Origin of the sequence: Mesorhizobium sp. B2-4-13, assembly GCF_006658535.1 — a bacterium.
GTDB classification, from domain to species: domain Bacteria; phylum Pseudomonadota; class Alphaproteobacteria; order Rhizobiales; family Rhizobiaceae; genus Mesorhizobium; species Mesorhizobium australicum.
The window spans coordinates 115,344-171,648 of the sequence record NZ_VFVB01000010.1; the positions used below are offsets into that span (position 1 = coordinate 115,344).

52 protein-coding genes, 1 other RNA gene and 1 pseudogene (2 of these 54 only partly in view) are annotated in these 56,305 nt (G+C 63.9%); 38 read left to right on the forward strand and 16 right to left on the reverse strand.

Annotation, left to right across the window (positions count from 1 at the left end):
* Positions 1 to 991, reverse strand: the 5' portion of a protein-coding gene (locus FJ936_RS24455) for a lytic murein transglycosylase (RefSeq protein WP_141907106.1). It extends 188 nt beyond the left edge of the window; 991 of the gene's 1,179 nt are visible here — the first part of the coding sequence; its start codon is at positions 989 to 991; the stop codon falls past the left edge of the window.
* Positions 992 to 1,278: 287 nt separating this feature from the next.
* Complete coding sequence (locus FJ936_RS24460) at positions 1,279 to 2,079, reverse strand: GH25 family lysozyme (RefSeq protein WP_015317187.1); 801 nt, start codon at positions 2,077 to 2,079, stop codon at positions 1,279 to 1,281.
* A 288-nt stretch (positions 2,080 to 2,367) separates the two neighbouring features.
* On the opposite strand from FJ936_RS24460, the gene FJ936_RS24465 reads away from it, so the two are divergent.
* Entirely contained in the window at positions 2,368 to 3,747 is a 1,380-nt protein-coding gene (locus FJ936_RS24465) for a serine hydrolase (RefSeq protein WP_141907107.1), read from the forward strand.
* 28 nt (positions 3,748 to 3,775) lie between these two features.
* On the opposite strand, the gene FJ936_RS24470 is transcribed toward FJ936_RS24465, so the two are convergent.
* From FJ936_RS24470 to FJ936_RS24490, 5 genes are all read right to left on the reverse strand, one after another.
* Positions 3,776 to 4,084, reverse strand: a complete 309-nt coding sequence (locus FJ936_RS24470) for a HigA family addiction module antitoxin (RefSeq protein WP_015317189.1) — start codon at positions 4,082 to 4,084, stop codon at positions 3,776 to 3,778.
* An 8-nt stretch (positions 4,085 to 4,092) separates the two neighbouring features.
* Positions 4,093 to 4,389 (reverse strand): type II toxin-antitoxin system RelE/ParE family toxin, encoded by a 297-nt coding sequence (locus FJ936_RS24475; RefSeq protein WP_140615608.1) that lies wholly within the window; start codon positions 4,387 to 4,389, stop codon positions 4,093 to 4,095.
* 163 nt (positions 4,390 to 4,552) lie between these two features.
* Positions 4,553 to 5,218 carry a class I SAM-dependent methyltransferase gene (locus FJ936_RS24480; RefSeq protein WP_140726082.1) on the reverse strand — a complete coding sequence of 222 codons (666 nt, stop codon included), beginning with the start codon at positions 5,216 to 5,218 and terminating at the stop codon, positions 4,553 to 4,555.
* On the reverse strand, positions 5,215 to 6,513 hold the full coding sequence (locus FJ936_RS24485; RefSeq protein ID WP_141907108.1) for a DUF3419 family protein: 1,299 nt from the start codon (positions 6,511 to 6,513) through the stop codon (positions 5,215 to 5,217). The genes FJ936_RS24480 and FJ936_RS24485 overlap by 4 nt, the downstream gene beginning before the upstream one ends.
* Before the next feature lie 32 nt (positions 6,514 to 6,545).
* Positions 6,546 to 10,196 (reverse strand): hydantoinase B/oxoprolinase family protein, encoded by a 3,651-nt coding sequence (locus FJ936_RS24490; RefSeq protein WP_141907109.1) that lies wholly within the window; start codon positions 10,194 to 10,196, stop codon positions 6,546 to 6,548.
* 184 nt (positions 10,197 to 10,380) lie between these two features.
* Between FJ936_RS24490 and FJ936_RS24495 the strand changes: the two genes are divergently transcribed.
* The 8 genes and pseudogenes from FJ936_RS24495 (at position 10,381) to FJ936_RS31195 (ending at position 14,391) form a co-directional block, all read left to right on the forward strand.
* Complete coding sequence (locus FJ936_RS24495) at positions 10,381 to 10,593, forward strand: hypothetical protein (protein ID WP_015317194.1); 213 nt, start codon at positions 10,381 to 10,383, stop codon at positions 10,591 to 10,593.
* A gap of 160 nt (positions 10,594 to 10,753) precedes the next feature.
* Positions 10,754 to 11,473 carry a DnaJ family molecular chaperone gene (locus FJ936_RS24500; RefSeq protein ID WP_041163805.1) on the forward strand — a complete coding sequence of 240 codons (720 nt, stop codon included), beginning with the start codon at positions 10,754 to 10,756 and terminating at the stop codon, positions 11,471 to 11,473.
* Positions 11,470 to 12,225 carry an N-acetylmuramoyl-L-alanine amidase gene (locus FJ936_RS24505; protein ID WP_140615614.1) on the forward strand — a complete coding sequence of 252 codons (756 nt, stop codon included), beginning with the start codon at positions 11,470 to 11,472 and terminating at the stop codon, positions 12,223 to 12,225. The genes FJ936_RS24500 and FJ936_RS24505 overlap by 4 nt, the downstream gene beginning before the upstream one ends.
* Before the next feature lie 212 nt (positions 12,226 to 12,437).
* On the forward strand, positions 12,438 to 13,175 hold the full coding sequence (locus tag FJ936_RS24510) for a transglycosylase SLT domain-containing protein (RefSeq protein WP_140789181.1): 738 nt from the start codon (positions 12,438 to 12,440) through the stop codon (positions 13,173 to 13,175).
* A 64-nt stretch (positions 13,176 to 13,239) separates the two neighbouring features.
* Positions 13,240 to 13,639, forward strand: an RNA gene (rnpB, locus tag FJ936_RS24515) — RNase P RNA component class A.
* Between the two features lie 176 nt (positions 13,640 to 13,815).
* Positions 13,816 to 14,093: pseudogene (locus FJ936_RS24520) on the forward strand (type II toxin-antitoxin system ParD family antitoxin).
* Positions 14,090 to 14,284, forward strand: a complete 195-nt coding sequence (locus FJ936_RS31190) for a type II toxin-antitoxin system RelE/ParE family toxin (RefSeq protein WP_263484660.1) — start codon at positions 14,090 to 14,092, stop codon at positions 14,282 to 14,284. The pseudogene FJ936_RS24520 and the gene FJ936_RS31190 overlap by 4 nt, the downstream one beginning before the upstream one ends.
* Positions 14,212 to 14,391, forward strand: a complete 180-nt coding sequence (locus FJ936_RS31195; RefSeq protein WP_263484659.1) for a type II toxin-antitoxin system RelE/ParE family toxin — start codon at positions 14,212 to 14,214, stop codon at positions 14,389 to 14,391. Before FJ936_RS31190 ends, FJ936_RS31195 begins: the two co-directional genes overlap by 73 nt.
* A gap of 115 nt (positions 14,392 to 14,506) precedes the next feature.
* Here FJ936_RS31195 and FJ936_RS24530 read toward each other — a convergent pair whose 3' ends face one another.
* Positions 14,507 to 15,622: a cystathionine gamma-lyase gene (locus FJ936_RS24530; protein ID WP_140714569.1), complete on the reverse strand. Its 1,116-nt coding sequence runs from the start codon at positions 15,620 to 15,622 to the stop codon at positions 14,507 to 14,509.
* A 407-nt stretch (positions 15,623 to 16,029) separates the two neighbouring features.
* On the opposite strand from FJ936_RS24530, the gene mraZ reads away from it, so the two are divergent.
* From mraZ to FJ936_RS24635, 21 genes are all read left to right on the forward strand, one after another.
* Positions 16,030 to 16,503, forward strand: coding sequence for a division/cell wall cluster transcriptional repressor MraZ (gene mraZ / locus FJ936_RS24535; protein ID WP_140789185.1), 474 nt, complete (start codon positions 16,030 to 16,032; stop codon positions 16,501 to 16,503).
* Positions 16,500 to 17,516, forward strand: coding sequence for a 16S rRNA (cytosine(1402)-N(4))-methyltransferase RsmH (gene rsmH / locus FJ936_RS24540; protein WP_140789187.1), 1,017 nt, complete (start codon positions 16,500 to 16,502; stop codon positions 17,514 to 17,516). Before mraZ ends, rsmH begins: the two co-directional genes overlap by 4 nt.
* A 4-nt stretch (positions 17,517 to 17,520) precedes the next feature.
* Positions 17,521 to 17,916: a hypothetical protein gene (locus FJ936_RS24545; RefSeq protein ID WP_140789189.1), complete on the forward strand. Its 396-nt coding sequence runs from the start codon at positions 17,521 to 17,523 to the stop codon at positions 17,914 to 17,916.
* Positions 17,913 to 19,637 (forward strand): penicillin-binding protein 2, encoded by a 1,725-nt coding sequence (locus FJ936_RS24550; RefSeq protein ID WP_140789191.1) that lies wholly within the window; start codon positions 17,913 to 17,915, stop codon positions 19,635 to 19,637. Before FJ936_RS24545 ends, FJ936_RS24550 begins: the two co-directional genes overlap by 4 nt.
* A 54-nt stretch (positions 19,638 to 19,691) precedes the next feature.
* Entirely contained in the window at positions 19,692 to 21,146 is a 1,455-nt protein-coding gene (locus FJ936_RS24555; RefSeq protein ID WP_140789193.1) for a UDP-N-acetylmuramoyl-L-alanyl-D-glutamate--2,6-diaminopimelate ligase, read from the forward strand.
* On the forward strand, positions 21,143 to 22,600 hold the full coding sequence (locus tag FJ936_RS24560) for a UDP-N-acetylmuramoylalanyl-D-glutamyl-2,6-diaminopimelate--D-alanyl-D-alanine ligase (protein ID WP_141907110.1): 1,458 nt from the start codon (positions 21,143 to 21,145) through the stop codon (positions 22,598 to 22,600). The genes FJ936_RS24555 and FJ936_RS24560 overlap by 4 nt, the downstream gene beginning before the upstream one ends.
* Positions 22,601 to 22,617: 17 nt before the next feature.
* Positions 22,618 to 23,700, forward strand: a complete 1,083-nt coding sequence (gene mraY / locus FJ936_RS24565; RefSeq protein WP_015317207.1) for a phospho-N-acetylmuramoyl-pentapeptide-transferase — start codon at positions 22,618 to 22,620, stop codon at positions 23,698 to 23,700.
* Between the two features lie 8 nt (positions 23,701 to 23,708).
* On the forward strand, positions 23,709 to 25,109 hold the full coding sequence (gene murD / locus FJ936_RS24570; protein WP_141907111.1) for a UDP-N-acetylmuramoyl-L-alanine--D-glutamate ligase: 1,401 nt from the start codon (positions 23,709 to 23,711) through the stop codon (positions 25,107 to 25,109).
* Positions 25,109 to 26,260: a putative lipid II flippase FtsW gene (gene ftsW / locus FJ936_RS24575; RefSeq protein WP_015317209.1), complete on the forward strand. Its 1,152-nt coding sequence runs from the start codon at positions 25,109 to 25,111 to the stop codon at positions 26,258 to 26,260. The genes murD and ftsW overlap by 1 nt, the downstream gene beginning before the upstream one ends.
* A gap of 1 nt (position 26,261) precedes the next feature.
* Entirely contained in the window at positions 26,262 to 27,389 is a 1,128-nt protein-coding gene (gene murG / locus FJ936_RS24580) for an undecaprenyldiphospho-muramoylpentapeptide beta-N-acetylglucosaminyltransferase (protein WP_141907112.1), read from the forward strand.
* Positions 27,386 to 28,786 carry a UDP-N-acetylmuramate--L-alanine ligase gene (gene murC / locus FJ936_RS24585; protein WP_141907113.1) on the forward strand — a complete coding sequence of 467 codons (1,401 nt, stop codon included), beginning with the start codon at positions 27,386 to 27,388 and terminating at the stop codon, positions 28,784 to 28,786. Before murG ends, murC begins: the two co-directional genes overlap by 4 nt.
* Complete coding sequence (murB, locus tag FJ936_RS24590; RefSeq protein WP_141907114.1) at positions 28,783 to 29,748, forward strand: UDP-N-acetylmuramate dehydrogenase; 966 nt, start codon at positions 28,783 to 28,785, stop codon at positions 29,746 to 29,748. The genes murC and murB overlap by 4 nt, the downstream gene beginning before the upstream one ends.
* Positions 29,749 to 30,049: 301 nt before the next feature.
* Entirely contained in the window at positions 30,050 to 30,976 is a 927-nt protein-coding gene (locus tag FJ936_RS24595; RefSeq protein ID WP_141907115.1) for a D-alanine--D-alanine ligase, read from the forward strand.
* A complete protein-coding gene (locus tag FJ936_RS24600; RefSeq protein ID WP_140822250.1) occupies positions 30,964 to 31,905 on the forward strand; it encodes a cell division protein FtsQ/DivIB in 942 nt (313 codons plus the stop codon). The genes FJ936_RS24595 and FJ936_RS24600 overlap by 13 nt, the downstream gene beginning before the upstream one ends.
* Entirely contained in the window at positions 31,902 to 33,209 is a 1,308-nt protein-coding gene (ftsA, locus tag FJ936_RS24605; protein WP_015317215.1) for a cell division protein FtsA, read from the forward strand. Before FJ936_RS24600 ends, ftsA begins: the two co-directional genes overlap by 4 nt.
* 66 nt (positions 33,210 to 33,275) lie before the next feature.
* The gene (gene ftsZ / locus FJ936_RS24610; RefSeq protein WP_015317216.1) at positions 33,276 to 34,961 is read left to right on the forward strand and encodes a cell division protein FtsZ; all 1,686 of its coding nucleotides are present in this window, start codon (positions 33,276 to 33,278) and stop codon (positions 34,959 to 34,961) included.
* 279 nt (positions 34,962 to 35,240) lie between these two features.
* Complete coding sequence (gene lpxC, locus FJ936_RS24615; RefSeq protein ID WP_015317217.1) at positions 35,241 to 36,191, forward strand: UDP-3-O-acyl-N-acetylglucosamine deacetylase; 951 nt, start codon at positions 35,241 to 35,243, stop codon at positions 36,189 to 36,191.
* Positions 36,192 to 36,453: 262 nt separating this feature from the next.
* Entirely contained in the window at positions 36,454 to 37,323 is an 870-nt protein-coding gene (locus FJ936_RS24620; protein WP_015317218.1) for an outer membrane protein assembly factor BamD, read from the forward strand.
* A gap of 184 nt (positions 37,324 to 37,507) precedes the next feature.
* On the forward strand, positions 37,508 to 39,181 hold the full coding sequence (gene recN, locus FJ936_RS24625; RefSeq protein WP_140714589.1) for a DNA repair protein RecN: 1,674 nt from the start codon (positions 37,508 to 37,510) through the stop codon (positions 39,179 to 39,181).
* Positions 39,182 to 39,333: 152 nt separating this feature from the next.
* Entirely contained in the window at positions 39,334 to 41,538 is a 2,205-nt protein-coding gene (gene ligA / locus FJ936_RS24630) for an NAD-dependent DNA ligase LigA (RefSeq protein ID WP_140789209.1), read from the forward strand.
* Entirely contained in the window at positions 41,535 to 42,227 is a 693-nt protein-coding gene (locus FJ936_RS24635) for a TIGR02453 family protein (RefSeq protein ID WP_140789211.1), read from the forward strand. Before ligA ends, FJ936_RS24635 begins: the two co-directional genes overlap by 4 nt.
* Before the next feature lie 26 nt (positions 42,228 to 42,253).
* Here the strand turns inward: FJ936_RS24635 and FJ936_RS24640 are convergent, their stop codons facing one another.
* Positions 42,254 to 43,012, reverse strand: a complete 759-nt coding sequence (locus FJ936_RS24640; protein WP_140789213.1) for an SDR family oxidoreductase — start codon at positions 43,010 to 43,012, stop codon at positions 42,254 to 42,256.
* Positions 43,013 to 43,174: 162 nt separating this feature from the next.
* On the opposite strand from FJ936_RS24640, the gene FJ936_RS24645 reads away from it, so the two are divergent.
* Entirely contained in the window at positions 43,175 to 43,903 is a 729-nt protein-coding gene (locus FJ936_RS24645; RefSeq protein WP_140789215.1) for an AzlC family ABC transporter permease, read from the forward strand.
* Complete coding sequence (locus FJ936_RS24650) at positions 43,900 to 44,196, forward strand: AzlD family protein (protein ID WP_023769676.1); 297 nt, start codon at positions 43,900 to 43,902, stop codon at positions 44,194 to 44,196. Before FJ936_RS24645 ends, FJ936_RS24650 begins: the two co-directional genes overlap by 4 nt.
* Before the next feature lie 138 nt (positions 44,197 to 44,334).
* On the opposite strand, the gene FJ936_RS24655 is transcribed toward FJ936_RS24650, so the two are convergent.
* From FJ936_RS24655 to FJ936_RS24665, 3 genes are all read right to left on the reverse strand, one after another.
* Positions 44,335 to 46,179 (reverse strand): aminopeptidase P family protein, encoded by a 1,845-nt coding sequence (locus FJ936_RS24655; RefSeq protein ID WP_141907116.1) that lies wholly within the window; start codon positions 46,177 to 46,179, stop codon positions 44,335 to 44,337.
* A 214-nt stretch (positions 46,180 to 46,393) separates the two neighbouring features.
* Complete coding sequence (locus tag FJ936_RS24660; RefSeq protein WP_140789219.1) at positions 46,394 to 47,266, reverse strand: 50S ribosomal protein L11 methyltransferase; 873 nt, start codon at positions 47,264 to 47,266, stop codon at positions 46,394 to 46,396.
* 11 nt (positions 47,267 to 47,277) lie between these two features.
* Positions 47,278 to 47,856 carry an SCO family protein gene (locus FJ936_RS24665; RefSeq protein WP_140789221.1) on the reverse strand — a complete coding sequence of 193 codons (579 nt, stop codon included), beginning with the start codon at positions 47,854 to 47,856 and terminating at the stop codon, positions 47,278 to 47,280.
* A 273-nt stretch (positions 47,857 to 48,129) separates the two neighbouring features.
* On the opposite strand from FJ936_RS24665, the gene FJ936_RS24670 reads away from it, so the two are divergent.
* From FJ936_RS24670 to FJ936_RS24680, 3 genes are all read left to right on the forward strand, one after another.
* On the forward strand, positions 48,130 to 48,621 hold the full coding sequence (locus tag FJ936_RS24670) for a CreA family protein (protein ID WP_167331157.1): 492 nt from the start codon (positions 48,130 to 48,132) through the stop codon (positions 48,619 to 48,621).
* Between the two features lie 84 nt (positions 48,622 to 48,705).
* Positions 48,706 to 49,347, forward strand: a complete 642-nt coding sequence (locus FJ936_RS24675; protein ID WP_140789223.1) for a DapH/DapD/GlmU-related protein — start codon at positions 48,706 to 48,708, stop codon at positions 49,345 to 49,347.
* Positions 49,348 to 49,605: 258 nt separating this feature from the next.
* On the forward strand, positions 49,606 to 50,049 hold the full coding sequence (locus FJ936_RS24680) for a low affinity iron permease family protein (protein WP_015317230.1): 444 nt from the start codon (positions 49,606 to 49,608) through the stop codon (positions 50,047 to 50,049).
* 76 nt (positions 50,050 to 50,125) lie between these two features.
* Here FJ936_RS24680 and FJ936_RS24685 read toward each other — a convergent pair whose 3' ends face one another.
* Complete coding sequence (locus tag FJ936_RS24685) at positions 50,126 to 50,992, reverse strand: SDR family NAD(P)-dependent oxidoreductase (RefSeq protein WP_140660925.1); 867 nt, start codon at positions 50,990 to 50,992, stop codon at positions 50,126 to 50,128.
* A 134-nt stretch (positions 50,993 to 51,126) separates the two neighbouring features.
* On the opposite strand from FJ936_RS24685, the gene FJ936_RS24690 reads away from it, so the two are divergent.
* Entirely contained in the window at positions 51,127 to 51,408 is a 282-nt protein-coding gene (locus tag FJ936_RS24690) for a hypothetical protein (protein WP_140615659.1), read from the forward strand.
* Positions 51,409 to 51,465: 57 nt separating this feature from the next.
* On the opposite strand, the gene FJ936_RS24695 is transcribed toward FJ936_RS24690, so the two are convergent.
* Complete coding sequence (locus FJ936_RS24695) at positions 51,466 to 52,041, reverse strand: TMEM175 family protein (RefSeq protein WP_140615661.1); 576 nt, start codon at positions 52,039 to 52,041, stop codon at positions 51,466 to 51,468.
* Between the two features lie 239 nt (positions 52,042 to 52,280).
* On the opposite strand from FJ936_RS24695, the gene FJ936_RS24700 reads away from it, so the two are divergent.
* Positions 52,281 to 52,685, forward strand: a complete 405-nt coding sequence (locus FJ936_RS24700) for an SH3 domain-containing protein (protein WP_140789225.1) — start codon at positions 52,281 to 52,283, stop codon at positions 52,683 to 52,685.
* A gap of 214 nt (positions 52,686 to 52,899) precedes the next feature.
* On the forward strand, positions 52,900 to 54,108 hold the full coding sequence (locus FJ936_RS24705; RefSeq protein ID WP_140789227.1) for an MFS transporter: 1,209 nt from the start codon (positions 52,900 to 52,902) through the stop codon (positions 54,106 to 54,108).
* 47 nt (positions 54,109 to 54,155) lie between these two features.
* Here the strand turns inward: FJ936_RS24705 and FJ936_RS24710 are convergent, their stop codons facing one another.
* Positions 54,156 to 55,616, reverse strand: a complete 1,461-nt coding sequence (locus tag FJ936_RS24710) for an MATE family efflux transporter (protein ID WP_246680527.1) — start codon at positions 55,614 to 55,616, stop codon at positions 54,156 to 54,158.
* 363 nt (positions 55,617 to 55,979) lie between these two features.
* A protein-coding gene (locus tag FJ936_RS24720; RefSeq protein ID WP_140789231.1) for an esterase-like activity of phytase family protein crosses the window boundary here: on the reverse strand, positions 55,980 to 56,305 show its 3' portion. Its footprint extends 1,144 nt past the window's final position; the window shows 326 of its 1,470 coding nt (coding positions 1,145-1,470); its start codon lies beyond the right edge, outside the window; its stop codon occupies positions 55,980 to 55,982.

Here is a 56,305-nt window from a genome sequence, read left to right on the forward strand (position 1 = left end):
GATTGCGCGGGTCGAGCGACGGCGCGCCCGCCAGCCGCGCGGCGAGATTGGCGGCGGTCAGCGCGTAGGTGAAGGACTGGTTCCATTCGAGATAGACGTCGAAATTCTCGTAGGTGAGGAACGCCGGGCCCTTGCGGCCCATGGGCAGCGCCAGGCCGGCCTTCAGCCCCTTGTCGACCAGCGGCGAGCCGTCGGGATTGGTGACGCCCCACTGCGCCCACTGCGTCAGCGGCAGCTTGTTGGTGCGCCCGGTCTGGTCCCACGGCATCTCTTCGGGCACCCGCACTTCCTGGATCCAGGGTTCGTCCCGTTTCCAGCCGCGCGACAGCACCTTGTTGCCCGTGGTCATGATCACGTCGGGCACGGAGCCGCGCAGATCGATTTTGCCGTCGCCGTCGCCATCGATGCCCCGCGCGAGATAGTCGGATGGCAGGATCTGCGTCTGGCCGATCTCGCCGGCCCAGGCGCCGGTGACGTCGGCCGGCAGCACGCCGCGATCGATCAGTTCCAGGAGCGGCACCAGTTGCTGGCGGAAAAGCTGCGGGCGGCGGCAGTCATGCGACAGCGTCACCAATGCGCTCAGCGTATGGAAATCGCCCTGCACGGCGCCGAAATCCGTTTCAAGCGCCCAGAAGGCGGTGATGACGGTGGCCTGGACGCCGAACTGCTGGTCGGCGCGGGCGAAGATGTCGGCGTATTTCTTCATGTTCGCCGCACCTTGCTTCAGCCGGTAAGCCGAGATCATGCGGTTGGAAAACTGGACGAAGGTCTGCGTGAAGACGCCCTGCGCACGGTCGCGCGCCAGAGCCCTCTCGTCGATCCTGGCGTCCTCCAGCGCATCAAGACCGACCGCGCCGACACCGGCAGCCTTGGCTTCCGCCGCCACACCCTGCTTCCAGGTTTCAAAATCGCCGCCGCATTCCTGCGCCATCGCCGGCAAGGCCGTGGCGCACAAGAACAGCGCCGCGAGGGCTTGGGAACGCAGTCGCATCAGCTTCCTTTCGAAACGAGAGGGCATTGTCGTGCCTGAAAGCGCAACGCCCTGAATTACCAGCGGTTGCACTCTTTAGCGCTGGCTGTGTCGAAAGCAGGCGGCAGGCCCGGTGTCAACGGCTGATCTGTCGCAATCACTATTCCCGCGGCTTGCTGCCGTTGTCACGGTGTCAACGGGTGTTCTGCCGCAACCCCCATTCCCGCGGCCTCGCTGCCGTTGCCACGGTGTCAACGGGTGATCTGCCGCAACCCCCATTCCCGCGGCTTGCTGCCGTTGCCACGGCGTCAGCGCGTGTTCTGCCGCAGCCACTTGTTCCAGGCGGATTCGGAGCCGTTGAAGACGTTGATGTCGGACTTGCCGGTCATGCCGGGAACGATGCCGGTTCCGGTGTACTGCCAGAAGGTGAAAGGGTGGCTGCCATATTTCTCGCGCGGGTGTCCGGCGACTGAGCGCAGCCAGTAGGGATAGCCGCGGAAGGTCGACAGTTCATTGTCGTCGAAGAAGTCGACGGAGGTGTAGATGATCGGCTTCTTGCCGTAATGCCGCTCGACGATTTCGAGGAAGGTCGTCATCTCCGCGCGCACCGTGGCGGCGTCGGGGCGCAGCCGGCAGGTCGGCGAGTTCGGGTTCCATTCCATGTCGAGAACCGGAGGCATAGCGGAGCGGTCGACGGGGACATTCTGGATGAACCAGCGCGCCTGGGTGGCTGCCGGCGTGCAGAAATAGAAGAAATGATAGGCCGCGCGTGGAATCCCGTTGGCTTTCGTGCGCGCCCAGTGCTCGCTGAAATACTCATCGAAACGATCGCCGCCTTCCGTTGCCTTGATGAAGGCGAAGGAGATGCCGCTGGCCTTGGCCGCCGGCCAATCGACCGAGGTCTGGTATTTGGAGACGTCGGTACCATGGACGGCATAATTCCACGGCGCACCGCTGTCCCACTCATGCGGCTTTGAATCGGCAAAGCGCGGCGCGCGCACGGCCACCGTCGGGCTGCTCGACGCGGATGGCGATAACGGCGAGAGATCGTCCACGGTCGAGCAGGCGCCGAGCAGCGTCAGCATGAAAAGGGCCGCAAGACGGCGCATCCGCAACTTCCAAGCCGGAATCAGCCGGTCGCTGATGGGTCTGTGCACTGATGGCCGAAGCTGGTCTGGCCCCCTCCAGGCGATCGCCCCACGCATCGCCTGGCATATTCGTTTTTCATGCATGTCGTGTCCCAAAACCGCTGCGCGCTTTTGGGCGACATGCATCCCTGTGATCGCCGATCATGGTTGATATCTGGTTTATGGCGCTCGACAAGAGGCCCGATTTTGCGGAAGCAATGGCGGCAATTCGATGACATAAGCGTCAGGCGAATGCCTGGGAGGCAAGGGATGCGGTTCGTCGTCAAGATCGTCAAATGGCTGCTTGGCCTGATCGTGCTGGCTATCGCCGCGCTGTTTGCCTGGCTCTATATCGCGCCGCCGGAACTGATCCGCGTCGGCTCGGGCTATTCGGCCAAGATCGTCTGCTCCAACGTCTTCATCGCCGGGCGCGATGCCAACGAGGTGCTGGCAGTCGACGTGCAGGCGCCGGGCCACCCGCTGCTGCGCTTGATGCGGGTCTCGGTCGACAAGAACCGGGGGACGGTTTCGGCCGGCCTGCTCGGCTTCCTCGGCAAGAGCGAGGCGGTTGCCCGCGACGGGCTGGGCTGCGCCTCCGTCCCCGACGGCGATGTCGGCAAGGCGCGGCGCACGGCAATCCATGCCTCGCCATCGCCGACCAATCAGGACGCGCTGTGGCCCGAGGGCGAGCGGGTCGATGCCTCGCAGAAGCCCGAGGTCTCGAAGATTGTCGGGGACGCCGCGCTGGCCGGCACCGGCATGCGCGCGATCGTGGTGATCAAGAACGGCCGCGTCGTCGCCGAACGCTACGGCGACGGTTTTTCGGCCAAGACGCCGCTGCTCGGCTGGTCGATGACCAAGACAGTGAATGCCGCTATCGTCGGCACGCTGGTCAAGGATGGGAAGATGACGGTCGACAACAAGGGCCTGTTCACGCCGTGGAAGGCCGACGGCCGCGCCGCGATCAGCCTTGCCGACATGATGGCGATGTCGAGCGGGCTGGAGTTCAACGAGGATTATGGCGACGTCGCCGACGTCACGCGCATGCTCTATCTCGAACCTGACATGGCGGGCTTTGCCGCAACCAAACCCCTCACCGGTGAGGTCGGCAAGACGTTTTCCTATTCGAGTGGCACGGCGGTGATGCTGTCGCGCCTCTGGCAGGACGCGATCGGCGACAAGGCCAAGGCATTGACGTGGCCGCGCATGGCGCTGTTCGAGCCGCTCGGCATGCGTAGCGCGGTGCTCGAGACCGACGAGCAGGGCACTTTCGTCGGCTCGTCCTATCTCTACGCCACAGCGCATGACTGGGCCCGCTTCGGCCAGTTCCTGCTGCAGGGCGGTGTATGGAACGGCAACCAAATCCTGCCGGCCGGCTTCGTGGAATGGATGCGCGAGCCGGCATCCGCCTCGAAGGTCTACGGCAAGGGCCAGTTATGGATCGAAGCGCCGGGCGACGAGGAAAACCCCGGCGCCGGCGTCGCGGCCGGGCTGCCGAAGGACACTTACTGGATGGAGGGCCATGACGGACAGACCGTCGCCATCATTCCGTCTGAGCAATTGGTGGTGGTGCGGCTCGGGCTAACGCCGGCCAAGTTCAACTACCGCCCGCAAGCAATGGTGGGAGCGCTCGTGAAGGCGCTGCATTAAGCGGCAGTCGGTTGCTGTAGAGTTTCTTCTAGGCCGCGGTCGCCAAAGGCTTGGCGCGATCAATCCGCGCCCGCTCCTCGGGTGAATTCATGACCTGCCAAAGATCGCTGCGGCGCTGCACGTTGAGCCAGAAATCCGGGCTGTTGCCAAAGACCCGCGCAAGAATGAGCGCGGTCGCGGCCGTCACGTTGCGGCGGTCGTTGCACAATTCGTTGACATGCTTGCGCTGAACCCCCATCGCTTCCGCCAAAGCAGCCTGTGTCAGGCCAAGTGGTTGCATAAATTCTTCCGTGAGGATTTCACCCACCGTTGCCGGCTTGCGTGTGGTCATCAACATGTGTCGTCTCATCTGTAGCTATGATCGTCGAGATGGATATCCGACGCTTCACCACGGCCGCCATTCCACCGAAAGATCAGCCGCCATTGGTTGTTGACGCGGATTGAGTGGAAGCCATCGAGACTACCACGCAACTTTTCGAAGTGATTGCTCGGCGGTACGCGCAAATCCTGATCGGTCGTCGCGTCATCGATCATCTGGAGCTTGCGGAACAACCGGCCTTCAAGATCGGACGGAATGTTGCGGGAATGGATGTCTTCCACGAAAAAGGCTCGCAGCCATCCGTCCCGAAACCCGACGATCACTTTCTATCTCCAGCATGGAGATAGTGTACCACCCTTTGGGTCATTCTGCAATCGCGAAGGGCGAACCCTGCTGATCGCGTTCACCGGATTGACCTTGGAATTGGAGCGTTGGGCCGCCGATGGCGAAAGCGCGCCGGGTTCTACGGCTGTTTTGTCTGCGATGTCAGGTGCCGAGCTTGATCACAGCCAGCCAGGAATAACCGTGATAAAGCGTGCGGAAACGGAAGGTTGCGCCGGTTCGCTCGGCTTCCGATTCCAGAACGTCGCGCAGGGATTCACGCGGCGTGACGTGGAATTTTTTCAGCCAGCCGCGCAGCAAGGTGCGGAACCAGCCTGGCAGACCTTCCTGCTGGCCGAAATCGACGACGTGCAGCGAGCCCATCGGGGCCAGCGCGGCAAGTGCTGCCGATACCGTCTTCTCCCAGCCCGGGATCATCGACAGCGAATAGGATACGAAGACGCGGTCGAAGCTGCCTTGGCCAAACAGCGCCTTCGCGTTGAAATCCGTGGCATCGCCCCTTGCCAGCATGACGCGATCAGAGAGGCCTTCGCGGGCAACCGCGGCGCCTGCCGTCTCCAGCATTTCGGCCGAAATATCGAGGCCGAAGAAGCGCGCGTCTGGATAGGCGCGGGCGGCGAGGATGATGTTGCGGCCGGTGCCGCAGCCGAGTTCCAGTACGGTGCCGCCCGATGGCACGTCCAGTCCCGATATCAGCTTGTCGCGGCCGAGCAGGTAGTATTTGCGGGTCAGGTCGTAGACATGGCGCTGCCAGCGGTAGACGCCGTCCATCAGTTCGGCGTGGCTGGCCGGCAGCTCCGTCGTGCTCATGCGGCGCGCTTCACATAGAGGTGGAAGCCGCCATAGATGGCCGAGCGGTCGCGGGCCGAGAATTCGCGCGAGGCCTCGTTCTGGTAATCCCACTGGTCGAGAAGCGAGGTGGAAACGCGGCCCGGCAGCAGGCTGGGCTCGGCAGCGGTGCGGAAAATGACGCGCGCCCCAGTGGAGGCGGAGCGGGTGATTTCCGACCACAGTGCATTGAGCTGGTCATCGGTCATCCAGTCCTGCGCGTCGAGCAGGATGAAGCGGTCGACGGCGCCGGCATCCTTGCCGGCGAGGAATTCGATCAGGTTGGCGTGATGGATGGCGACGCGGTCGACATTGCCGCGGATGGTCTCGTAATTGTGCTTTTCCAGATAGGCGGGCAGGGCGGCCTCGCCTGGTTCCGGGTAGCGGCGAGCAAAGGCCTGCCAGGCGAAGTAATTGTTTTCCAAGGGGAAGTCGCAGGCAAGCTTTTCCAAGCGGGCCTTAAGCACGCTGGCCATGGTGCCGTCGCCGGAGGTGATCAGCGAATCATACTGCGCCGGCGGAATGCCGAGACCGAACAGCGAGGCTTTTCGCGAGGTCGCCCATTTCAGAAGCTTCCTGTCGAAGACCGGCGCCAGCTCCTCGTTGAAGAAGCGGCGCTGTTCGCCGATATTCCTGGCTTCCATCATGCGGGCCGGGTTGACGCCGAACAATTTCGCCGTGCGGTGGCCCATGGCGATGAACAGGCCGAGCAGGCCGGTCTGGTAGAAATTGCGGTCGAAGACACCAATACGCCGGCGGCCGCGCCAGTTGCGGTGTTCCCAATAGTGGCGGCTGACCGGGTCGAGATGCGGCGCGATGAAACGGTCGTAGGCTTCCGAATTGTGGCTGGTGTCGGCGGCGCCGAAGAAGCGGAACAGGTCGCTCTGCGAAGGCAGATGGCGGACTGCCTCAAGCTTCATGCGGTTCAGCGCGATGTGAGCGGCGTTGAGGTCGACAGCGTCGATCCGTGCCGGCGAACGGGTAAGGTAGGCCAGGATGTTGCAGCCGCCGGAAGCGATGGTGACGACGCGATGACCCTGGCCAAGTTGCATCGCGTCCATGTCGACGTCAGGGTCTTCCCAGATCTGCGGATAGACAAGGCCGGAAAACAGGAAGGCGAACAGCCGTTCGGAGATGCCGGCTTTCGAAAGCGCGCGGTTCTGGTAGACGGCTTTTCCAACTTCCTTGCCGCGGCGAAAAACCAGGTCCGAGGAGACGTCCGTCATGGCAAAGTGATTCCCCATTTGCTTTGCCGCAAGCGGGTACCGCAGGGCCATGACAGGCCGGTGACAGCCTGTTGACGTCTCCCTTACAGCTTGCCAAACCCGCCCGGCGTCGGCGTCGTCACGATGACGGCTTCGCCAGCGTCGAGAACGGTCTGGTCGCAGGCCTTCAGCACGTCGACCGTGCCGTCGTTGCGGCGGACCTTGGTCGAGCCGACCTCGCCGTCGCCGCCGCCATCCAGCCCCCGTGGCGGGCGGTTGCGGTGCGAGGACAGGATCGCGCATTCCATTTTCTCGAGGAAGCGGATGGTGCGTTTGGTGCCGTCGCCGGCGTTCCATTTGCCCTTGCCGCCCGAGCCTTCGCGGATGTGAAAATCCTCCAGCACCACGGGAAAGCGCAGTTCAAGCACCTCCGGATCGGTTAGGCGCGAATTGGTCATATGGGTGTGCACGCCGGAGGTGCCGGCAAAGCCGCGGCCGGAGTTCATATGGCCGGCCGGCGAGCCGGAACAGATGGTCTCGTAATATTGGTACTTCTTGTTGCCGAAAGTCAGGTTGTTCATCGTGCCCTGCGCATTGGCCATCGCGCCCATGGCGCCGAACAGCGCATTGGTTACGTGCTGCGAGGTCTCGACATTGCCGGCGACGACGGCGGCAGGGTAGGCGGGCTTCAGCATACAGCCGTCGGGAATGACGATGTTGATCGGCCTGAGGCAGCCGGCATTCATCGGGATCATGTCCTCGACCATGACGCGGAAGGCGTAGAGCACGGCCGCGCGCGCCACCGGCTCAGGGGCGTTGAAATTGTTCTTCATGACAGGCGACGTGCCGGTGAAGTCGACGGTCGCCTCGCGCCTTTGGCGATCGACCGTGATCTTCACCTTGATGTCCTGGCCGGTATCGGTCGGATATTCATATTCCGACGTGTCCGGCAGCCGCTCCAGCACCCGGCGCACGCTCTCGGCGGCATTGTCCTGGACATGGCCCATATAGGCCTCGACGACATCAAGTCCGAAATGGGAGACCATCTTGCGCAGTTCGGCGACACCCTTCTCGTTGGCGGCAATCTGTGCCTTGAGATCGGCGATGTTCTGGTGCGGGTTGCGGGCGGGGTAGCGATGATCGGTGAGCAGCGTATGCAACTCCGTCTCGCGGAATTTTCCGCCGTCGACGATGCGGAAATTGTCGAACAGAACGCCTTCCTCGTCGACCGTGGTGGCGAGCGGCGTCATCGAGCCCGGGGCGGTGCCGCCAATGTCGGCATGGTGGCCGCGCGAGGCCGCCCAGAAGAGGATGTTTTTCCTGATGTCGTCGAACACCGGCGTCACCACGGTGATGTCGGGCAGATGCGTGCCGCCATTATAGGGGGCATTCAAGGCAAAGACGTCGCCGGGATGGATGTCGCCGGAGTTCAGCCGGATGATGGTTTCGACCGAACGGTCCATGGAGCCGAGATGCACCGGCATGTGCGGCGCATTGGCGACCAGCGCCCCGGTGTGGTCGAATACGGCGCAGGAAAAATCCAGCCTTTCCTTGATGTTGACGGAATAGGCGGTGTTCTGCAGCGTCACGCCCATTTGCTCGGCGATCGACATGAAGAGATTGTTGAAGACTTCGAGCATCACCGGATCGGCTTGCGTGCCCAGGGCAGCGGCGCGCGTCTTCTTTTCCGTGCGACGAATGACGACGTGATTGAGGTTGGTGATTTCGGCCCGCCAGCCCGGCTCGACGACGATGGTCTGGTTCGGCTCGATGATCAAGGCGGGGCCGACGACCAGATTGGACGGACCGAGGGTCTCGCGACGGTAGACGCCAGCTTCATGCCACCGGCCTTCCGTGTAGATACGCCGGGTCTCGGAAGCGGCTGGATGGACCCTTGCCGGTCCGGCAGGCGCAGGGGCCTCGGCGCTGGTCTGGCCGGTTTCGGTGCCTTCGACGCCGACGGTCTCGACCATCATCGGCTTGTCGTCATAGACGAAACCGAATTGCGCTTTGTGGGCGATTTCGAAATCGCGCTTTGCCTGGAAAATCGAATCGTTCTCAAAATTTACCGGCAGCGTCGTGTCGGTGCCGTCATAGCGAATGTGCAGTACCGGCCTGGTGGCAACCACGTCCTCGGCGATGCCTTGCGCCGCCAGCTCCGCGATAACGGCCTTTTTCAAGGTGGCGATGAGGCCGCCAATCTCCGTTCTGGACTCTTCGGCGAGCGGCTTGAGCAACGCCTGCTGGCGCGAGGCGAACACCGAGGCCAAGCCGATGCCATAGGCCGAAAGCAGGCCGGAGAAGGGATGGATCAGCACGGCCTCCATGCCAAGCGCGTCCGCGACCAGGCACGCGTGCTGTCCGCCGGCGCCGCCGAAGCAGTTCAGGAGGTATTCGGTGACGTCGTAGCCGCGCTGCACGGAAATCTTCTTGATCGCATTGGCCATGTTCTCGACCGCGATGGTGACGAAGCCCTCGGCGACCGATTCGGGCGGCCGGCCATCGCCGATCTCAGCGGCAAGTGCCGCGAATTTCGCATGCACGGTTTCCGCGTCGAGCGGCGCGTCCTGGCCGGAACCGAAGATCGACGGGAAGAAGTCGGGCTGCAGCTTGCCGAGCATCACATTGGCATCTGTGACGGCCAGCGGCCCGCGGCGCCGGTAGGCGGCGGGGCCGGGATTGGCGCCCGCGGAGTCCGGTCCGACGCGGAAACGGCCGGCCTCGTAGTGCAGGATCGAGCCGCCGCCGGCGGCGACCGTGTGGATGCGCATCATCGGCGCGCGGACGCGCACACCGGCGACTTCGGTGTCGAAGGCCCGTTCATACTCGCCGTCATAGTGGGCGACGTCGGTGGACGTGCCGCCCATGTCGAAGCCGATGACCTTGTCGAAACCGGCGAGCTTCGCCGTCTCGACCATGCCGACCACGCCGCCGGCCGGGCCCGACAGCAATGCGTCCTTGCCCTGGAACATGTCGGCGGCGGTGAGCCCGCCAGAAGACATCATGAACATCAGGCGAGGGGATCCGTTGTTTTCTCCCGCCGCACCCGGTTCTCCCGCCACCCCCAGTTCTCCCGCCACCCTTTGCACATAGCGCGACAGGATCGGCGACAGATAGGCGTCGACCACCGCGGTGTCGCCGCGGCCGACCAGCTTGATCAGCGGCGAGACCTCGTGGCTGACCGAGACCTGTCCGAAACCAAGCTTGCGGCAGACCTTGGCCACGGCCTTCTCGTGATCGGGATATTTCCAGGCATGCATGAAGACGATCGCCACCGCATCAATGCCATCGGCTTTCGCTTGTTCTATGGCCGGCCGGCAGGCTGATACGTCGAGCAGCCGCTCGACGCGGCCGTCGGCGAGCACGCGCTCGTCGACCTCGATGACGCGCTCATAGAGCTGTTCGGGAAGGATGATCTCCTTGGCGAAGATGTCCGGTCGCGCCTGGTACGCAATCCCTAGCGCATCGCGAAACCCCTTGGTGATGAGCAACAACACGCGGTCGCCCTTGCGCTCCAGAAGGGCGTTGGTGGCCACGGTCGTGCCCATCTTGATGTCGCCGATCAGGCTGGACGGGATCGCGGCGGCCGCTTCAAGGTCGAGCAGGTCGCGGATACCCTGAATGGCCGCATCGGCATAGGCTTCAGGATTCTCCGACAGCAATTTGCGCGGATGCAGCCCGCCTTGCGGGTCACGGCCGATGATATCGGTGAAGGTGCCGCCGCGATCGATCCAGAAATCCCATTTCGCGGTCATGCGGCTGTCTCCGGTATTTCGTTTCCGTTATCGTTGTTAAAGCGCCCAAGCGCCGGCAGCAATGTTGCCTGCATGCCATTGATGTTACAGGCGGAAACGCAACGTTATGAAACCCATGGCCGTCCGGGGCATTTCTCCTTCGACCGTTCACCGCAACGTGAACGTGTGTTGAAGGAGAGACGTAATGAAAAAGCTCATTCTTGCTTCGGTGTCCGCCCTGGCCCTGCTGGGCGTTGCCGCCTGCAGCGACAGTGGCACAGGCACTGACAACACCACCACGCAGAGCACCAATCCGCCGGCTGCCGAGCAGCCGATGAAGCCTGCGGCCCCGGCCGATAATTCGACCAAGCCTGCCGAGCCGGCTCCGGCAACGCCCGCTCCTGCGCCCGCGCAGTAGTTTGTAAGCAGTAGGTGTCTTGGGAGGAAGGCCGGCTTCATGCCGGCCTTTCTCGTGGAGACCGCGCTCGGGACCGTGGATCGTCGGTGGCCACGGACCCGATAGAGAGTGGCCGTTATTGGCTTGATAGCGGGGACCGGTTGGCTCTATGAAGCTGGCCATGTCGATTTGGGACCGCCTCGGCGACTTCATCACGCGGGTTTCGTCTTCAACCACGTCAGGCGTCGCCGACGTGGTTGAAGCTGTGCGCACGGTTTTCTCCGGCGATGCCGACCTGCGCCGCCGCGTCGCCTTCTCGGTGGCGATGATCGCGCTGTCGGCCAAGATGGCCAAGGCCGACGGTATCGTCACCCAGGATGAGGTGCGCGCCTTCCAGGAAATTTTCGAAGTGCCGCCGAAGGAGACGCGCAACGTCGCGCGGCTGTTCGATCTGGCCCAGCGGGATGTGGCCGGTTTCGAGACCTATGCCGAGCGCATGGCGCAGCTCTGCGGCTCCGGGCACTCCAATTGCGTGATGTTGGAAGACATACTCGATGGCCTGTTCCACATCGCCAAGGCCGATGGGTTGGTGCATGAGCGCGAAGGCATCTTCCTGCACCGTATCGCCGAGATCTTCCGTATTGACGAGACGCATTACGAATCGATCATGGCGCGGCACGTCAATCTTGGTGCCGGCGACCCCTATGTCGTCCTCGGCATCGAGCGGGGCAAGCCGTTCGAGGAGGTCAGGAAACGCTATCGCAAGCTGGTGTCGGACAACCACCCGGATCGGCTGATCGCGCGCGGGCTGCCGCAGGAATTCATCAAGATCGCGACGACCAGGGTCGCGGCGATCAACGCCGCCTACGAGATGATCGAGCGGGGTCTGCGGCACGCATGAGCGGCTTCCTGCCCGACGAGCCAAGCGCCGAGGTCAGGGTATCGCCGAATTTCGGGCCAAGGCGCGACGCGCAGAAGCCCGACATGATTGTGCTGCACTACACGGGCATGGCTACCGGGGCCGCGGCCGAAGCCTGGCTGTGCGATCCGGCGAGTGAAGTCTCGTCGCATTATCTCGTCCATGAGAATGGTCACGTCGTGCAGATGGTGCGGGAAAGCGATCGCGCGTGGCACGCCGGCCAGAGTTCCTGGTTCGGACGCACCGACATCAATTCCTGCTCGATCGGCATCGAAATCGTCAATCCCGGCCATTCACTGGGCTATCCCGGCTTTCCGAAACGTCAGATCACGGCGGTCATCGAGCTGTGCAAGGGGATTGTCACGCGGCACGCGATCACCCCCCAGCGGGTGTTGGCGCACTCCGACGTGGCGCCGGGGCGCAAGATCGATCCCGGCGAGAAGTTCCCATGGGCCGCGCTGTTTAAGGCCGGTGTCGGTCATCTCGTGCCGGCCGCTCCCGTCAGGCGCGGAGCCGCGCTGAAGTCCGGTGACCGCGGTGCCGATGTGGAGACGCTGCAGTCGATGCTGTCGCTTTATGGCTATGGCGTCGAGATATCGGGCATTTTCGACGACCGGACACGAATTGTCGTTGAGGCCTTTCAACGGCATTTTCGACCGCGCCGGATCGACGGAATCGCCGACGGCTCGACGATGCGCACGCTGCAGAAACTGCTTGCTTCCGCGAGGAATTGACCTCAGGTCAAGAGCGGGTCCAAGTAATCCTCGCTGGTCATAAAGTTACAAACTGTCACTGAAAGTGACTTGCCTCGCCTTCATTGGCGCCAAATCGGACTTCAAAGGGCGTTTCGTACAGTTTGTCGGACGTCCATCCCCCCGGGTGTTCCGATATTGATCAAGCGATGCCACGCGAAGATCTTCGCGTGGCCCCAACAGAACAGGATCACATGCAGAAATTGACCGTTTTAACGGCAGCTCTTGCTGCCGGGGTAATGAGTTTTGCCTTCAGTGCGGCCGACGCCGCGCCGTTAAGTCCACGGGCCGACCAGGGCCTCGTCGCGGCATCCGCCAAAGGCAAGGCCATTTCGGCCAAAAGCAACAAGACGACGAAGCAGGTTTCCGCGAAAGTGGAAAAGGCAAGCTGGGCCAAGGCAAGTGGGACCAAGGCAAGTAAGACCGGGGCAGGGAAATCCTCCGCCAAGAGGCAGACAAAGCGCGGCCGCAAAACCGTGGACATGACGACGACAGCATCGATCGGTCTCGGCAACGTCGCTGCGGCGACCGCGGCGGTGACGAGCGGTGGCCAGTATTCCGCGATTGTCGGCCGCTACGCGGCGACCTACGGGGTTCCGGTGTCGCTGGCCCAGGCCGTGATCAAGATCGAAAGCAACTACCGGCCGAACATGATCGGCGGCGCCGGCGAGATCGGACTGATGCAGATCAAGCCGGCAACCGCGCGCATGATGGGTTACAGCGGGTCGGCCAAGGGCCTGTTCGATCCCGACACCAACATCAAATACGGCATGAAGTACCTCGCCATGGCGCGCGACCTCGGCGGCGGCACGACCTGCGGCACCATCCTGAAATACAATGCCGGCCATGGCGCCACCCGCATGAACCCGGTTTCGGCGGCCTATTGCAGCAAGGTCAAGGTCCAGTTGGCGGCTGTCGGCGCACCGGCTTGACAAGAACCGGGCACGACGGCTTTTTCGGTTGCGTTTTGCGGTGTGAACCCCTTTATACGCCCTGCCAGCTGGCCGGGCGGCCGCACCCGCAAACGCCGAAAGGCCGCGGGTGAGGAAAGTCCGGGCTCCATGGAAACACGGTGCCGGTTAATGGCCGGCGGGGGCGACCCCAGGGAAAGTGCCACAGAAAGCAAACCGCCACGATTTAGTCGGGGTAAGGGTGAAAGGGTGGGGTAAGAGCCCACCGCGCGACTGGCAACAGGAGCGGCACGGTAAACCCCACCGGGAGCAAGACCGAATAGGGGCGGTGCGAGGGGAAACCCTCGAGGGCTGTTTCCGGCCCACCGTCCGGGTAGGTTGCGTGAGGCGCATGGCAACATGCGCCCAAGATGAATGGCCGCCACGTTCTCGCCTCGCAAGGGGCGAGGGCCATACAAAACCCGGCTTACAGGCCAGCTGGCAGTTTCTCTCCACGACATCTGGGATTAACCTTTGGTACCAGAAGGTTGCGCCCATGGGCGCAACCTTCTGATTCAAGGGCACGGCGCTGATTTGCCCCGCCACAAGACAGAGATATCCGCCGACTTTCTTGAAATTGGTGCGATTAAATCGTACCGTCACGGCTCATCATCAGGAGCCTATCACGGGTCAGGTCGACAAACGGAGCATCACGCTTTCGCCGGAATTGGCTCAGGCGGTCGACGATGTGGTCGCGGCTGGAGAATACGCCTCGGCGAGCGAGGTGATCCGCGATGCGTTGAGGCAATGGAAGGACCGCCGCGACCTGATGGCTACACGGTTGAGGAACTGCGCAAGCTGGTGCAGGAGGGGATCGACAGCGGGCCTGGTCGGTTTGCCTCGATGGACGAAATCAAGGCGGAGGCCCGCAGGCGTCTGCGATCTGACGACGCGGCATGAAGTTGCTGCCAATCGACCGCAGCGCTCGTGCGGAAGAGGATTTGATTGCGATCTGGCTTCATATTGCGGGCAACAACGAGGCAGCAGCGGACCGGTTGCTTGATCGTTTAGCGGCAAGATGGCGGCAATTGTCGACTTATCCCTTCTCAGGTGCGCCACGCGACGACATTGCGCCGGGTATCGCCATCTGATTGTCGGCGAATATCTCACCTTGTACCGGGTCGGCGGTGATGCGATCGAAGTTCTTCGCGTGCTGCATGGTCGGCGCAACATCGAAGCCAATGACCTCGGCTCCTAAGCAATCCAGGAGAAGCGCTAGCGCTTTCCCTTGCGGAATTGCGTAATTGCGTAAAACAAAGAGTTAGGGCGGTTCGGCGATTCCATCAGACGCTGACCCGCTCGTGGTCGATTTGTCAGTCGCTGATCCTGTCCAGCGAGGCCTCGATCGCCTTCCAGAGTTCTTCCACGGGCTCACAACCGACCGATAGGCGAACGAAGCCAGCCGGAACCGCATCGCCTCGCTTCAAGCGCCGCTCGGCCGAGGTGTGGACGCCGCCGAAGGAGGTTGCGGCCTGCATCAGGTCGCAATTGTTGATGAAATCCTCGGCTTTCTGCTCGGAAGCGAGTTCGAAGGAGATGAGGAAGCCGAAGCGCTCCATCTGGGCGCGCGCAAGATTGTGCGAGGGATCGCCTTCCAGGCCGGGATAGCGCAGGCCGTTGATCGCCCGATGGCCTTGCAGGCGCCGCGCGATCACTTCCGCCGACGAACACATGCGGTCGAAGCGCACATCCAATGTTTCCAGGCCGCGATGCACCAGCCAGGCTTCGAACGGCCCGGGGATGCTGCCCGAGACCTCGCGCCAGCCGGTCACGGCGGCGATGATATCCGCATTGCGGCTGGCAACATGTCCGAACAGCACGTCGGAATGGCCATTGGGTGCCTTGGTGTCGGCGGCGACAACGATATCGGCGCCGTGATCGAGAGGGCGCTGGCCGAAGGGCGTCATCGTCGTGTTGTCGACCACCAGCAGCGCGCCGGCCTTGTGGACGGCTTCGGCGACAGCGGCGATATCGCAGATGTCCAGCCCCGGATTGGCCGGCGTTTCGACGAAGGCCAGGCGATAGCCCGCAAAACCGCCGTCAAGGAAAGTCGATGTCGGCCGGACATCGTAGGAGACGCCGAGCGGTTTCAGGAAGCGATCAGCCAGCGCCCTGGTGGTGTGATAACCGTCCGAAGGCAGCAGGACATGGTCGCCGGCCTTGAGCACGGCAAAGAATGCCGCCGAGATCGCTGCCATTCCCGAGGGAAAGCCGACGCAGGGCGCGTCCTCCAAATGGGACAACATGTGTTCGACGGCATCCCAGGTCGGGTTGCTGAAACGGCCGTACTGGTTGAAGCCGGTGGCATCGCCCGGTGCATGGAAGATGGCGGCCATGGTCAGTGGCAGGGGAATGGAATCGCCCATGGCAAACCCGCTGCGACGCAAATGGGGAAGGGCCGCAGCGCGCGATTTGGCAGTTTCAGACATCGAGTTTCAAATCTCTTGGCGATCGGTGAGATGGGGGAGACGCTATGCCCGGCCGCGGCTCGCGGCAAGGCGTCTCCAGTTGGACCAGCGAGGCTCTAAACGGTTCGTTAGGCTTAATAGACCATAAAGACGAGACGTGCCGTCAAAGCCTTCTCGTCGCCGTGATGCGCATGTTTGTGAAGCCTATTCCCGTTGACGCCCATAGTGCCCCATGGTATCCCATTTCGACATCAAAGCCTTCGTTCCGCGTCAGGGTAAAGCGTACGCCAATCGGGCAGCCGCGGCGGCTGCGCGTTTGCCGTTTTTTGCCCGTGTGGACGAGGTTGGTGCGGGGCAGACGCAGCGCTGCGGTGGCGCGTGCGACACGATGAAGAGGGGTGCGGCCGCGCAGGCGGCTGCAACGTGTGATGGACCGGTTTCTGTCGAACACGGTGAGCAGGATCGATGCGAAGGGGCGGGTGTCCGTTCCTGCGCATTTCCGTGCCGTGGTGCAGAAGCGCGGCTATTCGGAACTCTATGCACTGCGGTGCCTGGATCTGCCGGCGATGGATGTCGGCGGGCTCGATCTGCTCGATCGCTACGAGCAACGCATCGCGCGGGAAGACCCGTTCCTGCAGACTGCGGACGACATATCGTTCTTCTGCCATGGCGACGGAGCGTTCCTGAAGCTCGACCAGGACGGCCGCATCACCATGACCGATTTCATTCGCGAACATGCCGGCATTTCCGCGGAGGTGGCCTTTGTCGGGCGCGGCAATTTCTTTCAGATCTGGGAGCCGGGACGGCTTGCGACCTACGGCGCGCAGGCGCGGGCCAGGCTTTTGCAGCTTCGGCAGGGGACGAAGACTCACGAGGCCAAAGCTGGGGAGCGACCGGAATGACGGTGGGCCACGGCGATGATATCAACGCCGTTGGCGGATCGGTCCGCCACATTCCGGTCCTCCTTGGCGAAGTGCTGGAAGCGCTGGCGCCGGCGGAGGGCGACATCGTCATCGACGGCACGTTCGGCGCCGGCGGCTACACCAAGGCGATACTGGCGACCGGCGCGTCCGTTGTCGCCATCGATCGCGATCCGGATGCCATCGCGGCCGGCCGCGACCTCGAGGCGCAATCCGGCGGCCGGCTGAAGCTGGTGCAGGCGCCGTTCTCGACGCTCGACGAGCACGTCGAAAGCGTCGACGGCGTCGTGCTCGACATCGGCGTTTCCTCCATGCAGCTCGACCAGGCCGAGCGTGGCTTTTCCTTCCGCAACGACGGACCGCTCGACATGCGCATGGCGCAGGCGGGCCTGAGTGCTGCCGATGTAGTCAACAGTTTCAAGCCGGGCGACCTTGCCCGCATCTTCGGCTTCCTCGGCGAAGAGCGTCACGCCGGCCGCATCGCCCGCATGATCGAGGCGCGCCGGGAAAAACGCCCATTCGAGCGCACGCTCGAACTCGCCGATGCGATCGAAACCCATATTGGACGCGCGCCGAAGGACAAGATCCATCCGGCGACCCGCGTCTTCCAGGCGCTGCGCATCTTCGTCAATGACGAGCTCGGCGAACTGGCCAGGGCGCTGTTCGCGGCCGAACGCGCGCTGAAGCCTGGTGGACGGCTCGCCGTGGTGACGTTCCATTCGCTGGAAGACCGCATCGTCAAGCGCTTCATCGCCGACCGCGCCGACACCATGACCGGCTCGCGCCACATGCCGGAGGCGCAGGCGCGCACCGCGACATTCCGCAAGGCTGGTGGCGGGGTGACCGCAGGCGATGCCGAGGTTGCGGCCAACCCACGCGCCCGCTCGGCCAGGTTGCGTGCCGCGATCCGCACCGAGGCTCCGGCGCGCGGCGACGATTTTTCGATTTTCGGCCTTCCAAAACTTCCCGGCATCGACCGGCCGGGGGAGAGGTAAGCACGTGTTTCGTACCAGCGACATTGTCCTGATCGCCGTCATGGTTTCGGCGGCCGCCCTGACCTACAAGGCCAAGCGCGAGGCCGAGGACCAGTTGGCGGCCGTGCAGAAGATCCATGCCGAGATCCGTTACGAGGAGGACACGATCGACCTCCTCAAGGCCGACTGGAGCCTGCTCACCCAGCCGTCGCGCCTGCAGAAGCTGGCCGAACTCTATAAATCGCAGCTCGCGCTGGAGCCGGTCAGTGCCCGCCAGATCGTGGGCCTGGGCGACCTGCCGGCCAAGGCCCTCGATATCCGGGACATCCTGAACGGGCGCCAGGGCGCGATGGCCGACAATTCCGATAAGGCGCCTTCAGGCGACAAGGATCCCGTCGTGACCGGAGACATCGCCCAATGATCGGCAACCTGCTGAAGCGCTTCGCGTCGGTAAGGCGCGCCAGGACGGGCGAGGACAGATCGATCGTGGTCGAAGGCGCCCGCAAGGCGACAGGCGGCAAGGGCAAGGCGCGCATCGTGATGACGATGGCCGTGTTCTTCGGCATCTTCTCGACCATATCCGGGCGGCTGGTCTATCTCGGTTTCCAGACACCCGACCTGTCGGGCGGCCCGCAGAGCCGGGTGACCGCCTCGCGGCCCGACATTGTCGACCGCAACGGCGAAGTGCTGGCCACCGACATCAAGACGGCGTCGCTGTTCGCCGAACCGCGCCGCATCGTCGATGCCGACGAGGCGATCGAGAAGCTGTCGACGGTGCTGCCCGAAATCGACTACGAGCAGACCTATCACAAGCTGAAGAGCGGCGCCGGCTTCGTCTGGCTGCAGCGGCAGCTGACACCCAAGCAGCAGGCCGACATCATGCAGCTCGGCATTCCCGGTTTTGGCTTCCGCACCGAAAAGCGCCGTTTCTATCCAAGCGGCGAAACCTCGTCCTACGTTGTCGGCCTGACCAACATCGACAACCAGGGCATTTCCGGCATGGAGAAATATATCGATGAGCAGGGCCTGAGCGACCTGCAGGCGTCGGGCCTGGCGGTGGCGAAGGATCTCAGGCCGGTGAAGCTTTCGATCGACCTGCGCGTCCAGCATGTAGTGCGCGACGAGATTGCCGCCGGCCTGGAGCGCTATCGCGCCATGGGCGCTGGCGCGGTCGTGCTCAACGTCAAGACCGGCGAAGTGGTGGCCATGGCCTCGGTGCCGGATTTCGATCCGAACAATCCCTACAATGCGCAGGACAAAGACCGGCTCAACCGGATGTCGGCGGGGCTCTATGAGATGGGCTCGACGTTCAAGAGCTTCACCTCGGCCATGGCGCTCGATTCCGGCAAGGCGACGATGTCGAGCCGCTTCGACGCTTCGCATCCAATCCGCGTCGGCCACCAGGCCATTCACGATTTCCACGGCAAGAACCGTGTGCTGTCGTTGCCGGAGGTGTTCCTCTATTCGTCCAACATTGGATCGGCCAGGGAGGCAGAGCTGGTCGGCATCGAGGCGCACCGCGAATTCCTGCATCGCCTCGGCATTCTGGAGAAGATGCAGACCGAACTGCCCGAAGTCGCCCGCCCGACCGAGCCGAAAGTCTGGAAGCAGGTCAACTCGTTCACCATCGCCTTCGGCCATGGCGTGTCGACGACGCCGCTGCAAGCGGCTGTCGGCTGCGCGGCGCTGGTCAATGGCGGATATCTGATGGAGCCGACATTCCTGGTCCGCAGCCAGCAGGACGCGATGGCGGCAGCCAAGAAAGTGGTCGCCGACAAAACCGTCGAGGGCATGCGCTACCTCTACACGCTCAACGCCGAAAAGGGCTCGGCCAGAAACGCCCGCGTTCCCGGCTACCGCGTCGGCGGCAAGACCGGAACGGCCGAGAAGGTCATCAACGGCCGTTACTCGAAGGAGTTGAATTTCAACACCTTCGTCGCCGCCTTTCCGATGGACGATCCGCAATATCTGGTGTTCACCATCGCCGACGCCCCACATCCGGAAAAGCCTGGGATGACCGACGTCGCCGCCAACAATGCTGGGGTTATGGCCGGCAATATCATCAGGCGTTCAGCGGCCATGCTTGGCGTGAAGCCAGATTTCAGCCATGAAAATGGTGCAACGCTGGTTTCCTATCAGTGATTCTTAGGGCGCGCCGGCAACTGCGCGCTATTTTGTTGCGGTGAACGGGACTCGATGAAGCTCAAAGATCTAGCCGGTATCCTGCCAGTCGAAGGAACAGCTTCCGCCGATCTGGAGGTTACCGGCATCTCGTCCGATTCCCGCCAGGTAAAACCGGGCGTCGTCTTTTTCGCGCTTGCCGGAACCAAGGCCGATGGCGCGAGCTACGCCGCTGATGCGGCCCGGCGTGGCGCCGCCATGATCGTCCTGGGCAAGGGCAGCGCCCTTGCCGATTTGCCGGTTCCGGTGCTGGCGGTCGATGATCCGCGCCTGGCACTGGCGTTGAGTGCCGCCCGCTACTTCGGCAAACAGCCGCAAACCATGGTCGCGGTTACCGGCACCAGCGGCAAGACGTCGGTTGCCGCCTTCACCAGGCAGATTTGGGAGCAGGCGGGATACGCCGCCGCCTCGATCGGCACCACTGGCGTGGTCGCGCCCGGCCGCAACGAATATGGTTCGCTGACGACACCCGATCCCGTCGCCCTGCACCGGTTGCTCAGGGAATTGGCCGATGCCGGCGTTACCCACGCCTCGATGGAGGCCTCCAGCCACGGGCTCGACCAGCGCCGCCTCGATGGGGTGAAGCTCTCGGCCGGGGGCTTCACCAATCTCGGCCGCGACCACATGGATTACCATCCGACGATCGAGGATTATCATCGCGCCAAATTGCGCCTGTTCGACACGTTGCTGCCGAAGGGCGCCCCCGCCGTCGTCTTCGCCGACGATCCGTGGTCCGAGCCGACGATAAAGGCGGCGCGGGCCGCCGGGCTTGATGTGCTGACGGTCGGCCGCCGTGGCGATTTCCTCAGGCTGAAGCGGGTCGAGCATGAGCGTCATCGCCAGCGTGCCGAGGTCGAGGCCGACGGTGTGATCCACGAGATCGACCTGCCGCTCGCCGGCGATTTCCAGATCGCGAATGCGCTGGTTTCGGCGGGGCTTGCCATTTCCACTGGAACACCTGTCGCCAAAGCCTTGGCGGCGTTGGAGAAATTGAAAGGGGCGCCGGGCCGGCTCGATCTCGTCGGCACCACGGCGAGCGGCGCGCCGGTCTATGTCGATTACGCGCACAAGCCCGATGCGCTGGAAAACGTGCTGGCCTCGGTGCGTCCGTTCACCACCGGCCGTGTCATGGTCGTCTTCGGCTGTGGTGGCGACCGCGACCGTGGCAAACGACCGATCATGGGCGAGATCGCGACACGGCTTGCAGATGTCGTCATCGTCACCGACGACAATCCGCGCTCGGAAGTGCCCGAAACCATCCGCGCCGCCATTCTTGGGGCCGCGCCCGGCGCCATGGAGATCGGCGACCGGCGCAAGGCTATCCACGAGGCTGTCGGCATGCTGCATGCCGGCGACACACTGATCGTGGCCGGCAAGGGCCACGAGGAAGGCCAGACGATCGGCTCGGAAACCCTGCATTTCTCCGACCACGAGGAAGTGCGCGCCGCGCTCCGGGAGCATGCCGCATGAGCTTGCTGTGGACGTCGGAAGCGTTGATTGCCGCCACGGACGGACGGCCGCTCGGCCCCATGCCCGAAGGCATATCGGGCATTTCGATCGACAGCCGCAGCCTGCAGCCGGGCGATGCTTTCTTTGCCATCAAGGGCGAGGCGATGGACGGCCATGACTTCGTCACCGCGGCCATCAAGGCCGGCGCCGGCGTGCTGGTGGTGGCCGAAGGCAAGCTGCCCTCACTTGGCCGGTTGACCGCGCCGATCATCGTCGTCGACGACGTCCTGGTTGCGCTGGAAAAGCTCGGTGTCGCGGCGCGCGCCCGCTCGCAAGCCAAGATCATCGCGGTGACCGGCTCGGCGGGCAAGACCACGACCAAGGAGGCGCTGCGCCACGTGCTTTCGGCCGTCGGCAAGGTGCATGCCTCGGCGCAGTCCTTCAACAACCATTGGGGCGTGCCGCTGACCTTGGCGCGCATGCCCGCCGATTGCGATTATGCCGTGTTCGAGATCGGCATGAACCATCCCGATGAGATCCGGCCGCTGGTGAAGATGGTGCGGCCGCATGTCGCCATCGTCACCATGATCGCGGCCGCGCATCTTGGCTTCTTCCGCAACCTGGACGAGATCGCCAAGGCCAAGGCCGAGATTTTCGAGGGCCTGGAGCCCGATGGTGCTGCCGTCCTCAACCGCGACGATGCGCGTTTCAAGCTGCTGTACAAGATGGCACAGGCTGCGGGCGTCGAGCATATCCATGGCTTCGGCGAGAATGCGCGCTCGACCTTCAAGCTGGTCAAGTGCGAGTTGCATGCCGACCATTCCGACATCGCCGCCCGGATCAGCGGCCACGATATCATCGCCCGTATCGGCGCGCCCGGCCGGCACATGGTGCAGAACGTGCTGGCGGTGCTTGGCGCCGCGCATCTGGTTGGCGCCGATCTCGACAAGGTTGCATTGGCGCTGGCCGATCTCTCGGCGGAGCGCGGGCGCGGCAAGCGCCACGTGCTGCGGCATCCCGGGAGCCCGATTTCGAGCCAGGCCGGTGGCTCGATCACGCTGATCGACGAGAGCTATAACGCCAATCCTGCCTCGATGGCGGCTGCGATGGCGCTGCTCAACGCGACACCGGTGACGGGCGAGGGCAGGCGCATCGCCGTGCTTGGCGACATGCTCGAGCTCGGCGATCACTCGGCCAAGCTGCACGCCGCTCTTGCCGATCTCATCGTCGGCACCGGCACGCGGACGGTCTTTCTCGGCGGCCCGGAAATGCGGTCGCTGGCGGAAGCGCTGCCGGACGATATCAGGACGGAATACCGCGCCGGCGTCGAGGAGTTGAAGCCGGTGCTGCTCGCCGCGCTGAAGCCGGGCGACGTGGTGATGATCAAATCGTCGAAGGGTATCGGTTTTGCAAAACTGGTCGATGCGCTGCTGGGCAAATTCCCGGCTGAAACGACAACAAGCAACCAGACCTAGTCGGGGGACGAAAGCGCATGTTCACACTGCTGGTCGATTTCGCGGACAAGGTCTCTGTCTTCAATGTCTTCCGCTACATCACGTTCCGCACCGGCGGGGCGCTGATCACCTCCGCCCTGATCGTCTTCATCTTCGGGCCGACCATCATCAATTCGCTGCGGCTCAGGCAAGGCAAGGGCCAACCGATCCGCGCCGACGGGCCGCAGACCCATTTCAAAAAGGCAGGTACGCCGACCATGGGCGGCCTGATGATCCTGTCCGGCATCATCGGCTCGTCGCTTTTATGGGCGAACCTGTCCAGCATCTATGTCTGGGTGGTGCTTTTGGTGACACTCGGCTTCGGCTCGATCGGCTTTTACGACGACTATCTGAAGGTGACGAAGCAGTCGCATCTCGGCTTCTCCGGCAAGGCGCGGCTTGCGCTGGAATTCGTTATCGCCGGCATCGCCGCCTGGGCGATCATGCACAATGGCCAGGCGCCGTTCTCGTCGTCGCTGACATTCCCCTTCGCCAAGGAATTCATCATCAACCTCGGCTGGTTCTTCATTCCGTTCTCCTGCTTCGTCATCGTCGGCGCCGGCAATGCGGTGAACCTGACCGATGGCCTCGATGGCCTGGCGATCGTGCCGATCATGATCGCGGCGGCGTCCTTCGGCGTCATCGCCTATCTCTCGGGCAACGCGGTTTTCGCCGAATATCTGCAGATCCATTTCGTGCCCGGCACTGGTGAACTGGCGGTCGTGCTTGGCGCGGTCATCGGCGCCGGCCTCGGCTTCCTGTGGTTCAACGCGCCGCCCGCGGCGATCTTCATGGGCGACACCGGATCGCTGGCCATGGGCGGCCTGATCGGCACGGTCGCGGTCGCCACCAAGCACGAGATCGTGCTCGTCATCGTCGGCGGCCTGTTCGTGGTCGAGATTCTCTCGGTCATCATCCAGGTCGGCTACTTCAAGATGACCGGCAAGCGCGTGTTCCTGATGGCGCCGATCCACCATCATTTCGAAAAGCTCGGCTGGACCGAAAGCCAGGTGGTGATCCGCTTCTGGATCATCGCCGTCATCCTGGCGCTGGTCGGTCTTTCCACCCTCAAGCTCAGATAGGCAGCCCCTTGATCCCCGCCGCATCCTTCGCAGGCAAGCGTGTATCGCTCTTCGGGCTCGGCGGCTCGGGGATCGCCACGGCGCGCGCGCTGATCGAGGGCGGCGCCGAGGTGCTGGCCTGGGACGACAATCCCGGCAGCGTCGCCAAGGCGGCCGCCACCGGCATCGCCACCGGCGATCTGCGTGGCGCCGACTGGGCCGGTTTTTCCGCCTTCGTGCTGTCGCCCGGCGTGCCGCTCACCCATCCCAAGCCGCACTGGACCGTGGAATTGGCGCGCGGGGCCGGCGTCGAGATCATCGGCGATATCGAGCTGTTCTGCAGGGAACGGACGCAGCGTGCGCCGGATGCTCCCTTCATCGCCATCACCGGCACCAACGGCAAGTCGACGACGACGGCGCTGACGGCGCATATCCTTCAAGCCTCCGGGCGCGACACGCAGATGGGTGGCAATATCGGCCGTGCGGTGATGACGCTCGATCCGCCGAAGCCTGGCCGGCATTATATAGTCGAATGCTCGTCCTACCAGATCGACCTTGCGCCCTCGATCAATCCGACGGCCGGCATCCTGCTCAATCTGACGCCCGACCATCTCGACCGCCACGGCACCATGCAGCACTACGCTTGGATCAAGGAGCGGCTGGTGGCGGGCAGCGAGACGGCGATTATCGGCATCGACGATTCCTGGTGCGCGCAGATCGCCGATCGGCTGGAGCGGGCAGGGCGGCAGGTCGTCCGCATTTCCAAGCGCCTGCCGCTGACCGACGGCTATTTCGCCGACGGCACCAATCTGATGGAAGCCGTGCACGGCCGCTACGGCCGGGTAGCCTTCCTCGAAGGCATTGGCTCGCTGCGTGGTCAGCACAATGCGCAAAATGCGTTGGCCGCCGTCGCCGCTTGCCTCAAGGTCGGGCTCAACCTTGGCGAGATCCAGTCTGGGCTGGAAAGCTTCCCGGGTCTGGCGCACCGCATGGAGCAGGTTGGCCGCAAGGACCATGTGCTGTTCGTCAACGATTCCAAGGCGACCAATGCCGATGCCGCCGCACCCGCGCTGTCCAGCTTCAATCGCATCTACTGGATCGCCGGCGGCCTTCCCAAGGAAGGCGGCATCGAGCCGCTGCGCGGTTTCTTCCCGCGCATCGCCAAGGCTTATCTGATCGGCGAGGCGGCGCCCGCCTTTTCGGCGACGCTCGGCGAGGCCGTGCCCTACGAGATCTCGGGCACGCTGGCGGCAGCGGTCGAGCATGCCGCGCATGACGCGGCCAAGGACGACAGTGGCGAGGCGGTGGTGCTGTTGTCGCCGGCCTGCGCCAGTTTCGACCAGTTCAAGAATTTCGAGGTCCGCGGCGAAGCCTTCAGGCAAGCTGCGAGCGCTATGGATGGCGTCAAACCCATCGGAGGGGCACGATAATGCAGAGCCGTCTCGACAAAAGTCCGGTCGCAACCTGGTGGTGGACCATCGATCGCTGGTTCCTGGCGGCGTTTCTGTCGCTGATGGGGCTCGGCATCGTGTTGTCCTTCGCGGCAAGTCCCGCTGTGGCCGAACGCATCGGCCTCGACAGTTTCCATTTCGCCACCCGGCAGATCATCTTCACCGTGCCTGCGCTCGGCGTGATGCTGGCGGTCTCGTTCCTGGATTCCAGGCAGATCCGGCGCATGTCGCTGATCATGCTGTGCCTGATGCTGGTGCTGATGGTGGCGGTGCTCTATGTCGGCGTCGAGGTGAAGGGCGCGCGCCGCTGGGTGTCGCTTGCCGGCCTGTCGATCCAACCTTCGGAATTCCTCAAGCCGGCCTTCGTCATCATGTGCGCGTGGCTGTTCGCCGAGCACAAGCGCCAGCCCGACATTCCGGGCAATCTGTTCGCCATGCTGCTCCTGGTGCTGGTCGTGTCGCTGCTGGTGGCGCAGCCGGACCTCGGTCAGACCATGCTGACCACCGGCACCTGGGGCATCATGTTCTTCATGGCGGGGCTGCCATGGCTTTGGATCATCGTGCTGGGCGCTGCCGGCGTCGGCGGCGTCTTCGCCGCCTATACGGTGTTTCCGCACGTCGCGCTGCGCATCGACAAATTCCTCACCGGCGAAGGCGACACGTTCCAGGTCGACATGGGCCGCGATGCGCTGATCAATGGCGGCTGGTTCGGCGTCGGGCCGGGCGAGGGCACGGTCAAGCGGGTCATCCCCGACAGCCATGCCGACTTCGTCTTCTCGGTCGCGGGCGAAGAATTTGGGCTGATCATGTGTTTCTTCATCATGTCGATCTTCGCCTTCATCGTGCTGCGCGGTCTCAACACGGCGCTCAAGGAGCATGACGACTTCACCCGTTATGCGGTCGGCGGTCTGGTCACCGTGTTCGGCCTGCAGGCCGTCATCAACATGTGCGTCAACCTGCAACTGGTGCCGGCAAAGGGCATGACGCTGCCCTTCATCTCCTATGGCGGCTCCTCGCAGATCGCCATCGCCATCTCGATGGGGATGGTGCTGGCGCTGACGCGCAAGCGGCCGGAAAAGCGCAAGCAGATGGGCTTTACCCTGCCGCAGCGCGCCATGCCGGCGGAGTGACATGGCCAGAGGCGTTATCCTTCTCGCGGCGGGCGGAACCGGCGGACATCTGTTTCCAGCCGAAGCGCTGGCGCATGAACTCCTCGATCGCGGCTGGGCGGTGCATCTGGCGACCGACACCCGGGCCGAACGGTTTGCCGCCCATTTTCCTGCGGCGGCCGTCCATCCGATTCAGTCGGCGACGTTAGGCTCGAAAAATCCCTTCGCCCTGCTCGGCGCCTTCTGGAAAATCTGGAGCGGCGTGCGTCAGGCCTCCGCCATCATCGGCAGGATCAAGCCGGAGGCCGTGGTTGGATTTGGCGGCTATCCGACCTTGCCGCCGCTCTACGCGGCGACGCGGCGCAAGGTGCCGACGCTGATCCACGAGCAGAACGCGGTGATGGGCCGCGCCAACCGGGCGCTGGCCGGCCGTGTCGACGCGATCGCCGGCGGCTTCCTGCCGCAGGATGAAAGCGCGGCCGGCGCCAAAACGGTGACGACCGGCAATCCGGTCCGGCCGGCTGTGCTCGAAGCGGCCGGGACGCCTTACGCGGCTTCGACCGGGGATGAGCCTTTCCGCCTGCTGGTGTTCGGCGGCAGCCAGGGCGCACAGTTCTTTTCCGATGCCATGCCGGGGGCCATCGCGCTGCTTTCCGATGCACAGCGCAAGCGCCTTGTCGTGACCCAACAAGCTCGCGCGGACGACGTGGCGCGGGTGAAGGCGGCCTATGCCGCGCTCGGCGTCGCCGTCGAGGTCTCGCCGTTCTTCACGGACATGGCGGCGCGCATAGCGGCGGCGCATCTTGTAATCTCTCGTTCCGGCGCCTCGACCGTGTCGGAAATCGCCGTCATCGGCCGGCCGGCGCTGCTGGTGCCCTATCCCTTCGCGCTCGACCACGACCAGGCGGCCAATGCAGCCGCCCTTGCGGCCGCCGGCGGTGGCGAGGTGCATGTGCAATCCTCGCTTTCGCCCGAGCGCATCGCGGCACTGCTCGGCGCCCTGATAGACCAACCGGAGCGGCTGGCGACGATGGCTGCCGCGGCCAAGTCGGTCGGCAGGCCCGACGCGGCGCGGTTGCTCGCCGACCTCACAGAGGCTATTGCGTCCCGCAAAACAGTATCGGATTTCAGGAAGGGGACGCACCCATGAAGATGCCGCAGACCATCGGCCTCGTGCATTTCATCGGCATTGGCGGCATCGGCATGAGCGGCATCGCCGAGGTGCTGCACAATCTCGGCTACAAGGTGCAGGGGTCCGACCAGGCCGACAGCGCCAATGTGCAGCGGCTGCGCGACAAGGGCCTCGAATGCTTCGTCGGCCACAAGGCGGAGAATCTCGGTGACGCCGAGGTCATCGTCGTCTCGACGGCGATCAAGAAGTCGAATCCGGAGCTGAAGGCGGCGCGTGAAAAGCTGTTGCCGATCGTGCGCCGCGCGGAGATGCTGGCCGAGCTGATGCGTTTTCGCCAGGCGGTGGCGATCGGCGGCACGCATGGCAAGACCACGACGACCTCGATGGTGGCGACGCTGCTCGAGGCCGGCGGGCTCGACCCGACCGTCATCAATGGCGGCATCATCAATGCGTACGGCACCAACGCCCGCATGGGCGATGGCGAGTGGATGGTGGTCGAAGCCGACGAGAGCGACGGCACCTTCCTCAAGCTGCCGGCCGACATCGCCGTCGTCACCAACATCGATCCCGAGCATCTCGATCATTATGGCAATTTCGACAATGTGCGCGAAGCGTTCCGCCAGTTCGTCGAGAACGTGCCTTTCTATGGCTTCGGAGTGATGTGCACCGATCACCCGGAAGTGCAGGCGCTAGTCGGGCGCATTGAGGACCGGCGCGTCATCACCTATGGCGAGAACGCACAGGCCGATGTGCGCTTCACCAACCATCGCATGGCGGGGGCGACCTCGGAGTTCGACGTGATCATCCGCGACCGCAAGGGGCGCGGCCAGACGGCAATTTCGGGCTTGCGCCTGCCGATGCCCGGCCGCCACAATGTTTCCAACGCGACCGCCGCGATCGCGGTCGCGCATGAACTCGGCCTGTCGGCCGAGGCGATCAAGAAAGGCCTGTCGTCTTTCGCCGGCGTCAAGCGCCGCTTCACCCACACCGGTTCCTGGAACGGTGTCGACGTGTTCGACGATTACGGCCACCACCCGGTCGAAATCTCGGCGGTGCTGAAGGCGGCGCGCAGCGCCACCAACGGGCGTGTCATCGCCATTGCCCAGCCGCACCGCTTCACCCGGTTGCATGATCTGTTCAACGAGTTCTCCGCCTGCTTCAACGATGCCGACACGGTGATGGTCGCCCCGGTCTACGCCGCCGGCGAAGAGCCGATGGACGGCGTGACATCGGACGCGCTGGTGTCGCGTATCCGCGCCGGCGGCCATCGGGACGCCCGCTACATCGAGGGGCCGGCCGACATCGCGCCCGTCATCCGCGACATCGCCAAGCCCGGCGACTTCGTCGTCTTTCTCGGCGCCGGCAATATCACTCAGTGGGCCTATGCGCTGCCGAAGGAGCTTGCCGCCCCATGATGAACGGCCAGGCCCTGATCGACAGACTTGGCGACCGGCTAGCCGGCCTGCGCGGCCGCATCACGCCGAATGCCGAGATGGACAAGATCACCTGGTTCCGGGCTGGCGGCCTTGCCGAGGCGCTGTTCCAGCCGGCGGATGAAGAAGATCTCGCCGCCTTCCTCAGAGCGGTTCCCGAAGAGATACCCTTGACCATCGTCGGCGTCGGCTCGAACCTTCTGGTCCGCGACGGCGGCATTCCGGGTTTCGTCATCAGGCTTTCGGCCAAGGGCTTTGGCGAGGCCGAAGTCGTTTCCCCGATCAGGATCAAGGCAGGTGCCGCCACGCCAGACAAGCGCATGGCGGCGGTGGCGCTCGAGGCCGGCATTGGCGGCTTCCATTTCTACCACGGCATTCCAGGCGCTATCGGCGGCGCGCTCAGGATGAATGCCGGCGCCAACGGGGTCGAGACGCGCGAGCGCGTCGTCGAGGTGCGGGCGCTCGACCGCGCGGGCAACGCCCAAACGCTGAGCAATGCCGAGATGGGCTATGCCTACCGCCATTCGGCGGCGCCCGCCGGGCTGATCTTCACTTCGGCCGTTTTCGAAGGCTTTGCCGAGGACAGGGCGGTAATCAAGGCGGCGATGGATGCGGTGCAGAACCATCGCGAGACCGTGCAGCCGATCCGCGAGAAGACGGGCGGCTCGACCTTCAAGAATCCGGAAGGCACGTCGGCCTGGAAGGAGATCGACAAGGCGGGTTGCCGCGGGCTGATGATCGGCGGTGCGCAGATGTCGCCGATGCACTGCAACTTCATGATCAACACCGGAACGGCGACCGGCTACGACCTCGAATATCTCGGCGAGACGGTGCGCGCGCGGGTGCTCGAGCATTCCGGCATCCGGTTGCAGTGGGAGATCAAGCGCATCGGCAATTTCCGTTCCGGATATGCCGTCCAGGAGTTCCTCGGCCAGCTTCTCTAGCGCCTCTTGAAGTTCACGTGATGCGTGAACTTCAACCGGCTCGAAATGCCGTGAAATCGTTGCTGCAAAGACTCAGCGACACGGTTTTCGCATCCATTTTCTCAGAAAGTGAATCTCTCGGAATCATAAGTGCTTGCCAGTGAATCAACTCTCTGATTCTCTGCCCTGAAGCGTTTCCTGATTTGAGTCGTTCGACGCGTTTTCAGCGTTTTCCGTCTGGGGGGCAACCTGCCGGGAGACTCAGACTCAATGTTGCGGAAATCTTGCGTTTTTGGTCCGCGGTGAGAGGGGATGACGGGGAATGAAAAGCAAGCATGTGGCCGTATTGCTGGGAGGTTTCTCGTCCGAGCGGCCCGTGTCTCTGTCTTCCGGAAAGGCCTGTGCCGATGCGCTGGAGCAGGAGGGTTACCAGGTCACCCGCGTCGATGTCGGGCGCGATGTCGGCTCGGTGCTTGCCGAGCTCAAGCCTGACGTCGCCTTCAATGCGCTGCATGGGCCTTTTGGTGAGGACGGTACCATCCAGGGCATCCTCGAATATCTCGGCATTCCCTACAGTCATTCCGGCGTGCTCGCCTCGGCGCTTGCCATGAACAAGGAGCAGGCGAAGAAGGTCGTCAAATCGGTCGGCGTCCCCGTTGCCGAATCGAAGGTCTCCAATCGGTTCTCCATCCAGAACAAGCATCCGATGAAGCCGCCCTATGTGGTCAAACCGGTCAGCGAGGGGTCGAGCTTTGGCGTCGTCATCGTGTCGGAGGGGCAATCGCACCCGCCGCAGGTAATCGGGTCGTCCGAATGGAAATATGGCGATACCGTCATGGTCGAGCGCTACATCCATGGGCGCGAGCTGACCTGCGCTGTCATGGGCGATGTGGCGCTTGGCGTCTGCGAGATCATCCCGACGGGCCATTCCTTCTACGACTATGATTCAAAATATGTCGCGGGGGGATCAAAACACGAATGCCCCGCAAAAGTTTCACCGAATATTTACCAAAAAATACAGACACTGGCGCTCAAGGCTCACCAAGCTGTCGGCTGTCGGGGCGTTTCCCGGTCGGACTTCCGTTATGACGATCGTCACTCCGAAAATGGCGAGGTTGTATGGCTCGAGGTCAACACTCAGCCAGGCATGACGCCGACGTCTCTGGTGCCTGAAATTGCCGCCCATGCCGGGCATTCGTTTGGTGAATTGTTGAGTTGGATGGTGGAGGACGCTTCGTGTCTGCGTTGAAATGGGGACAGGGTAAGGTGAGGGGCGCGGCCGGGCCGTCGCTGTTCGGCCTGCCATTGTCGTTGGACCATTTCGTTCTGCCGCGCGTGCTTCGCCGCCCGGTACGCATCCTGACGCGCCTGGGCGATGGTGAATTCCAGGCGCCGCGCTTCTCCGCCGCGATCATGTCGTCGGTGCTGCTGGTGTCGAGTGGCGCCTATGGCGCCTACCTCGGCGGTCACGCCGACGGGATCATTCAAAGCATCACCGCCCGCACCGGCTTCGCGGTCGACCAGGTCAAGGTGGTCGGCAACCGCCAGACTTCGGAGATCGACATTCTCGACAGGCTGGAACTCGATGGCTGGACGTCGCTGATCGGCTTCGACGCCGAGGCCGCGCGGGAGCGTATCGCCACCTTGCCCTGGATCCAGGTTGCCGCGGTGCGCAAGGTCTATCCGCACACGCTGGAAGTGCGCGTCGAGGAGCGTGCGGCTTTCGCGCTCTGGCAGCAGGGCAACGACCTCTCCGTCATCGAGAAGGATGGCGCCGTCATCGCGCCGTTCTCGGGCGGCAAGCAGGTGCTCCTGCCGCTGTTGATCGGCACCGGCGCGCCCGCCAAGGCGCCCGATTTCCTGGCCAGGATCGAACACTATCCCGACCTCGCCGGCCGCATCAAAGGCTATGTCCGCGTTGGCGAACGGCGCTGGGACCTGAAGCTGGACAACGGCATCACCATCAAGTTGCCCGAGGATGACGAGGACCAGGCGCTCGCCGAACTCGTCAAGATGGACCATGACAAGGGGCTGTTGTCGCGCGACATCGCCGCCGTCGACATGCGCCTGACAGACCGGCTGGTCGTGGAGCTGACGCCGCAGGCGGCGACGCAGCGCGAAGCCGCGCTCAACGAGAAGCCGAAAACCCTGAAGCGCAAGCCGGAGACGAAGATATGAGCTGGCTTGGCGGTTCTGGCGATGCCTCGTCGCGCCGGTCGGGCACCCTGACGGTGCTGGATGTCGGCTCGAACAAGGTCTGCTGCATGGTGGCCAAGCTGAAGCCGAACGATGACGGCAAGCTCCTGCGCGGCCGCTCGCATCGCATCCAGGTCATCGGCATCGGCCACCAGAAATCGCAAGGGGTGAAGTCCGGCGTCATCGTCGATCTCGACCGGGCCGAGCATGCCATTCGCCTCTCCGTCGATGCCGCCGAACGCATGGCCGGGCTGACGGTCGATTCGCTGATCGTCAACATGACCGCCGGCCGGCTGAAGAGCGAAAGCTTCTCGGCGACCATCAATCTTGGCGGCCACGAAGCCGACGAAGCCGACATCAAGCGCGTGCTCGGCGCCGGTGCCAAGCAGGCGCTGAAGGCCGAGCGCGAGGTGGTCCATTCGCTGCCCGTCGGCTTCTCGCTCGATGCCGAGCGTGGCGTGCGCGATCCGCGCGGCATGGTGGGCGACACGCTTGGCGTCGACATGCATGTGCTGACGGGCGATGCGGCGCCGATGCGCAATCTGGAGCTCTCCATCAACCGCTCGCATTTGTCGGTCGAGCGCATGGTGGCGACGCCCTATGCCAGCGGGCTGGCGGCACTGGTCGACGACGAGCTGGAACTCGGAGCCGCCTGCATCGACATGGGCGGCGGCACGACGACGATCTCGGTGTTTTCGGAAGGCAAGTTCGTCCATGGCGACGCCATCGCCATCGGCGGCAACCATGTGACGCTCGACATGGCCAAGGGACTTTCGACCTCGCTCGACGCCGCCGAACGGCTGAAGGTGATGCACGGCTCGGCGCTGCCGGGCAGCGCCGACGACCGCGACCTGGTCTCGATCCAGCCGATCGGCGACGATGGCGACGTGCCGCTGCAGATCCCGCGTTCGGTGATGACGCGCATCGTGCGCGCCCGCATCGACGAGACGCTCGAACTCCTGCGTGACCGGTTGAACAAGTCCGGCTACGGCAATGCGGTCGGCAAGCGCGTCGTGCTCACCGGCGGCGCCAGCCAGCTGGCCGGCCTGCCGGAAGCGGCGCGCCGCATCCTGGGGCGCAATGTACGCATCGGTCGCCCGCTCGGCGTGGCGGGCCTGCCCGAAGCGGCGAAAGGCCCGGCTTTCTCGGCCGCGGTCGGGCTTCTGATCTATCCGCAGATGGCGAGCTTCGAGAGCCATCCGGCGAAAGGCATTTCCGGTCTCAGAATGACCGGAACGGGTGGAAAACTGCATCGCATGAGTCAGTGGTTGAGAGACAGTTTCTAATTGACGGGGACAGCCCCATAGGCGGCCGCGGCGGCGAAGCGGCGTGAAAGGCAAAGGACGGAGACAATGACTATCAATCTGCAGAAGCCGGACATCACCGAGCTTAAGCCGCGCATCACCGTGTTCGGTGTGGGCGGCGGCGGCGGCAATGCCGTGAACAACATGATCACCGCCGGACTGCGCGGTGTCGAGTTCGTCGTGGCCAACACCGACGCGCAGGCGCTGACCATGTCGAAGGCCTCTCGGCTGATCCAGCTTGGCGCGCATGTCACCGAGGGGCTCGGTGCCGGATCGCAGCCGGAAGTCGGCCGCGCGGCGGCGGAAGAGTGCATCGACGAGATTCTCGACCATCTCACCAACACCCATATGTGCTTCGTTACCGCCGGCATGGGCGGCGGCACCGGTACGGGTGCTGCTCCGGTTGTTGCCCGCGCAGCGCGCGAGAAGGGCATTCTCACTGTCGGCGTCGTCACCAAGCCGTTCCATTTCGAAGGCCAGCGCCGCATGAAGACGGCCGACTTCGGCATCGAGGAGCTGCAGAAATGCGTCGACACCTTGATCGTCATCCCCAACCAGAACCTGTTCCGGCTGGCCAATGACAAGACCACCTTCGCGGACGCCTTCGCGATGGCGGACCAGGTGCTCTACTCCGGTGTGGCCTGCATCACCGACCTGATGGTCAAGGAAGGCCTGATCAACCTCGACTTCGCCGACGTGCGTTCGGTGATGCGCGAGATGGGCAAGGCGATGATGGGCACCGGCGAGGCTTCGGGCGAGGGCCGCGCGATGGCGGCGGCGGAAGCCGCGATCGCCAACCCGCTGCTCGACGAGACCTCGATGAAGGGCGCCAAGGGCTTGCTGATCTCGATCACCGGCGGCCGCGACCTGACCCTGTTCGAAGTCGACGAAGCGGCGACCCGCATCCGCGAGGAAGTCGACCAGGACGCCAACATCATCCTGGGCGCCACGTTCGACGAGGAACTCGAAGGCGTCATCCGCGTCTCGGTGGTAGCCACCGGCATCGACAAGTCGGCGGCCGAAATCGCCGCCGCGCCGATCTCGATCCGGACCGCACCGCCGAAGCAGGCTGCCCGGCCTGCCGTCGCCCCTGTGGAAAGCCGCCCGGCGCCGGTCCAGCAGACGGTGTATGAACCACGCGCCGCCGATCCGGTTGCCGAGGCCATCCAGTTGGCCGAAGCCAATGCCGCGGCCATGGCACAGGCTCGTCCGGCTCCTGTCGCCCATGCGGACGATTTCCGCCCGCAGAGCAAGATCTTCCAGGCGCCGCCCGCACAACCGCAGCCTATGGTGCAGCCGGTCGTCCAGCAGATGATGCAGCCGGCTCCGCAGCCACGCGAAATGCTGCGTGAAGTCCAGCAGCCGGTGGCGATGGCGCCGCAGCGCATGCCGCGCGTCGAGGACTTTCCGCCGGTCGTCAAGGCCGAGGTCGACGCCAAGAGCCGCCCGGCCGACCACGAGAACAGCGGCCCGATGGGCCTCCTGAAGCGCCTGACCAATGGCCTGACCCGCCGCGAGGAGGAGCCCGCACGGCTGCAGCCGGCGCAGCCGCGCGAGCCCAAGCTGCGCCAGGCGGCACCGGAAGTGCGCCGCCTCGCCAGCCAGGACGCCCAGCTTTACGCGCCGCGGCGCGGCCAGTTGGACGATCAGGGCCGCCTGACGCCGCAGACCAGGGCGACTCAGGACGACGATCAGCTGGAGATTCCGGCGTTCCTGCGCCGCCAGGCCAACTGAGCGGTTAACGGACTGTAACAATTGTTAACAGGCAGGCAAGAAATTGCTTGCCTGTTAACGTTTAAAATGCCGCATAATCAACGGGCTATGACGTCGTACATGTTCCAGTTCGCGGTTACAAAGAGTAAGAAACCGTGATTTGGACTCTCCCTGCCGGGACACTATCTTCGCTGCCTACCATAGTCGGTTTGCCGGGATTCGGGGGAAGTCGCCCTGCCTGCCGATTTAACAAGAGCCGCGCCCTCGGGCTGGAGAAGCGGACCTAGGCATTACGGGCTCATGGGGATTGTCTTGCACGACCACCAGACGACAGTGAAGACGCGCGCGTCGCTTACAGGCACCGGCGTTCACAGCGGCAAAGAAGTTTCCATCAGTTTCCTGCCCGCGGATGCCGATACCGGCATCGTGTTCGCGCTCCTCAATGGAGACGGGCAGGGCCGTGAGTTCCGCGCCCTGTTTTCCGAGATCGGCGCCACCGACCTTTGCACCATGCTTGGCGATCCGTCGGGCGAGCACATCGCCACGGTCGAGCACATCATGGCCGCCCTGTTCGGGCTCGGCATCGACAATGTCATCATCGAGATAGACGGGTACGAGGTTCCAATCCTCGACGGCAGCGCCATGGCGTTCGTCGAAGCCATAGACCAGGCCGGCATCGAGACGCTGGCCGTCAAGCGGCGCTATATCAGGGTGGTCAAGCCGGTCCGCATCGAGAACGGCGCCTCCTGGGCGGAGTTCAGGCCCTATGACGGCACCCGTTTCGAGGTCGAGATCGATTTCGAAAGCCCGGCGATCGGCCGTCAGCTCTTCGCATCGGACATCAACGCCGATATTTTCCGCCGCGACATCGCGCGGGCCCGCACCTTCGGCTTCATGAAGGACGTCGAGCGGCTGTGGGCCGCCGGCTATGCTCTGGGATCCTCGCTGGAAAATTCCCTGGTGATCGGTGACGACAACCGCGTCATCAATATGGGCGGCCTGCGCTATCCCAATGAGTTCGTGCGCCACAAGACGCTCGACGCCATGGGCGACCTGGCGCTGGCCGGCGCGCGCTTCATCGGTTGTTTCCGCTCCTATCGCGGCGGCCATCGGCTGAACGCCGCCGCACTGCGGCGCCTGCTGTCGGACCGCACCGCCTTCGAGATCGTCGAGACGACACGCCGTGAGCGTGGTCGCGCCGCCGAGATGAACGCCGTCAATGCGCCTCTCTATGCGCCCTGGATGATCTGATTTTCTTAATCTTTTTCGGATTCCATGGCGGTATGGGTGTTGCATGAATGCATCATCCATCGGCGAAATTGCGTAGATTTTCACGCCACGGTCCGCCGCCACAAAAATGCGCGATTGGCTGGACATAGCGTTGCCGGGCAAGGCGGTTATGGTTTATGGCTGCTGCCGTCGATTAGTGCATGTCGCTCAAAGGTGGGGACCAGTTTTGGGACAACTGCATGCAACGAGCATTAAAATAACGCCGAAAGGGCGCAATCCAATCATGTTCTTCAAGCGAGTTGGTCAATCGAAAGCGCCGCAGCGGTCTGTTTTCCTGGCGCTTTCGGTGGTTGTTCCATCGCTCTTTCTGGCGGCTTGCATGTCGTCGGAAAAAGACATCGACCTGTCGACCTATGTCGACCAGACCGAACCGGCCGACGTTCTCTACAATCAGGGCCTGGCCAATCTGAACGCCGGCCGCCTGGACGAGGCAAGCAAGAAATTCGACGCGGTCGACCGCCAGCACCCCTATTCGGAATGGGCCCGCAAATCGATGGTGATGGGCGCGTTCGCCGACTATCGAAAGGGCAGCTACGACGATGCGATCCAGTCGGCGAAGCGCTACCTGGCTCTCTATCCGTCCACGGATGACGCGGCCTATGCCCAGTACATCATTGGTCTGAGCTACTATCGCCAGATCAAGGATGTGACGCAGGACCAGAAGGAAGCACGCCAGACCCTGCAGACGATGCAGGACCTGGTGACGCGCTGGCCGACGTCGGAATATGTCGACGATGCCAAGGAAAAGATCCGCTTCGCCAACGACCAGCTCGCGGGCAAGGAAATGCAGATCGGCCGCTATTATCTGGAGCGCCGCGAGTACATCGCCGCCGTCAAACGCTTCCGCACCGTGGTCGAAAACTATTCCAACACCCGCCATGTCGAGGAAGCGCTCGCGCGCCTTACCGAAAGCTATTACGCGTTGGGCTTGACCTCGGAGGCCCAGACGGCGGCCGCGGTGCTCGGTACCAACTATCCCGACAGTTCGTGGTACAAGGATTCCTACAAGCTGCTGCAGAGCAACGGGCTGGCGCCGCGTGAAAATGCCGGGTCGTGGATATCCAAGGCCGGGAAGCTGATCACCGGCGCCTGACCGCGGAGCCTCCGAGCGAAGCGCGCAGCGCGCTTTTTCGGATTGATCCGAAGCTCAAACAAAAAGATAGTGCGGCGCTGCGACTCCAACTGTCGGGTGCCGCTTTATCCTTTTGTTTTTCGTGCCTGTCGTTATCCCGAAACCGGGTCCACTTTTGGGCGGCATGCAATAGGTCCGGTTTCTCATGCTTTCCAGACTGTCGATCCGCGATATCGTCCTGATCGAAAAGCTGGACATCGACTTCCAGCCGGGCCTTTCCGTGCTGACCGGCGAAACCGGCGCCGGCAAGTCCATCCTGCTCGATGCCCTGTCGCTGGCGCTCGGCGCGCGCGGCGATGCCTCGCTGGTGCGCCACGGCGCGTCCCAGGGCCAGGTCATTGCCGTGTTCGATGTTCCGCGCAACCATCCGGTGCGCGCGCTGCTCGCCGAAAACGCCATCGAGGATGATGGCGACGTCATCCTGCGGCGCGTGCAGACGGCGGACGGCCGGACCCGTGTGTTCGTCAACGACCAGCCTTCCTCCGTGACGCTGATGCGCGATGTCGGCCGCGCGCTGGTTGAGATCCACGGCCAGCATGACGAGCGCGCCTTGGTCGATCCCGGCGCGCATCGCGATGTGCTCGATGCTTTCGGCGGCCATCTCGGCGCCGTCCGCTCGACCGGCGAGGCATGGCGGCACTGGCGCGCCGCCCAGCAGGAACTGACGCGCCATCGCGCCAAGGTGGAAGCCGCCGCGCGCGAAGCCGACTATCTGCGCGCCGCGGTTGCCGAACTGACCAAGCTCGATCCGCAGCCCGGCGAAGAAACCGAACTTGCCGAGCTGCGTGCCCACATGATGCGCGCCGAGAAGATCGCTTCCGAAATTCACGACGCGCAGGATGTGCTGTCGGGCCCGTCCTCGCCCTTGCCGCAACTGGCCAGCCTGCTGAGACGGCTGCAGCGCAAGGCGACGGAGGCGCCCGGCCTGCTCGAGGACGTGGTGAAGTCGCTGGACGAAGCCATGCTGTCTCTCGACGCGGCGCAGTCGGGCGTCGAGGCCGCGCTTCGTGCCACGGAGTATGATCCGCAGCGGCTGGAGAAAGCCGAGGAACGTCTGTTTTCGCTGCGCGCGGCGTCACGCAAGCACAGCGTCGCCGTCGACGACCTGGCGCAGCTGCGCGACACGATGGTTGCCGATCTCGCCGATCTCGACGCCGGCGAAGAACGCCTGCACGGCTTGGAAAAGCAGGCGGCCGCCGCGCGCGAAGCCTATGACATCGCCGCCGCACAGCTGTCCTCGCTTCGCCATGCCGCGGCGGTCGGTCTGACCAAGGCGGTGATGGCCGAACTGCCGGCGCTGAAGCTCGAACGCGCGGCCTTTATCGTCGAGATGAAGAGCGAGGCCGAGGCGCGCATGGAAGAGGGCATCGACCAGATCGAGTTCTGGGTGCGCACCAATCCTGGCACGCGGCCCGGGCCGATGATGAAGGTTGCCTCCGGCGGCGAGCTTTCGCGCTTTCTCCTGGCGTTAAAGGTGGCGCTGGCCGACCGTGGCTCGGCGCCGACATTGGTTTTCGACGAAATCGACACCGGGGTGGGCGGCGCTGTCGCCGACGCCATCGGCCAGCGGCTGGCGCGGCTGTCGAAGCGCGTCCAGGTGCTTTCCGTCACCCATGCGCCGCAAGTGGCGGCGCGCGCGGCAACACATTTCCTGATCTCCAAATCGGGCAGCACCGACCGTGTCGCGACCGGAATTGCCGAGATGGACAGGACTGCGCGGCAGGAGGAGATCGCCCGCATGCTGGCCGGCGCCACGATCACCGACGAGGCGCGCGCCGCCGCCGAGCGGCTGCTGCGCGAGAATACAAACGCGGCATGAGACGATCAGGCGTCATGAAACGATCAGGCATCATGGGGCGAGTCAGGATATGGCTCCATCCTGCTGTTCAGGAATGATCTTTTCCGAAAACCGGTTCCCACCTTTCAAGATCATGCTCTATTGTGACGCGCCACCGTTCAGGGACAAAAAGCATGGCCGAAAAACCTGTCGATTCGCTCAGCGAAAGCGAGGCTGAAGCCGAACTCCAGCGCCTTGCCGAGGAGATCGCCGGTCATGACCGGCGCTACCATGCCGAGGACGCGCCCACGATCACGGACGCCGACTATGACGCGCTGCGGCGGCGCAATCTTGCCATCGAGGAGCGCTTTCCCGGGCTGGTGCGTGAGGATTCGCCCTCGCTCAGGGTGGGTGCCGCCCCGGCGGAAGGCTTCACCAAGGTGCGCCATGCCGTGCCGATGCTCAGCCTCGCCAAGGCCTATACCGACGCCGACGTCACCGATTTCATCGAGCGCGGCCGGCGCTTCTTCGACCGCGACAAGGACCTCGACATTGCCTTCACCGCCGAACCGAAGATCGACGGGCTGTCGGCTTCGCTGCGTTACGAAAAGGGCGTGTTCGTGCAAGGCGCGACGCGCGGCGACGGCGCTGTCGGCGAGGACATCACCGCCAACCTCAGGACCATCGCCGACATTCCCGCCAAGCTGAAGGGTTCAGGCTGGCCCGAGACCATCGAGATCCGCGGCGAGGTCTATATGACCTATGCCGAATTCGAGGCGCTCAAGGCGCGCTCGGCGGCTGTGGGGGGCCAGGATTACGTCAATCCGCGCAACACGGCGGCCGGGTCGCTGCGCCAGAAGGATCCATCCGTCACCGCCAGCCGCAACCTCAAATTCTTTGCCTACGCGTGGGGTTACACGACGGCGGATCCGGCACCAACGCAGTATGAAGCGGTGCAGAAATTCGCCGATTGGGGCTTCAAGATCAGCCCGCTGATGGTGCGGGCGAAATCGGTCGAGGAACTGGTCGCGCATTATCACCTGATCGAGGAGCAACGCTCGTCGCTCGGCTATGACATAGACGGGGTCGTCTACAAGGTCGACCAGCTGGAGCTGCAGCGCCGCTGGGGTTTCGTCACCGGTGAGCCGCGCTGGGCCGTCGCGCACAAATTCCCGGCCGAACAGGCGATGACGACCGTGCAGAGGATCGACATCCAGGTCGGCCGAACCGGCACGCTGGCGCCGGTCGCGCGGCTTGCGCCGGTGACGGTCGGCGGCGTGGTGGTGGAGAACGTCACGCTGCACAATGAAGATTATATCAAGGGCCTGGACAGCACCGGCCAGCCGATCCGCGACGGCATCGACGTGCGCATCGGCGACACGGTGGTGATCCAGCGGGCAGGGGACGTCATCCCGCAGATCGTCAGCGTCGTCATCGACAAGCGTCCGCCCGATGCCGTGCCGTACGAATTCCCGCACTCTTGCCCGATCTGCGGCTCGCCGGCGACGCGCGAGATCAACGAGAAGACCGGCAAGGAGGATTCGCGCCGCCGCTGCACGGGCGAACTGATCTGCCCGGCGCAGGCCGTGGAGGGGCTGCGCCACTTTGTGTCGCGCGGCGCCCTGGATATCGAAGGCCTGGGCGCGGAGAACATCGACACGTTTTTCAATGCGGGTTTGATCAAGACAGCCGCCGACATCTTCACGCTCAGGGAGCGCCGCCCCGCCGTGACCAAGGCGCTGGCCGAGCGGCGCGAGGAGCAGGCCAGACAACGCGAGGCCGCATCCGGCAAGACCCGCAAGAATGCGCGCAGCGTCGAGGACCGCAATTACGAAGGCCTCGACAAATTGTTCGCGGCCATCGATTCGCGCCGCGAGCCGGAGCTCGACCGCTTCATCTTCGCGCTCGGCATCCGCCATATAGGCGAGACAACGGCCGCCGTGCTTGCGCGAACATTCTCGACCATCGAGGAGCTTATCCGCGTCGGCAAGGAGACGGCGGCGGCGGAGGATCCGCATTCGGTCTTCCCGTCGATCAACGGCATTGGTGATACGGTGATCGATGCGCTGCGCGATTTCTTCGGCAACGAGCGCAATGACGAGGTGCTCGAGAAGTTGCTGCAACAGGTCAAGCCGAAGCCCTATATCGTTACCGTCTCGGCCGACAGCGAAGTTGCCGGCAAGACGATTGTCTTTACCGGTTCACTGGAAAAGATGACCCGTTCCGAAGCCAAGGCGATGGCCGAACGTCTCGGCGCCAAGGTGGCCGGTTCGGTTTCGGCCAAGACCGATCTTTTGGTGGCGGGACCGGGTGCGGGCTCCAAACTCAAGCTTGCCAGCGAACTCGGCGTCGAGGTCATCGACGAGGACACCTGGCTGCAGCGGGTCGGCAAGTCGTGACGGACGGAACGTTCAAAGGTTTTGGTTCGAAAGCCATTCCGTTCTTCAAGGCGCTGGATTTCCACCAGAGCCGCGAATGGTTTGCGGAGAACCGCGCGCTTTTCGACAGCGATCTGCATGGGCCGATCGGCGATCTGGTCGAGGTCCTTACGGAGCGGTTCGCAACGGCGGGGCTTGGTCTGCGCGGCGACCGCAAGAAATCGCTGTTCCGCATCAATCGCGACGTCCGCTTTGCCAAGGACAAACGTCCCTACAACAGGCATGTTTCGGCCATTCTGTCACCAGACGGCAGCAAGACAGGCCTGGGCGTCTTCTACGTGCATATCGGGCTCGAGCGCTGCTTTGCCGACGTGGCCTGGTGGAACCCTGAGCCGCCGCTCTTGCTGGCGATGCGCAAGGCGATCACCGATCGGCCCGGCGAATTCCGCAAGCTGCTTTCAACGTTGAAGAAAAACGGCCTTGAATTCGAAACCGAAGGCCGCATGAAGCGGGCGCCGCGCGGTTTTGAGCAGATCGCGGACGCCGATCTCGCGGAGGCCGTGCGCAACCGGCATTTCGTCGTCCAGCGTGTCATCGATCCGACCGAAATTCACGCGCCGGCGCTGGTCGACGAGCTTGTCGAGTTTACATTACGCGCCAAGCCGCTGCTCGACTGGGGCAGAGCGATCCAGGGCAAGGTGACCGGTTAGTTTTCCGATCCGTTGGACAGGGCGGGCTACATCCGCATCAGGAGACCCCCATCGACGGCCAGCTCTATTCCGGTGATGTAGCTTGACGCGTCGGAAAGCAGGAAGAGCGCGGCGTTGGCCATGTCCTGCGGCGTGCCGATGCGGCCGAGCGGTGTGTAGTCGGCAACGGCGGCGCGCTTCTCCTCGGTGTCCCAACGCGCCTGCAGCGGCGTCAGCGCCATGCCCGGGCAGATGGCGTTGGAGCGGATGCGCTCGCCGGCCAACTGCATGGCCAGCGACTTCGACAGCGCGCAGACGCCGGCCTTCGACGCCTGGTAGGCATCCTGTGGCTTCGGATCGCCGCGATACCACTGGATGGTCGAGAAATGCACCATGGCGCCGCCACGCCCGCCGGCGCGCATTTGCGGAACAACCGCGCGCGCCGTGTGCACGAAGGATTTCAGGTTGATGTTGAAGACCTGGTCCCAGACGTCGAGGTCCATCTCGAGGGCCGACTTGTCGCGGCCGAACCAGAGCACGCCTGCGACATTGGCGAGATAGTCGATACCGCCGCGTTCGCGGCCCGCAGCGCCGATGGTCCGTTCAACAAAGCCGGCGTCGGTGAGGTCGCCCTGGGCGAAGGTCAGCCGGTCGTCATAGGCGGCGAGCGCTGTCGGGCGTAGCTTGACGTCGATGGCGGTGACCGACGCGCCGGCATCGAGCAACGCCAGCGTGATCGCCTCGCCCATGCCGCCACCGGCCCCGGTGACGACTGCGTGCCTGCCGGTGAAATCATAAGTGATCATTAAAATTCCCCTCGTGTATTTCTGCCAAATGCCTGCCAGGACGACAATAGAATATCGCGTAAATCCTAGCAGGGATCATTTCCGCTGATCGTTTGGCTCAAGCGAATTCGTGTGACAAGCCGGGCAGTGCTTCCTACATCAGCCCTCTGACCGGGGAGAGACATGTCGGCGCAAGCAATTTCCGAGAACGGCGCGAAAAGCGATTTCTGGCAAGGCGTACGGCTCTCCATGCCGGTCGTGGTGGCGGCGGCGCCGTTCGGGCTGCTGTTCGGCGCGATCGCCGTCGACAACGGCTTTTCCGTTTTCGAAGCCTTCCTGATGAGCGCGCTGATCTTCGGCGGCGCCAGCCAGATGGTCGGCATAGAACTGTTCGGCCAGCATGTCGCGCCGTGGCTGATCGTGCTGTCGATCTTCGCCGTCAATTTCCGCCACGTGCTCTATTCCGCCGGCATTGGCCGGCGCATCGCGCACTGGTCCGGGGTGCAGCAGGCGCTCGGTTTCTTCATCCTCACCGATCCGCAATTCGCCGTCGCCGAGGCCAGGGCCCAGTCGGGCCAGACCGTCGGCTTTGCCTGGTATCTGGGACTTGGGCTGCCGGTCTATGTATTCTGGACCATCGAAAGCGCGCTCGGCGCGCTGTTTGGAAAGCTCATTCCCGATCCCCATGCCCTGGGCATCGATTTCCTGCTGCCGATCTATTTCCTTGGCCTCGTGATGGGCTTCCGCAAGCGGCCGCTGTGGCTGCCGGTGGTCGTCGCCAGTGCCTGCGCCTCGATCATCGCCTACCAGACAGTGGGTTCGCCCTGGCACGTTTCGATCGGCGCCATCGCCGGTGTGTTGCTCGCCGTCGTCCTGCCGCCGCATCACAGCGGTGTGGAGACAAGGCCATGAGCACGACCTTCTGGATCATCATCGCCGGCGCCATCGCCACCTATCTCACCCGTATTGGCGGGCATCTGGTCATCTCGCGTTTCGATCACATCCATCCGCGGGTCGAGGCCGGGCTCAACGCCGTGCCTGCGGCGGTGCTGACGACGCTGGTGGCGCCGGCGGCGCTCGGCGCGGGCCCGGCGGAGTGGGCAGCGCTGGTCGTCTCCGCGCTGGTGGCGCTGCGTGGCGGGCTGATGGCGATGTTTCTGGCGGGCGCGGCGGTGTTGATTGTAGCGCGGCAGTTCGTCGGGTAGGGCGTATCGATATCCAGGTGATTCCGGCCCGCAGACGGCTGATAGCTGCGCTTCGGTGCTCCAATCCGGTTCTCCGTATCAACCGTTTTCGAACCGGCCTGGCCTGAACCTCGACACGCCCTTCAGCGCTTCAGAAAATCAAATCTTCGCGTCGTGCGGCAGCGGCGCCGTCGCCTTTTCCAGCCAGGCCAGCGTTTCGCCGTCGAGCATCGGACCGATCTCGGCCAGCACGCGGGCGTGGTAGGCGTCGAGCCAGTGCAATTCGTCGCGCGTCAGCAGATCCGATCGCACCAGCCTGACGTCGATCGGGGCCAGCGTCAGCGTCTCGAAACCGTGCATAGCGATGTCGCCGCCCTCGATCTGTTCGGCCGGCGTCACCAGGATGAGGTTCTCGATGCGGATGCCGTAGGCGCCTTCCTTGTAGTAGCCGGGCTCGTTCGACAGCATCATGCCTTCGAGCAGCTTTTCGGTGCCGGTGCGGGCGATGCGCTGCGGACCCTCATGGACGGCCAGGTATGAGCCGACACCGTGGCCAGTGCCATGGGCGAAGTCGCAGCCATGCCTCCACAGCGCCATGCGGGCGACGGCGTCGATCTCCGAGCCGCGCGTGCCGGGGGGGAAGCGCAGCGTGGAAATGCCGATCATGCCTTTCAGCACCAGCGTGAAGCGCTCGCGCATCTCTTCGGTCGGCTGGCCGATCGGCACGGTGCGGGTGATGTCTGTCGTGCCGTCCTGGTATTGCGCGCCGGAATCGAGCAGGAACAGCTCACCGGCCTGGAGCTTGCGGCTGGTGGCGCGCGAGACGCGGTAATGCATGATGGCGCCGTTTGGGCCGGCGCCCGAAATGGTGTCGAAAGAGACGTCGCGCAGCGGCATCTGCGTTTCCTCGCCGGTCTGCCGGCGGGTTTCTTCGAGCCTGGTGACAACCGCGATTTCGTCGAGTGAGCCGGGTTTCTGGCGCTCCAGCCAGCACAACAGCTTGGCCACCGCCGCGCCGTCGCGGCGATGCGCGGCGCGCGAGCCGTTGATCTCGGCCTGGTTCTTGGTGGCGCGCGGAATGCGGGCAGGGTCGGGCGCGGCAACCACCGTGCCGCCATTGTCCTCGACCAGCATGCGCAGCCGGTCGGCGGCCAGCACCGGATCGAGCGCGATTTTCGCGCCGCTTTTCGCAAGTGCGGCGATCGCCGCTTCGAATTCGCCGGGCTCATGCGGAACGGCGAGCTGGGTGAGGTAGGCCGCCACCTGGCGCGAGAACTTGCGCCGATCCATGAAAAGCTGGTGCGACCCGTCGGCGGCGAGTATGGCGAAGCCGAGCGCCAGCGGCGTGTGCGGCACGTCACCGCCACGGATGTTGAAGGCCCAGGCGATGGACGATGGGTCGGTCAGCACCGCATGGGTGGCGCCGTCCTTGCCGATTGCCGTCGCCAGCCGCGCCAGCTTGTCCTTGGCGAGTTCGCCGGCAAAGCCGATCGGGTGCAACTCGACCGGGGTCACGGGTGCGGCGGGCTGATCCTTCCAGATGATGTCGATCGGGTTCCTGTCGAGTGGCACCAGCACCGCGCCGGTCTTGTCGGCGGAGGCCTGCAGCGCCTTGACCTCGCCGATCGTGTGCAGCCAGGGATCGAAGCCCAGGCGCACGCCCTTGCCGATGTTGTCCTTGAGCCAGACGGCGGGCGGATTGTCGACCAGGCTTTCGATCGAAAAGATGTCGAGATCGACCTCATTGCGCACCTGCAGCGTATAGCGCCCGTCGACAAAGACGAAGGCGCGGTCGCGCAGCACGATGGCGACACCGGCCGAGCCGCTGAAGCCGGTCAGCCATTTCAGCCGTGCCGACCGGTCGGCGACGTATTCGCCCTGGTGCTCGTCGGCGCGCGGAACGATGAAGCCGTCGAGGCCATTGGCGCCCAGCCACTGGCGCAGCAGCGCCACGCGCGGCTTGCCGACCGCCGGATCGCCCGCGGGATCGAAGCTCTGGAACATGATGGGCCTCCTTGGTATCCGCTCGACCGTAACCTATGGGCCTGGAAAGCGGAATCGATTTTCCGGCTGGTGCAAATTGCTACAGCGTCCGCCGGGTGACAACCAAATGAGGCTGGTCCAGCCATGAATGAAGGAGGCGGCGGCATTCTCTTGCCGACACGCATCGAAGTCCAGCAACCGGGACCGTTGAGGGCCGGCAACCGCCTTGCCGGCCTCAGTGCTTGAGATGGATCGTCACCCAGCCTTCGCGGTGCAACGTACTGACATGGCGGAAATTCTGGCCGACATAGGCCGAGATCACAGCGTCGCGCTGGCGGTCGAGAATGCCTGACAGCACGATCGAGCCGCCAAGCGTGATATGCCCTGCCATTTGCGGCGCCAGCCGCATCAGCGGCCGCGCCAATATGTTGGCGACGATGAGGTCGAAGGGCGCGCGCCTGGCAAAGATCGGGTGGTGAAAGCCAGGCGCGGTCACCGTCTCGATCAGGCCCTTGACGTGATTCAGACGCGCATTGGCGGCGGCAACCTTGACCGCGACCGGATCGATGTCGGTGGCCAGCACCGGAATATGTGCCAGCTTGGCGACGGCGATCGCCAGCACCGCACTGCCGGTACCGAGGTCGAGCGCGTTGCGCGGGTGCTCGCGCCGCACGACTTTCTCCAGCATTTCGAGGCAGCCCGCGGTGGTGCCGTGATGGCCGGTGCCGAAGGCAAGGCCCGCCTCGATCTCGATGGCGAGTTCGCCGCTGTGGCGCTTCCTGCTGTCATGCGCGCCGTGGACGAAGAAACGGCCGGCGCGCACCGGCTTCAACCCTTCCAGGGACCGTGCCACCCAGTCGATGTCGGGCAGCGCTTCGCGCTGGACCGGTCTCGACAAAGCGAGGCCGGCGAGAACATCCTTCAGCCGCGCCTCGACCGCTTCGACGTCGCCATCGGCGTAGAGCGAGACCTCGTGGATGTCGGCCTCTTCATCGACCTCCAGCACGGCGATCGGCAGGCCCTCATCCTCGAAGGCCGTTTCGAGCGCCGCGAAGATGCGCTCGGCCTCGATCTTTCCGGTGGTGAAATGGAGCCGCGTCTGGGTCATGTGAATTCTTGTCAGCCCTTCGCGGCGAGGCGCTTCAGCTTCTCCACGGCGGTGCTGGCATTCTCGCCATAGGCGATCGTGCCCGCGAAGTCGCCCTTGGCGTTGAGCAGCAGGACCGAGGCGGTGTGGTCCATGGTGTAATCGCCGTCGCCGGTATCGACCTTCTTCCAATAGATGCCGAACGCCTTGGCCATGGCATGGACCTTGTCCGGATCGCCGGTAATGCCGGTGATGCGGTCGGAGAAATTGCTGACATAGGCGTCCATCACCGGCGGCGTATCGCGCTCCGGATCGACCGAGACGAAATAGGCATGCAGGTTCTTGCCGTCGTCGCCGAGCGTCTTCAGCCAGCCGGAGAGTTCGAACAGCGTGGTCGGGCAGACTTCGGGGCAGTGGGTGAAGCCGAAGAAGACGACGCTGGGCTGGCCCCGGAAAGCGGCCTCGGTGATCGGTGCGCCTTTCTGGTCGACCAGGGTAAAGGGCGCGCCGAACGGTTCGCCGCCATAGTGACCGCGATACCAGTCGAAGGTCAGCCAGCCGATGCCGGCCGCCATCAGAACGAGAATGCCGACCAGGATAGAACGCATCATCAAAAAAGTCCGTCCGTAATGTCACGGCGCGCCGGCCAGAACCATGCACCCGTTGTAGGCCACAGTCTTAGCGGTTCGACGGGGTACACGCAAAGATGCCGCGTTGACGCAACCGGCTATGGCGGATGCCTGCGGTTTGATCCGACCTTCCGGCTTGCAATGTGTCAGCCTTGGCCCCACCTGAGACCCCGGCAACTCGAACCGCAGGAGGATTCTTTGCCGGGATTGACTGGGCCAGGATTGATCGGACGAGGATTGATTGGGCGAGGATTGATTGGGCGAAAACTGATCGGCGGTGCCTTGGCCGCGTGTGTCGTGCTTGCCGCCGGTAGCGCCATTGCCGAGGAAGTCGGCAAGGTCGGCGTCGACTGGATCGGCAACGACATCATCGTCGAGGCGATCAAGGATCCGAAAGTGGAGGGCGTGACCTGCCACGTTTCCTATTTCGATCGCAGTGTCATCGACCGCTTGCACAAGGGCAACTGGTTCGAGGATCCCAGCGATTCCTCGATCTCCTGCCGTCAGACCGGTCCGATCACCATCGGGGATATTGATACGAGCGAAGGCGGCGAGGAGGTTTTCAAACAAGGCATCAGCCTGATCTGGAAGAAGCAGGTGGTGAACCGCATCTACGACAAGGCCAACGAGACCCTGATCTATCTGTCGCATTCGCGCCAAGTCCAGAACGGCTCGGCCAAGATGTCGGTTACGACGGTGCCGCTCTATGGCCAGAACGTGGTGTGGAGCAACGGCAAGCCGAAATAGGCGGGTCGAACTCTACCCTGTCCTGTTCTGGCTGGCGATTGGCCCCGCTTGCGGGACCAATCGGTCTGACGTAAAGCCGCCGGCATGGACCGTTCTGAAGATCTCGTTGCGAAAGATCCCGAGCCGCGCATTCATCCAACCGCTGAGATGAAGGGCTGCAAGCTTGGCCGCTACGCCGCGATCGGCGAACGCGTCGTGCTGCGCGAGGTCATCGTCGGCGATTTCTCCTATTTCGAACGCCATGCCGAGGCGATCTACACGACGATCGGCAAATTCTGCTCGATCGCCGCCAACAGCCGCATCAATGCGCTGGAGCATCCGATCGAGCGGCTGACCCAGCACAAGGTCAGCTATCGGCCGAACGAGTATTTCCGCTGGCTGGGCGTCGATGCCGCGTTCCGTGAGCGGCGGCGGTCGAAGGCCGTGACCATCGGCCATGATGTGTGGATCGGCCATGGCGCGGTCATCTTGCCTGGGATCGCCATCGGCAATGGCGCCGTCGTCGGCGCCAATGCGGTGGTGACGCGGGACGTGCCGTCCTACACGATCGTTGCCGGCGTGCCGGCGAAGCCGCTCAACCAGCGCTTTGCCCCTGAAATAGCGGCACGCATCGAAGCTCTCGCCTGGTGGGACTGGCCCGTCGAGAAACTCGCCAGGGCGGTTCCCGACATGCAGGCAATGCCGATCGAGGCTTTCCTCGACCGCTGGGAAAACGACGCCGTCTGACGGAATGAAACCCCTTCCGCCATGCGGGGGTGGCGCAGCGGAAGGGGCTGGAGGTAAACCGCTGTGAAGCGGAAGGAACAGGCTCTTTGCCTGCACGGCTACAATGACCTTAAACCGATAAGGTGTGTTTTGTTCCAGATGCGCGCTTTGCGTGCATTCGATTGCGTGGGCCGTATTTTTTACCGGCGGGAACCCGAAATGGCTGCTGGTTGTTTCTTCCGGCGGACCGCATGACGCGGCGCTGTTTTGAGGGACCACATGATCGAGAAGCTTTTCACCAAATTCGCCAACCAGATCGCCCATCTCACCGGACTGCCGCTGACATTTGCGGTGTGTTGCCTGATCGTTATCGTCTGGGCGGTGAGCGGGCCGTTCTTCGATTTTTCCGACACCTGGCAGTTGGTGATCAACACCGGAACCACGATCATCACCTTCCTGATGGTGTTTCTCATTCAAAACACCCAGAATCGGGACGGCGCCGCGATCCAGGCCAAGCTCGACGAATTGATACGGGTCAGCGAGGCCAAAAACACCTTCATCGGCATCGAGCACCTGACTGAAGCCGAGGTCCAGGAGATCCGCGCCAAATGCGAGGTCGCGGCGAAGCGGCATGACGACAAAGTCGCGACCATGGCCGCAAAGAAAGTCGTGGCGGCAAAACGCAAACCGAAAAAAGAGGTAGCACGAAGCGCCGGCGGCTGAACCCGCGGTCAATCCCGAGTGTTCCGCCGGTGTTCGAGTTATGTGATCCGCACCGCAGCCAATGTTCGGGACATGCTCATCGCTTCATGAACGCCGCGAATGCATCCTTGTGGTCGGGGTGCCAGCGCGACAAGGCAGGGCGGTTTTCGATGATGTCGCCGATCGCCCAGGCCATGCGCTTTTCGTCCATGGGTCGCGCCGCCTCATTGTCGGGACACAGGATATAGAAGTCGCCCCCGACCAGCGATTCCAGCATGAAATCGATCACCTGTTCGCCCGTCCACGCTCCCGCCGGCTTTTCGGTCGCGCCCTCGGTCAGGCCGGTATAGGTGAAGCCGGGGATGAGCAGATGCGCCGACAGGCGGGCGCCGGGTTCATTGCGCAGCGCATGCGCCAAGCCCTCGGTAAAGGTTTTCACGCCAGCCTTGGAAACGTTGTAGGCGAGGTTGCCGGGCGGTGTGGTGATGCCTTGCTTGGAGCCGGTGTTGACGATCAGGCCCGGCTTGGCCGACGCCAGCATGCGCGGCGCGAAAGCTTCGACGCCATGCACCACGCCCCAGAAATTGATGTCGAGCAGCCGCTTCCAGCCGTCGCGGTTTTCCCAGGGCTTTCCGGGGTTGTCGCCGACACCGGCATTGTTCATCAGCAGCGAGACCTCGCCGAAGGCGCCGAATGCCCGGTCGGCGAGGCGATCGACCTCATCGGCCTTCGAAACGTCCGATGCGACGGCAAGCACGGCGTCGTCACCGGCAATCGCGGAGACGGCCCGCGCGGCATCGTCGAGGCGCGGCCCGCCAATGTCGGCCAGCACGATCTTCATGCCCATCAGCGCCAGCCGTTTGGCCGCGGCAAGGCCGATGCCGCTGGCGGCGCCGGTAATGACGGCGGTGTTGCCAGGGGCAAGCGCTGGCAGGGCGGTCTGGATCTCGGTGTCGGCGATCATCGGCGATGGTTTCCTTTTTTGATGGCGCCGAACTTAGCGCCGGAACGGGCCTGCGCAAGCCTCCGTCGGGCTTGTTGGGTTGACCGGCCCGGTCGGGGCTGCGCATGCTACGACGCCAAAAAGGAGATTTCCGATTGACGGATTGGGTTGCAATTCTGAAGGAACAGACCGCCACCGGCGACCGGATGGGGCGCGAGGTGCCGCAGATGCTGGCCAACCCCGATATCAGCGAAGCCCAGGTGAAGACTCTGTTTTCGGCGCTCGAGCAACAGGCCGAGTTCGTCGAGAAACTGCGCATGGCGCTGGAAAAGTTCGGCCATGATTTCTCGATCATCAAGGTGGCGGAGCGGCTGGAAGAGCGCTACGCCGATCTGGCCGCTTCGGTGGCGGAAAAGCTGAAGGCGATGCGCGGTTAGGCAATTCCACGAAACGTGTGAAGCGGTTTGCCCTCTCGGATTGCGTCAGGCAGATCGCTATTTTTCGATCACCCGCGCAAAGCGCGTGTCCGGCACCAGCCAGATCAGGGCGACGGCGACATAGAGCGCCACGCCGATCCACCGGTCGAGGAAGGTCAGCCCAACGGCCGCTATGTAGACGGCGAGCGAAATCCTTCCCTTGCGATCGCGGCCGATTGCCTTGGCGAATGCGGTGTCCGGCCCATGCAGCCGATGCAGCGCAATGACCAGGATGCTGTAGGCGGTCGCACACATTACAAGGTCAAAACCATAGACCGCGACCGGAACCGCGGCGAAATGGTTCTCGCCCATGAAGGCGGTCGTCACCGGCATCAGGGACAACCAGAACAGCAGATGCAGGTTCGCCCACAGCACGCGGCCGTCGACACGCTGCACGGTATGGAACATGTTGTGCAGATTGTTCCAGTAGATGCCGACATTGATGAACGAAAGCACGTAGCACAGGAAGACCGGCCACTGCGGCAGCAGCGCCGAAAAATCCTCGCCTTCCGGTACCTTCAGGTCCAGCACCATGATGGTGATGATGATCGCCACCACGCCGTCGGTGAATGCCTCGACCCTGCCTTTGCCCATGATCACCACCTCGGTCCGCGACGAATTGCCGAAAGATAGTAAATCGTTAGCGGATGTTGGCATGCCGATAAACGGCGTACGCAAAATTCCTCAACTATATCAGGGGAAACTTCCACCCGGATCGGTGATCGTGGTGATTGGCCTTGGTAACTTGTTGACTTTTCCCTGCCCTGCCTCTCCCCTTGCGATGCAGGCCCGGCCGAAGCAGTCGAACGGCCGGCGCTCGAATGGAGGGACTGATGAGATTTCGATTTCTGCTTGCGATAGCGACCATTCTGGCCGCCGTCTTCGGGACGTCCGCCGCCTTCGCCTACGGCGCCCACACCACGACGAGCCTCAACGTGCGTACCGGACCTGGCGCGGGATACGCCAAGGTCGGGACGTTGCCGGCCGGTCTCAGGGTCGACGTGACCGGCTGTCAGCCGGGCTGGTGCAGGATCCATGGCGGCGGTGTCAGCGGCTGGGCCAGTTCCGGCTATCTCTCGCGGACCCAAGTCGTGCATCCGCCGGTTATCATCGTGCGCCCGCCGCATCGGCCGCCGCACTGGCATCATCGGCCCCATCACCGTCCTCCCCACCACCGCCCGCCGCACAAGCCGCGTCCCGGCAAGTGCAAGATCGCACCTGGTTTCTCCTGCAAGTAGGCCCGGTTTTTTCTGCAAACAGGACTGATTGCGCCTAGTACGGCAAGGGTGCCGTGATGGATCGGGGCCGCTGGCCCCGATCCATTTTTTTGCGATCATCGGCTTGCTGGCCGGGCAACGCCAGCGTGGTGTCAGGAGCATGGCCGTCGACCGGAACGTCGGCGGTGAGGACGCGTTAACGTCGCGACCCCTGAACCTGATGACGAGGTTGGCCATGGCCTTTCGCGATCTGGCGCAAACTCACAACGAAGCCGGCAGCGACGTCCTCGCGATCCCGACTGTCGCGACGATGATCGCGGTGCTGTTTGCCGGCAGCACGGTGCTGACGCCTCTCTATATCGTCTACAAGCAGCAATTCGGCTTTTCGCAGATCACCTTGACGCTGATCTACGCGGTCTATGTCGTCGGCAATCTCGGCGCCCTGCTGGTGTTCGGCAGCGTTTCGGATGTCGTCGGGCGCCGGCCGGCGGCGCTTGCAGCCATGATCGTCGCCGTCATCAGCGCGGTTGTGTTCCTGTTTGCCGGCAATGTCGCGTCGCTCGATGTTGCGCGGATCCTGAGCGGACTTGGCATCGGCGTGGGCGCCGGGACGGGAACCGCGTGGATCGCCGAGCTTCTTCCAGAGGCCGGCAGGTCGCGCGCCAGCGTCATCGCCACCAGCACCAACTTTCTCGGCCTCGGTTTCGGGGCGCTTGTTTCGGGGCTGCTGGCCCAATACGAGCCGTGGCCATTGCGTCTGGTCTTCATTGTCTACCTGGCGGCGCTCGCGGTGGTGACGATCATGGTCTGGCGCACGCGCGAAACGGTGATGAAGCCAGGCGGCCTTGGCAAGGTCTCCATGCGGCCGCGGCTTTCCGTGCCGGCGCAGATCCGTTCGCGCTTCGTGGCGCCGGCGGTGACCGGCTTTGGCGCGATGGCGCTGGTCGGCTTCTATGCGGCGGTGGCGCCGAGCATCCTGGCGCAGCAACTGCATGAGGCCAACCACGCCGTGGCCGGTGCGCTGTTCTTCGAACTGGCGATGGTCGCGGCAATCAGCATCGTGGCGCTGGCGCGGATGGGGAGCAGCAAGGCGATGCTGGCCGCGCTGGCCTTGATGATCCCAAGCACCATGCTTGTGGTGGCGGCGCAGATGCTGGCCTCGATGGCGCTGATGATCGCGGCGACGGCCTGCTGCGGCGTGGCGGCAGCGCTCGGCTATCGCGGCGGCCTGCAAGTGGTGAACGAGATCGCGCCGCGGGATCGCCGCGCCGAGGTCGTGTCCAGTTTCTTCATCTGCTGCTTTGTCGGCAACGCCTTGCCTGTCATCGGCATCGGCGTCGTGTCGACTTATGCCAGTGCTGTCGCCGCCAGCCTGGCCTTCGCGGCCATGATCATCGCGTTCGCGCTGGTGGCGCTCGCCTTCGGGCTCGGACAGAGGCGCTGAGACCGCCGCGCCAGCCCGGCAAGGCACGCCGGCAAGGCGGGCCGGCATCAGCCGTTCGGCGTTTCAGGCGCCATGTTCGCGCGCTGGCGCGGCACGCCAAGCCCGGTGTCGGGCGGTTCGCCGGCAGCCGGCCTGTTCTCGATCATGTGCAAGCTGCGCCAGCCGCCGAAGCGGTAGTAGATCGCGGCCAGGATCAGAGACGTGATCGAACCGGCCGGAAAACTCCACCACAGCGCTTCCTCGCCGATCACGCCGCGCATGTAATAGGCAAAGCCGGTGCGCACGACGAGCACCGAGATGACCAGGATGATCAGCGGCGGCATCACGGCACCCGTGGCGCGCACCGTGGCGAACAGCACGATGGTGATGCCGAACAGGATGAACGACCAGGACGCGGCCGTGTTGATATGGGCGGCGATATCGATCGCCGCGCTGTCGCTGCTCAGGAACAGGCTCAGGATCGAACGGTCGAAGACCCATAGCAGCGCGACGAGGGCGCCGGTCAGGACAAGGTTGAAACCGACGCCGGAGGCGGCGATGCGGCCGATCCGGTCCCAGCGACCGGCGCCGACATTCTGCGCCGCCATGGAAGAGACCGCGGCGCCGATGGCGAGCGCCGGCATCTGGATGTAGGTCCAGAGCTGCGCGGCGATGCCGTAGGCGGCGGCGACCTGCGAACCATAGGAGTTGACGATGCCCATCACCGTCAGGGCGGCCGCCGAGATGACGATCATCTGCAGGCCCATCGGCACGCCCTTGAAGACGACGATGCGCAGCAGCGCCGGATCCGGGCGCAGCAGGACGAGATTGGCGCCGGCCAGCCGCAACGGATGCTTGCGCGCGTAGAGCACGACGAGGATGGCGACGACGCTCACGGTCTGGCCGATCAGGGTCGAGGTGGCGGAACCGGCGATGCCGAGTTCAGGAAACGGGCCGATGCCGCGGATGAGCAGGGGATTGAGCACGATGTCGAGCACGACCGCCAGCGCCATGAAGATGAAGGGGGTGCGTGAATCGCCCGCACCGCGCAGCACGGTCATGACGAAGGACAGAAGGTTCATCATCGGCACGGCGACGAAGATGATGCGCAGGTAGGAGCGTGCGAGCGGCAAGGCATCGGCCGGCGTGCCGAGCGCGCCCAGGATGGCATCGACCCAGATCCAGCCGCAGACCGCGAACACCACTGAAACGAGGAAGAAGAAGGTGGCGCTGGTGCCGACGATGCGGCGCGCCTCGGGCAGGTCGCGGGCGCCGACCGACTGCGCCACCAGGATGGTGGCCGCCATGCCGATGCCGAACACCGTGCCGAGGATCAGGAACAGAACGAGGTTGGCGTTGGACGTCGCGGTCAGCGCCGACTCGCCGAGGAAGCGGCCCACCCAGACGGCGTTGACCGAGCCGTTCAGCGATTGCAGCACGTTGGAGCCGAGCACCGGCAAGGCGAAGAGCAGCAGCGTGCGCGGGATCGGGCCGCTGGTCAGGTCGCCGGTACGCCGGCGTGCGGGCATTTTTTCGTCCATGGCGGCCAACCTGGCAAATGTGACTCTGGCCCGCGACGATATCGCAGGCCGGACCGAGATGCACCCTGCGCCGAGGCGCAGTGACCGTCGATCGGTCAGGCACGCCGTAATGGAATTCCATCGGCAAGAACGTCGTCCGGCTGCGTGCGCTTATGAACCAGGACATCATCGACCTCCCGCTCAGGTCTTCGTGCGGCCCAACCTGTCGGCAGCCGGCAAGATCATGGCCGTGTCGAGCAGGACGGCCGAGCCGATCGATGCCGGCGTGCCGAAGGACGCGGAATTCCTGAAGTAGGCCTTCACGACCTGCACAGGCGGACGCGCCAGGCGCGCCCGCTTGAGCAGTGATCCTTACTTCTTGCCGAGACCCGGCAGCGTGACCTGATAGACCAGGAACATGGTGTCGACATCGGCGCCGTCATCGGCCTTGTAAGGCGCGCCGACCTGGAAGCCGTCCTGGGCGAGGAAGTCATTGTCGTTGCCGACGAACAGGAAATAGTCGTCGGGCAGCTTCGGATCGAGGACGCTGGCCAACGACATGGCTTCCCACTTCTCCGAAAGCTCGTTGTGGTCCTTCGCGCCGCCATTGTGCAGGCCGAAGTGGCCAAGCGCGGTGGCGTCGTTGATGTCGATGAACGGCGTCAGCTTGGCCGGCGTCACCGAGGGATCAAGCACGC

Excerpts from the sequence above, each read along its gene's own strand:
- FJ936_RS24460 (WP_015317187.1), bottom strand. The coding sequence starts at position 2,079 with ATGCGCCGTCTTGCGGCCCTTTTCATGCTGACGCTGCTCGGCGCCTGC.
- FJ936_RS24465 (WP_141907107.1), top strand. The coding sequence starts at position 2,368 with ATGCGGTTCGTCGTCAAGATCGTCAAATGGCTGCTTGGCCTGATCGTG.
- FJ936_RS24470 (WP_015317189.1), bottom strand. The coding sequence starts at position 4,084 with ATGTTGATGACCACACGCAAGCCGGCAACGGTGGGTGAAATCCTCACG.
- FJ936_RS24480 (WP_140726082.1), bottom strand. The coding sequence starts at position 5,218 with ATGAGCACGACGGAGCTGCCGGCCAGCCACGCCGAACTGATGGACGGC.
- FJ936_RS24485 (WP_141907108.1), bottom strand. The coding sequence starts at position 6,513 with ATGGCCCTGCGGTACCCGCTTGCGGCAAAGCAAATGGGGAATCACTTT.
- FJ936_RS24490 (WP_141907109.1), bottom strand. The coding sequence starts at position 10,196 with ATGACCGCGAAATGGGATTTCTGGATCGATCGCGGCGGCACCTTCACC.
- FJ936_RS24495 (WP_015317194.1), top strand. The coding sequence starts at position 10,381 with ATGAAAAAGCTCATTCTTGCTTCGGTGTCCGCCCTGGCCCTGCTGGGC.
- FJ936_RS24500 (WP_041163805.1), top strand. The coding sequence starts at position 10,754 with ATGTCGATTTGGGACCGCCTCGGCGACTTCATCACGCGGGTTTCGTCT.
- FJ936_RS24505 (WP_140615614.1), top strand. The coding sequence starts at position 11,470 with ATGAGCGGCTTCCTGCCCGACGAGCCAAGCGCCGAGGTCAGGGTATCG.
- FJ936_RS24510 (WP_140789181.1), top strand. The coding sequence starts at position 12,438 with ATGCAGAAATTGACCGTTTTAACGGCAGCTCTTGCTGCCGGGGTAATG.
- FJ936_RS31190 (WP_263484660.1), top strand. The coding sequence starts at position 14,090 with ATGAAGTTGCTGCCAATCGACCGCAGCGCTCGTGCGGAAGAGGATTTG.
- FJ936_RS31195 (WP_263484659.1), top strand. The coding sequence starts at position 14,212 with ATGGCGGCAATTGTCGACTTATCCCTTCTCAGGTGCGCCACGCGACGA.
- FJ936_RS24530 (WP_140714569.1), bottom strand. The coding sequence starts at position 15,622 with ATGTCTGAAACTGCCAAATCGCGCGCTGCGGCCCTTCCCCATTTGCGT.
- mraZ (WP_140789185.1), top strand. The coding sequence starts at position 16,030 with ATGGACCGGTTTCTGTCGAACACGGTGAGCAGGATCGATGCGAAGGGG.
- rsmH (WP_140789187.1), top strand. The coding sequence starts at position 16,500 with ATGACGGTGGGCCACGGCGATGATATCAACGCCGTTGGCGGATCGGTC.
- FJ936_RS24550 (WP_140789191.1), top strand. The coding sequence starts at position 17,913 with ATGATCGGCAACCTGCTGAAGCGCTTCGCGTCGGTAAGGCGCGCCAGG.
- FJ936_RS24555 (WP_140789193.1), top strand. The coding sequence starts at position 19,692 with ATGAAGCTCAAAGATCTAGCCGGTATCCTGCCAGTCGAAGGAACAGCT.
- FJ936_RS24560 (WP_141907110.1), top strand. The coding sequence starts at position 21,143 with ATGAGCTTGCTGTGGACGTCGGAAGCGTTGATTGCCGCCACGGACGGA.
- mraY (WP_015317207.1), top strand. The coding sequence starts at position 22,618 with ATGTTCACACTGCTGGTCGATTTCGCGGACAAGGTCTCTGTCTTCAAT.
- ftsW (WP_015317209.1), top strand. The coding sequence starts at position 25,109 with ATGCAGAGCCGTCTCGACAAAAGTCCGGTCGCAACCTGGTGGTGGACC.
- murG (WP_141907112.1), top strand. The coding sequence starts at position 26,262 with ATGGCCAGAGGCGTTATCCTTCTCGCGGCGGGCGGAACCGGCGGACAT.
- murC (WP_141907113.1), top strand. The coding sequence starts at position 27,386 with ATGAAGATGCCGCAGACCATCGGCCTCGTGCATTTCATCGGCATTGGC.
- murB (WP_141907114.1), top strand. The coding sequence starts at position 28,783 with ATGATGAACGGCCAGGCCCTGATCGACAGACTTGGCGACCGGCTAGCC.
- FJ936_RS24595 (WP_141907115.1), top strand. The coding sequence starts at position 30,050 with ATGAAAAGCAAGCATGTGGCCGTATTGCTGGGAGGTTTCTCGTCCGAG.
- ftsA (WP_015317215.1), top strand. The coding sequence starts at position 31,902 with ATGAGCTGGCTTGGCGGTTCTGGCGATGCCTCGTCGCGCCGGTCGGGC.
- ftsZ (WP_015317216.1), top strand. The coding sequence starts at position 33,276 with ATGACTATCAATCTGCAGAAGCCGGACATCACCGAGCTTAAGCCGCGC.
- lpxC (WP_015317217.1), top strand. The coding sequence starts at position 35,241 with ATGGGGATTGTCTTGCACGACCACCAGACGACAGTGAAGACGCGCGCG.
- FJ936_RS24620 (WP_015317218.1), top strand. The coding sequence starts at position 36,454 with ATGTTCTTCAAGCGAGTTGGTCAATCGAAAGCGCCGCAGCGGTCTGTT.
- recN (WP_140714589.1), top strand. The coding sequence starts at position 37,508 with ATGCTTTCCAGACTGTCGATCCGCGATATCGTCCTGATCGAAAAGCTG.
- ligA (WP_140789209.1), top strand. The coding sequence starts at position 39,334 with ATGGCCGAAAAACCTGTCGATTCGCTCAGCGAAAGCGAGGCTGAAGCC.
- FJ936_RS24640 (WP_140789213.1), bottom strand. The coding sequence starts at position 43,012 with ATGATCACTTATGATTTCACCGGCAGGCACGCAGTCGTCACCGGGGCC.
- FJ936_RS24645 (WP_140789215.1), top strand. The coding sequence starts at position 43,175 with ATGTCGGCGCAAGCAATTTCCGAGAACGGCGCGAAAAGCGATTTCTGG.
- FJ936_RS24650 (WP_023769676.1), top strand. The coding sequence starts at position 43,900 with ATGAGCACGACCTTCTGGATCATCATCGCCGGCGCCATCGCCACCTAT.
- FJ936_RS24655 (WP_141907116.1), bottom strand. The coding sequence starts at position 46,179 with ATGTTCCAGAGCTTCGATCCCGCGGGCGATCCGGCGGTCGGCAAGCCG.
- FJ936_RS24660 (WP_140789219.1), bottom strand. The coding sequence starts at position 47,266 with ATGACCCAGACGCGGCTCCATTTCACCACCGGAAAGATCGAGGCCGAG.
- FJ936_RS24665 (WP_140789221.1), bottom strand. The coding sequence starts at position 47,856 with ATGATGCGTTCTATCCTGGTCGGCATTCTCGTTCTGATGGCGGCCGGC.
- FJ936_RS24675 (WP_140789223.1), top strand. The coding sequence starts at position 48,706 with ATGGACCGTTCTGAAGATCTCGTTGCGAAAGATCCCGAGCCGCGCATT.
- FJ936_RS24680 (WP_015317230.1), top strand. The coding sequence starts at position 49,606 with ATGATCGAGAAGCTTTTCACCAAATTCGCCAACCAGATCGCCCATCTC.
- FJ936_RS24685 (WP_140660925.1), bottom strand. The coding sequence starts at position 50,992 with ATGATCGCCGACACCGAGATCCAGACCGCCCTGCCAGCGCTTGCCCCT.
- FJ936_RS24695 (WP_140615661.1), bottom strand. The coding sequence starts at position 52,041 with ATGGGCAAAGGCAGGGTCGAGGCATTCACCGACGGCGTGGTGGCGATC.
- FJ936_RS24700 (WP_140789225.1), top strand. The coding sequence starts at position 52,281 with ATGAGATTTCGATTTCTGCTTGCGATAGCGACCATTCTGGCCGCCGTC.
- FJ936_RS24705 (WP_140789227.1), top strand. The coding sequence starts at position 52,900 with ATGGCCTTTCGCGATCTGGCGCAAACTCACAACGAAGCCGGCAGCGAC.
- FJ936_RS24710 (WP_246680527.1), bottom strand. The coding sequence starts at position 55,616 with ATGCCCGCACGCCGGCGTACCGGCGACCTGACCAGCGGCCCGATCCCG.